At 52.7% G+C, this 45,987-nt stretch carries 47 protein-coding genes, 2 tRNA genes, 6 pseudogenes and 1 riboswitch; of the genes and pseudogenes, 39 read left to right on the plus strand and 16 right to left on the minus strand.

Annotated elements, in window-relative coordinates; translation table 11 throughout:
- The first annotated feature begins 243 nt into the window (after nt 1-243).
- The 23 genes from pduF (at nt 244) to ldtA (ending at nt 20,305) form a co-directional block, all read left to right on the plus strand.
- Nucleotides 244-1,053 carry a propanediol diffusion facilitator PduF gene (gene pduF, locus NNN64_RS14680; RefSeq protein WP_048211992.1) on the plus strand — a complete coding sequence of 270 codons (810 nt, stop codon included), beginning with the start codon at nt 244-246 and terminating at the stop codon, nt 1,051-1,053.
- Nucleotides 1,054-1,255: 202 nt separating this feature from the next.
- A complete protein-coding gene (gene pocR, locus NNN64_RS14685) occupies nt 1,256-2,167 on the plus strand; it encodes a transcriptional regulator PocR (protein ID WP_005123057.1) in 912 nt (303 codons plus the stop codon).
- Nucleotides 2,168-2,499: 332 nt separating this feature from the next.
- Nucleotides 2,500-2,674, plus strand: a riboswitch (cobalamin riboswitch).
- An 88-nt stretch (nt 2,675-2,762) separates the two neighbouring features.
- Complete coding sequence (locus tag NNN64_RS14690) at nt 2,763-4,148, plus strand: cobyrinate a,c-diamide synthase (protein WP_271441826.1); 1,386 nt, start codon at nt 2,763-2,765, stop codon at nt 4,146-4,148.
- On the plus strand, nt 4,145-5,104 hold the full coding sequence (gene cbiB, locus NNN64_RS14695) for an adenosylcobinamide-phosphate synthase CbiB (RefSeq protein ID WP_271441827.1): 960 nt from the start codon (nt 4,145-4,147) through the stop codon (nt 5,102-5,104). Before NNN64_RS14690 ends, cbiB begins: the two co-directional genes overlap by 4 nt.
- Before the next feature lie 10 nt (nt 5,105-5,114).
- Nucleotides 5,115-5,747 (plus strand): cobalt-precorrin-8 methylmutase, encoded by a 633-nt coding sequence (locus NNN64_RS14700; protein ID WP_271441828.1) that lies wholly within the window; start codon nt 5,115-5,117, stop codon nt 5,745-5,747.
- Nucleotides 5,744-6,883, plus strand: coding sequence for a cobalt-precorrin-5B (C(1))-methyltransferase CbiD (gene cbiD / locus NNN64_RS14705; RefSeq protein ID WP_137382362.1), 1,140 nt, complete (start codon nt 5,744-5,746; stop codon nt 6,881-6,883). The genes NNN64_RS14700 and cbiD overlap by 4 nt, the downstream gene beginning before the upstream one ends.
- Nucleotides 6,877-7,482 (plus strand): cobalt-precorrin-7 (C(5))-methyltransferase, encoded by a 606-nt coding sequence (locus NNN64_RS14710; RefSeq protein ID WP_271441829.1) that lies wholly within the window; start codon nt 6,877-6,879, stop codon nt 7,480-7,482. Before cbiD ends, NNN64_RS14710 begins: the two co-directional genes overlap by 7 nt.
- Entirely contained in the window at nt 7,472-8,041 is a 570-nt protein-coding gene (locus tag NNN64_RS14715; RefSeq protein ID WP_137382360.1) for a decarboxylating cobalt-precorrin-6B (C(15))-methyltransferase, read from the plus strand. The genes NNN64_RS14710 and NNN64_RS14715 overlap by 11 nt, the downstream gene beginning before the upstream one ends.
- Nucleotides 8,034-8,807: a cobalt-precorrin-4 methyltransferase gene (locus NNN64_RS14720; protein ID WP_005123046.1), complete on the plus strand. Its 774-nt coding sequence runs from the start codon at nt 8,034-8,036 to the stop codon at nt 8,805-8,807. Before NNN64_RS14715 ends, NNN64_RS14720 begins: the two co-directional genes overlap by 8 nt.
- On the plus strand, nt 8,788-9,843 hold the full coding sequence (cbiG, locus tag NNN64_RS14725) for a cobalt-precorrin 5A hydrolase (protein ID WP_271441830.1): 1,056 nt from the start codon (nt 8,788-8,790) through the stop codon (nt 9,841-9,843). The genes NNN64_RS14720 and cbiG overlap by 20 nt, the downstream gene beginning before the upstream one ends.
- Nucleotides 9,843-10,568, plus strand: a complete 726-nt coding sequence (locus tag NNN64_RS14730) for a precorrin-3B C(17)-methyltransferase (RefSeq protein ID WP_048211983.1) — start codon at nt 9,843-9,845, stop codon at nt 10,566-10,568. The genes cbiG and NNN64_RS14730 overlap by 1 nt, the downstream gene beginning before the upstream one ends.
- On the plus strand, nt 10,565-11,350 hold the full coding sequence (locus NNN64_RS14735; RefSeq protein WP_202038918.1) for a cobalt-precorrin-6A reductase: 786 nt from the start codon (nt 10,565-10,567) through the stop codon (nt 11,348-11,350). Before NNN64_RS14730 ends, NNN64_RS14735 begins: the two co-directional genes overlap by 4 nt.
- 10 nt (nt 11,351-11,360) lie before the next feature.
- Nucleotides 11,361-12,155 (plus strand): sirohydrochlorin cobaltochelatase, encoded by a 795-nt coding sequence (gene cbiK / locus NNN64_RS14740; RefSeq protein WP_271441831.1) that lies wholly within the window; start codon nt 11,361-11,363, stop codon nt 12,153-12,155.
- Nucleotides 12,152-12,865 carry a cobalt-factor II C(20)-methyltransferase gene (locus NNN64_RS14745; protein ID WP_271441832.1) on the plus strand — a complete coding sequence of 238 codons (714 nt, stop codon included), beginning with the start codon at nt 12,152-12,154 and terminating at the stop codon, nt 12,863-12,865. The genes cbiK and NNN64_RS14745 overlap by 4 nt, the downstream gene beginning before the upstream one ends.
- The gene (cbiM, locus tag NNN64_RS14750) at nt 12,862-13,599 is read left to right on the plus strand and encodes a cobalt ECF transporter S component CbiM (protein ID WP_271441833.1); all 738 of its coding nucleotides are present in this window, start codon (nt 12,862-12,864) and stop codon (nt 13,597-13,599) included. Before NNN64_RS14745 ends, cbiM begins: the two co-directional genes overlap by 4 nt.
- A 2-nt stretch (nt 13,600-13,601) precedes the next feature.
- Nucleotides 13,602-13,883 carry an energy-coupling factor ABC transporter substrate-binding protein gene (locus tag NNN64_RS14755; RefSeq protein ID WP_137382353.1) on the plus strand — a complete coding sequence of 94 codons (282 nt, stop codon included), beginning with the start codon at nt 13,602-13,604 and terminating at the stop codon, nt 13,881-13,883.
- On the plus strand, nt 13,870-14,547 hold the full coding sequence (locus NNN64_RS14760; RefSeq protein WP_271441858.1) for an energy-coupling factor ABC transporter transmembrane protein: 678 nt from the start codon (nt 13,870-13,872) through the stop codon (nt 14,545-14,547). Before NNN64_RS14755 ends, NNN64_RS14760 begins: the two co-directional genes overlap by 14 nt.
- A gap of 8 nt (nt 14,548-14,555) precedes the next feature.
- Entirely contained in the window at nt 14,556-15,371 is an 816-nt protein-coding gene (locus NNN64_RS14765) for an energy-coupling factor ABC transporter ATP-binding protein (protein WP_202038912.1), read from the plus strand.
- Nucleotides 15,368-16,888 (plus strand): cobyric acid synthase, encoded by a 1,521-nt coding sequence (locus tag NNN64_RS14770; RefSeq protein ID WP_271441834.1) that lies wholly within the window; start codon nt 15,368-15,370, stop codon nt 16,886-16,888. The genes NNN64_RS14765 and NNN64_RS14770 overlap by 4 nt, the downstream gene beginning before the upstream one ends.
- Entirely contained in the window at nt 16,885-17,430 is a 546-nt protein-coding gene (cobU, locus tag NNN64_RS14775; protein ID WP_271441835.1) for a bifunctional adenosylcobinamide kinase/adenosylcobinamide-phosphate guanylyltransferase, read from the plus strand. Before NNN64_RS14770 ends, cobU begins: the two co-directional genes overlap by 4 nt.
- Nucleotides 17,427-18,170, plus strand: coding sequence for an adenosylcobinamide-GDP ribazoletransferase (cobS, locus tag NNN64_RS14780; protein WP_271441836.1), 744 nt, complete (start codon nt 17,427-17,429; stop codon nt 18,168-18,170). The genes cobU and cobS overlap by 4 nt, the downstream gene beginning before the upstream one ends.
- A 24-nt stretch (nt 18,171-18,194) precedes the next feature.
- Nucleotides 18,195-19,259, plus strand: coding sequence for a nicotinate-nucleotide--dimethylbenzimidazole phosphoribosyltransferase (gene cobT / locus NNN64_RS14785; RefSeq protein ID WP_040231946.1), 1,065 nt, complete (start codon nt 18,195-18,197; stop codon nt 19,257-19,259).
- A gap of 119 nt (nt 19,260-19,378) precedes the next feature.
- The gene (gene ldtA / locus NNN64_RS14790; RefSeq protein ID WP_271441837.1) at nt 19,379-20,305 is read left to right on the plus strand and encodes a L,D-transpeptidase; all 927 of its coding nucleotides are present in this window, start codon (nt 19,379-19,381) and stop codon (nt 20,303-20,305) included.
- A gap of 23 nt (nt 20,306-20,328) precedes the next feature.
- Here the strand turns inward: ldtA and NNN64_RS14795 are convergent, their stop codons facing one another.
- The 4 genes from NNN64_RS14795 to NNN64_RS14810 form a co-directional block, all read right to left on the minus strand.
- Complete coding sequence (locus NNN64_RS14795) at nt 20,329-21,018, minus strand: ABC transporter ATP-binding protein (RefSeq protein WP_271441838.1); 690 nt, start codon at nt 21,016-21,018, stop codon at nt 20,329-20,331.
- Nucleotides 21,019-21,028: 10 nt separating this feature from the next.
- Nucleotides 21,029-22,717 (minus strand): ABC transporter permease, encoded by a 1,689-nt coding sequence (locus tag NNN64_RS14800; protein ID WP_271441839.1) that lies wholly within the window; start codon nt 22,715-22,717, stop codon nt 21,029-21,031.
- Nucleotides 22,701-23,738 (minus strand): extracellular solute-binding protein, encoded by a 1,038-nt coding sequence (locus tag NNN64_RS14805; protein ID WP_271441840.1) that lies wholly within the window; start codon nt 23,736-23,738, stop codon nt 22,701-22,703. The genes NNN64_RS14800 and NNN64_RS14805 overlap by 17 nt, the downstream gene beginning before the upstream one ends.
- Before the next feature lie 235 nt (nt 23,739-23,973).
- Nucleotides 23,974-24,846, minus strand: coding sequence for a LysR family transcriptional regulator (locus NNN64_RS14810; protein ID WP_271441841.1), 873 nt, complete (start codon nt 24,844-24,846; stop codon nt 23,974-23,976).
- A 107-nt stretch (nt 24,847-24,953) separates the two neighbouring features.
- On the opposite strand from NNN64_RS14810, the gene NNN64_RS14815 reads away from it, so the two are divergent.
- The 3 genes from NNN64_RS14815 to NNN64_RS14825 all read left to right on the plus strand — a co-directional run bounded on the left by NNN64_RS14815 (nt 24,954) and on the right by NNN64_RS14825 (nt 27,601).
- Nucleotides 24,954-26,141 (plus strand): MFS transporter, encoded by a 1,188-nt coding sequence (locus NNN64_RS14815; RefSeq protein WP_271441842.1) that lies wholly within the window; start codon nt 24,954-24,956, stop codon nt 26,139-26,141.
- Nucleotides 26,142-26,290: 149 nt separating this feature from the next.
- A complete protein-coding gene (locus NNN64_RS14820; RefSeq protein WP_271441843.1) occupies nt 26,291-26,500 on the plus strand; it encodes a 4-oxalocrotonate tautomerase family protein in 210 nt (69 codons plus the stop codon).
- Between the two features lie 75 nt (nt 26,501-26,575).
- Nucleotides 26,576-27,601, plus strand: coding sequence for an AbrB family transcriptional regulator (locus NNN64_RS14825; protein ID WP_271441844.1), 1,026 nt, complete (start codon nt 26,576-26,578; stop codon nt 27,599-27,601).
- Here the strand turns inward: NNN64_RS14825 and NNN64_RS23375 are convergent.
- The 3 genes from NNN64_RS23375 to NNN64_RS23385 all read right to left on the minus strand — a co-directional run bounded on the left by NNN64_RS23375 (nt 27,569) and on the right by NNN64_RS23385 (nt 28,772).
- Complete coding sequence (locus NNN64_RS23375; RefSeq protein WP_442870706.1) at nt 27,569-28,054, minus strand: hypothetical protein; 486 nt, start codon at nt 28,052-28,054, stop codon at nt 27,569-27,571. The two genes, NNN64_RS14825 and NNN64_RS23375, sit on opposite strands and share 33 nt — an antisense overlap.
- Nucleotides 28,055-28,096: 42 nt before the next feature.
- Complete coding sequence (locus NNN64_RS23380) at nt 28,097-28,378, minus strand: hypothetical protein (RefSeq protein WP_442870707.1); 282 nt, start codon at nt 28,376-28,378, stop codon at nt 28,097-28,099.
- Nucleotides 28,379-28,535: 157 nt separating this feature from the next.
- On the minus strand, nt 28,536-28,772 hold the full coding sequence (locus tag NNN64_RS23385) for an AlpA family phage regulatory protein (protein WP_442870708.1): 237 nt from the start codon (nt 28,770-28,772) through the stop codon (nt 28,536-28,538).
- Between the two features lie 737 nt (nt 28,773-29,509).
- Here NNN64_RS23385 and tssB point away from each other — a divergent pair.
- The 11 genes and pseudogenes from tssB to NNN64_RS14890 all read left to right on the plus strand — a co-directional run bounded on the left by tssB (nt 29,510) and on the right by NNN64_RS14890 (nt 37,738).
- Nucleotides 29,510-30,004: a type VI secretion system contractile sheath small subunit gene (gene tssB, locus NNN64_RS14840; RefSeq protein ID WP_271441845.1), complete on the plus strand. Its 495-nt coding sequence runs from the start codon at nt 29,510-29,512 to the stop codon at nt 30,002-30,004.
- A 251-nt stretch (nt 30,005-30,255) separates the two neighbouring features.
- A pseudogene (locus NNN64_RS14845) lies at nt 30,256-30,831 on the plus strand (type VI secretion system contractile sheath domain-containing protein); the annotation flags it as partial.
- Nucleotides 30,832-30,843: 12 nt separating this feature from the next.
- Nucleotides 30,844-31,467, plus strand: a pseudogene (gene tssK, locus NNN64_RS14850) (type VI secretion system baseplate subunit TssK); the annotation flags it as partial.
- Nucleotides 31,443-32,531 (plus strand): annotated as a pseudogene (locus NNN64_RS14855) (type VI secretion system domain-containing protein); the annotation flags it as partial. The pseudogenes tssK and NNN64_RS14855, both read left to right, overlap by 25 nt.
- A 30-nt stretch (nt 32,532-32,561) precedes the next feature.
- Nucleotides 32,562-32,834: pseudogene (locus NNN64_RS14860) on the plus strand (PAAR domain-containing protein); the annotation flags it as partial.
- 97 nt (nt 32,835-32,931) lie between these two features.
- The gene (tssF, locus tag NNN64_RS14865) at nt 32,932-34,692 is read left to right on the plus strand and encodes a type VI secretion system baseplate subunit TssF (protein WP_271441848.1); all 1,761 of its coding nucleotides are present in this window, start codon (nt 32,932-32,934) and stop codon (nt 34,690-34,692) included.
- On the plus strand, nt 34,656-35,741 hold the full coding sequence (gene tssG, locus NNN64_RS14870) for a type VI secretion system baseplate subunit TssG (protein ID WP_271441849.1): 1,086 nt from the start codon (nt 34,656-34,658) through the stop codon (nt 35,739-35,741). The genes tssF and tssG overlap by 37 nt, the downstream gene beginning before the upstream one ends.
- Nucleotides 35,719-36,258, plus strand: coding sequence for a type VI secretion system lipoprotein TssJ (gene tssJ / locus NNN64_RS14875; protein WP_271441850.1), 540 nt, complete (start codon nt 35,719-35,721; stop codon nt 36,256-36,258). The genes tssG and tssJ overlap by 23 nt, the downstream gene beginning before the upstream one ends.
- Before the next feature lie 2 nt (nt 36,259-36,260).
- Nucleotides 36,261-36,716 (plus strand): type VI secretion system baseplate subunit TssE, encoded by a 456-nt coding sequence (tssE, locus tag NNN64_RS14880; RefSeq protein WP_271441851.1) that lies wholly within the window; start codon nt 36,261-36,263, stop codon nt 36,714-36,716.
- Nucleotides 36,717-36,777: 61 nt separating this feature from the next.
- Nucleotides 36,778-37,077, plus strand: a pseudogene (locus tag NNN64_RS14885) (VasL domain-containing protein); the annotation flags it as partial.
- 172 nt (nt 37,078-37,249) lie between these two features.
- Complete coding sequence (locus NNN64_RS14890) at nt 37,250-37,738, plus strand: hypothetical protein (protein ID WP_271441852.1); 489 nt, start codon at nt 37,250-37,252, stop codon at nt 37,736-37,738.
- A gap of 11 nt (nt 37,739-37,749) precedes the next feature.
- Here the strand turns inward: NNN64_RS14890 and NNN64_RS14895 are convergent, their stop codons facing one another.
- The 5 genes and pseudogenes from NNN64_RS14895 to NNN64_RS23390 all read right to left on the minus strand — a co-directional run bounded on the left by NNN64_RS14895 (nt 37,750) and on the right by NNN64_RS23390 (nt 40,340).
- Nucleotides 37,750-38,094 (minus strand): isocitrate lyase/phosphoenolpyruvate mutase family protein, encoded by a 345-nt coding sequence (locus tag NNN64_RS14895; RefSeq protein ID WP_271441859.1) that lies wholly within the window; start codon nt 38,092-38,094, stop codon nt 37,750-37,752.
- 103 nt (nt 38,095-38,197) lie between these two features.
- Nucleotides 38,198-38,362 (minus strand): annotated as a pseudogene (locus tag NNN64_RS14900) (Arm DNA-binding domain-containing protein); the annotation flags it as partial.
- Between the two features lie 161 nt (nt 38,363-38,523).
- A tRNA-Asn gene (locus NNN64_RS14905) sits at nt 38,524-38,599 on the minus strand.
- A 99-nt stretch (nt 38,600-38,698) separates the two neighbouring features.
- A complete protein-coding gene (locus NNN64_RS14910; RefSeq protein WP_333908963.1) occupies nt 38,699-40,186 on the minus strand; it encodes an EmmdR/YeeO family multidrug/toxin efflux MATE transporter in 1,488 nt (495 codons plus the stop codon).
- 46 nt (nt 40,187-40,232) lie between these two features.
- Nucleotides 40,233-40,340, minus strand: coding sequence for a DUF5951 family protein (locus tag NNN64_RS23390; RefSeq protein WP_353655416.1), 108 nt, complete (start codon nt 40,338-40,340; stop codon nt 40,233-40,235).
- 6 nt (nt 40,341-40,346) lie between these two features.
- Between NNN64_RS23390 and NNN64_RS14915 the strand changes: the two genes are divergently transcribed.
- Nucleotides 40,347-40,422: transfer RNA gene (locus NNN64_RS14915), tRNA-Asn, on the plus strand.
- 165 nt (nt 40,423-40,587) lie between these two features.
- Nucleotides 40,588-41,850 (plus strand): tyrosine-type recombinase/integrase, encoded by a 1,263-nt coding sequence (locus NNN64_RS14920; RefSeq protein WP_271441854.1) that lies wholly within the window; start codon nt 40,588-40,590, stop codon nt 41,848-41,850.
- 102 nt (nt 41,851-41,952) lie between these two features.
- Here NNN64_RS14920 and NNN64_RS14925 read toward each other — a convergent pair whose 3' ends face one another.
- The 4 genes from NNN64_RS14925 to hilB all read right to left on the minus strand — a co-directional run.
- Nucleotides 41,953-43,194, minus strand: a complete 1,242-nt coding sequence (locus tag NNN64_RS14925; RefSeq protein WP_271441855.1) for an MFS transporter — start codon at nt 43,192-43,194, stop codon at nt 41,953-41,955.
- A gap of 20 nt (nt 43,195-43,214) precedes the next feature.
- Nucleotides 43,215-44,471, minus strand: coding sequence for an ATP-grasp domain-containing protein (locus NNN64_RS14930; RefSeq protein ID WP_271441856.1), 1,257 nt, complete (start codon nt 44,469-44,471; stop codon nt 43,215-43,217).
- A gap of 46 nt (nt 44,472-44,517) precedes the next feature.
- On the minus strand, nt 44,518-45,240 hold the full coding sequence (locus tag NNN64_RS14935) for an SDR family NAD(P)-dependent oxidoreductase (protein ID WP_125744389.1): 723 nt from the start codon (nt 45,238-45,240) through the stop codon (nt 44,518-44,520).
- On the minus strand, nt 45,240-45,987 hold a 748-nt coding region (hilB, locus tag NNN64_RS14940), incomplete at its 5' end, for a 3(1)-hydroxy-L-isoleucine 4-dioxygenase HilB (protein WP_271441857.1). The genes hilB and NNN64_RS14935, both read right to left, overlap by 1 nt.

Here is a 45,987-nt window from a genome sequence, read left to right on the forward strand (position 1 = left end):
GCTATAAGCAATATTTTATTATTTTATAAATATGCTTTTAATAAGGGTTTGGCCCATTAGGAGGCGTGTTTTTATAAAGATGATGACAAGAATTTGCTATCACAACACGATTTTGACGCACATACCGCCCTCAGGTTGCCAACAATTTGCCGACACCGCTTTTTATAGTAAGTCTCGAAGTATTCTACGAGCCAGCAAGGAGACCGCTGGTAAAGACACGAACTCTGCTTAGAAGGTGTCACAATGAACGATTCACTAAAAGCGCAATGCATTGCCGAGTTTTTGGGTACCGGGTTATTTTTGTTTTTTGGCATTGGATGCCTGAGCGCCCTGAAAGTAGCCGGTGCCAGTTTAGGGTTGTGGGAAATCTGCATTATATGGGGGCTGGGGATCTCACTGGCAGTTTATCTGACTGCAGGGATCTCGGGTGCACATCTCAATCCCGCTATCACCATCGCACTGTGGCTGTTTGCCTGTTTTCCTGGCCGTAAAGTGTTGCCGTACTCCATTGCTCAGGTGGCTGGTGCCTTTGGTGGCGCTCTGCTCGCCTATTTGTTGTATGGCAGTTTGTTTATCGAGTACGAAACCGCCCACCACATGGTGCGGGGCAGCCTCGAAAGTTTGCAGCTTGCCAGCATATTTAGTACTTATCCTGCCGCTGCACTCAGCGTCTGGCAGGCTGCACTGGTGGAAGTTGTGATTACCTCTATTCTGATGGGAATGATCATGGCGCTCACCGATGATGGCAATGGGATTCCCCGGGGGCCGTTAGCACCACTACTGATCGGTATTCTGGTTGCTGTTCTTGGGGCTTCTACCGGGCCGCTTACCGGATTTGCCATGAATCCGGCTCGTGATTTTGGGCCTAAATTGTTCGCATGGATGGCGGGCTGGGGGGATGTCGCGATGACTGGGGGGCGTGATATTCCTTACTTTATTGTCCCGATCGTGGCACCTATCATTGGTGCTTGTGCGGGGGCAGCAATTTATCGTTACTTTATTGGCAAAAACTTACCGTGTAATAGCTGTAAGCTGGAGGAAAATGAGCGTTAGCTTCACGGAAAATGTTTATTTTTGAAATGTAATAACTGTTTTCGTGATCAGGTTTCCTGAACCGCTTAAAAAGTCTCCCAAGAATGGGAGACTTTTGTTATGTTCGAATACGCCTTTTATCATTGCTTTGGATAGTGAGATGAAAAGCGGATGTAAATAACATGTTTTATTTATAACAATAAATTAACTGAGAGGTTTTATCATGATTTCTGCGAGTGCCCTGAACTCAGAACTCATTAATAAAATCGCACAGGATTTTGCGCAGGCCACCAGTCTGGCTGTTGTGGTTGTCAATATTCACGGTGATGAAATTTCTGAGCTTTTTAATTTCACCCCTTTTTGCCAGTTGATGCGCCAGCATCCTCAACATAGTACGCGATGTCGTATGAGCGATCGCTGTGGGGGACTGGAAGCTTCAAAATCCGATCAACCTTGCATTTATCGCTGCCATGCCGGACTTACCGACTTCTCCATTCCGCTGGTCATTGCGGGACATCTGGTAGGGTTTGTCTTATGTGGTCAGGTGCGCTTAAGTAATGACGTGGGGCTGGTGGATATTCTGAACGTGGACGACCGTTGGCAAGCCGATCCTGAACTGGTGAGTGAATTTCGTAATGTACCGGAAATGGACTATTCGCGGGTTATTGCTTCCGCGGATTTGCTAAAGCTCATTGTAGAAAATTGTCTTAAAAAACAACTGAATTTCGTCGTGATTAAAGACAATCCGCAACAGTCAGAGCCGGTGCGGGCTAATCGTAGTCCGAACCCTCATGACAGTAAAATGAAGAAAGCCTTGCGTTATATTGATGCGCATTTATCGGACGAGCTTCGCCTGGAAGATGTTGCCTCTCATGTTTATCTCAGCCCTTACTATTTCAGCAAATTGTTCAAAAAATATCAGGGGATAGGATTTAACGCATGGGTAAATCAACAGCGAATGGCGAGTGCCAAAGAGTTACTTTGTCATAGCGACTGGAGCATTGCCAGTATCGCGCGAAATTTAGGCTTCTCACAAACCAGTTATTTTTGCAAAGTTTTCCGTCAAACGTACCAGGTTACGCCGCAGGCTTTCCGTCAGCAAATAAATGTCATCTCATCTGAAGAGACAGCTTAAATAGCAATAATTTGCTATTGCCGATTTTTGATATCTTATGCTATGTCAGTCATTATAAAATGAAAAATAACTACAGCAGTCAATAAATTGTCATAGCGCAACAAAATAATAGTATTTGAGGGATAAACTGCACCAGTTTTTATTTTTGTGATGAGATACAGTGTCTGTGTGAAAGACTTTCTTTATTCTTTAATGACGCTTTCATTCAAAAAATGAACATATGAATAAACGGGTTGAGGCCATAACATTGGTTGAATGTACCCGGCAAGATATTAAATTGAATTATTGTCATGAGGTCGTGAATTTGCCTCAAGACACAGAGCCAAATTAAATCGGCTCTTGAACTGACAGGTTTGCCACATTTGTGGTAGGGAAGGGGGTGAGAATCCCCCGCAGCCCCCGCTGCTGTGATGCTGACGACCCCGTATAGACCACTGATCGCAAGATTGGGAAGGACGGGCGAGGACGACGCTAAGCCAGAAGACCTGCCTGTCGGTGACTACCAACAACTTCGGTGGGAAGTGGGTTGCGCAGATGCATACAGTCGAGAGACTGGGTATCTATACACCCCTACCACCCTGAACAGGATCAGGGTATGGCGGCCAGTTTTCACGCATTTGTTCTTGCAGGTACCGGTAGCGGCTGTGGCAAAACCACGGTAACGCTGGGCTTGTTGAGCCTGATGAAAAAGCGCGGTTTACGCGTCCAGCCATGCAAAGTCGGTCCTGATTACCTTGATACTGGCTGGCACACCGCGGTATGCGGCACGGCTTCCCGCAATCTTGATAGCTTCATGCTACCCACCTCTACACTGAATGCCTTATTTTGCGAGCAGATGCAGCACGCGGATATTGCCGTTATCGAAGGCGTTATGGGGTTATATGACGGCTATGGCACAGACCCTGATTACTGCAGTACTGCGGCGATGGCGAAACAGTTGGGTTGCCCGGTCATCTTGCTGGTTGACGGTAAGGCGGTTTCCACTTCGATAGCCGCCACGGTGATGGGATTCCAGCATTTTGATCCCAGTCTGAACATTGCAGGCGTGATTGTTAATCGGGTCAACAGCGAAACACATTACCAGCTACTCAAAGTTGCGATTGAGCGTTATTGCTCCGTGCCTGTATTGGGCTATGTTCCCCGGATGGAGGGCGTCGCGCTCCCTGAGCGTCATTTGGGGCTGGTTACCGCTCGTGAGTCAGTTATCAACCAGCAGCCGTGGCAGGATTTTGCCGCGATGCTGGAACAGACGCTGGATATCGACGCGCTGCTGGCCTTAAGTGCGTCAGACAACCTTCCTGTTGGTGAATGGCCCGCCCTGCCTGCTGCAGACGCAGACGCAGGCGCAGGGTTAACGCTGGCCATTGCTGATGACGAGGCGTTCAACTTTTATTATCCGGATAACATTACGTTACTGGCGCGTACGGGCCTCAACATTGTTCGTTTTAGCCCGCTGCACGATACCTGTTTACCGGACTGCCAGATGATCTGGTTAGGCGGTGGGTATCCGGAACTGCATGCTGCGGCCCTGGCCCGTAATGTCACCATGCTGGAGCAATTGCGAGCGGCACATCAGCGTGGCGTCGCTATTTATGCAGAGTGCGGAGGGTTGATGTATCTCGGTAGCTCGCTGGAGGACAGCAACGGCGATCGCTGGCTAATGGCGGATATCATTCCTGGGCACAGCAAAATGGGCAAACGACTGACCCGGTTTGGCTACTGCGAGGCACAAGCCACACAGCAAACATTGCTGGCAACGACCGGTGAAGTCCTGCGCGGGCATGAATTCCACTATTCCGATTTTACCCCTGAAACTCCGGCGGTGATGAGTTGCCGCAAGGTGCGTGATGGCAAAACGCTGCAGGCCTGGTCAGGCGGATGGCAGGTCGGAAATACCTTCGCCAGCTACCTGCACGTTCATTTTGCCCAGCGCCCCGAAATGCTCAATCACTGGCTGGCCGCTGCGAGGAACGCGCTATGACGATACTTGCATGGTGCGTTGCCTGGCTGCTGGATTTTATCATTGGCGATCCGCAGAACTGGCCTCACCCGGTGCGCTGGATTGGCAACCTTATCTCCGCAGTCCAGCGAGTCATTCGGCGTTATTGCCATCGTGATAGCACGCTGAGAATCGGTGGTGCCGTGATGTGGATCGTGGTGGTTGGTGTGACATGGGGCGTTTCCTGGGGAGTGCTGAGGCTGGCGAATTCCATTCATCCGTGGCTGGGATGGGGCGTAGAGGTGTGGATGATCTTTACCGTGCTGGCGGGGCGTTGTCTGGCGAATGCTGCGCTGGATGTTGAGCGTCCATTGCGTGCCAATAATCTCGCCGAAAGTCGGGAAAAACTCTCCTGGATTGTGGGACGTGATACCTCACAGCTGCAACCAAAACAGATCAACCGCGCCGTGGTGGAAACCGTGGCGGAAAACACCGTTGACGGCATCATCGCGCCGCTGTTCTTTCTCTTACTGGGCGGTGCACCGCTGGCGATGGCCTACAAAGCGGTGAATACCCTCGATTCAATGGTGGGGTACAAACATGAAAAATACCGTGCTATCGGCATGGTCAGCGCCCGTCTGGACGATGTTGCTAATTTTATTCCGGCAAGACTGAGCTGGTTGTTGCTGGGTGTGGCGGCGTTTTTATGCCGCCAGGACGGCGCACGCGCTTTGCAGATTGGCTGGCGTGATCGCTACAACCATAGCAGCCCAAACTGCGCGTGGTCGGAAGCTGCTGTGGCCGGCGCATTAGGTATTCGCCTCGGGGGACCCAATGACTACTTCGGCGAGCGCGTTGAGAAACCGTGGATTGGCGATCAACAACGAGACATTTCTGTAGACGACATTTCCCAAACGATTCGATTGATGTGGGTAGCATCGACCCTGGCACTGGCGCTTTTTATTGCGCTGCGCTGGCTGTGGGTCGGTGTCGCCTGAGGACAACAAAATGCACTATATCCAGCAACCTCAAGCGATTGAGGCCAAAAGTTTCGACATCATTGGTGAGATTATCAGTGAAACCCGCCCGGATTATGAGTTTGCCAGTCCGTTGCATGAAGCCATCATCAAGCGGGTGATCCACACCACCGCGGATTTCGACTGGCTGGACATTCTGTGGTTTTCCAGCGGTGTACTGGAACAATTTTGCGCAGCATTGAGTCGCCCGAGCGTGATTTATACCGATACCACGATGGCGCTTTCCGGGATCAACAAAACCCTGCTGGCAAAATTCGGTGGCGAATGCCGCTGTTACATCAGCGACCCACGCGTGGTGCGGGCAGCAAAAGAACAGGGGATCACGCGTTCAATGGCTGCAGTCGACATTGCCGTGAAGGAAGAAGGCGAAAAACTGTTTGTCTTTGGCAATGCGCCAACCGCGTTGTTCCGACTGCTGGAACATGATGCACCTGTCAGCGGTGTGGTTGGCGTACCGGTAGGATTTGTTGGCGCAGCGGAGTCGAAAGACGCACTGACACAAAGTCATCTGCCCGCCATTGCCGCATTAGGCCGCAAAGGCGGCAGTAACGTCGCTGCCGCTATCGTCAACGCCATGCTTTATCACATGCAGGGGGCGCGATGAGCGACCAGTCCTTCGATACGCCAGTGTGGCACAACGGTAAAGCGCTGCGTAAAGGGTACACCACGGGATCGTGTGCGACGGCGGCGGCAAAAGTCGCTGCGTTGATGGTGCTGCGCCAGCATCTGATCCATCAGGTTTCCATTGTGACGCCTTCCGGGGTGACGTTATGCCTGAACGTGGAGTCACCGCATATCGAAGGGCAGCAGGCGATTGCCGCCATCCGCAAAGATGGTGGTGATGATGTGGACGCCACGCATGGGATGCTGATCTTTGCCCGCGTGACGTTAGACGATAGCAAAGAAATTGTCTTACAGGGCGGTGAAGGTGTCGGGACGGTGACCCGTAAAGGGATTGGTTTGCCGGTGGGCAGTTCGGCGATTAACCGGACACCTCGTCAGACCATTGAGTCCGCAGTACGTGAAGCGATTGGACCAAATCGTGGGGCAAACATCGAGATTTTTGCGCCTGAAGGTGAAGAACGGGCGCAAAAAACCTACAACTCGCGCCTGGGGATTCTGGGCGGTATTTCGATCATTGGAACCACGGGCATTGTTACGCCGATGTCGGAAGAGAGCTGGAAACGTTCGCTATCGCTGGAGCTGGAGATCAAACGTGCGGCAGGGCTGGATCGCGTCGTACTGGTACCGGGTAATCACGGCGAACGTTTTGTGCGTGAACAGATGGGGATCGACACACAGGTTGTGGTCACTATGAGCAACTTTGTCGGTTACATGATTGAAGAAGCGGTGCGCCTGGGATTCCGCCAGATCGTGCTGGTGGGCCACCCCGGCAAACTTATCAAAATCGCGGCAGGGATCTTCCATACCCACAGTCATATCGCTGATGCCCGCATGGAAACGCTGGTGGCTCACCTCGCATTACTTGGCGCGCCGTTGGAACTGCTGACGCTGGTCAGCGACTGTGACACGACCGAAGCTGCGATGGAACATATCGAAGCATACGGTTTTCAACACATTTACAACCATTTGGCGAAGCGTATTTGTATGCGCGTCCTGCAAACCCTGCGTTTTACGAAAAATCCCCCGACCTGCGACGCCATCATGTTCTCTTTTGATAATCAGGTCCTCGGCAGCAATCGTCCGGTCGCGGAGATCGCAGAGGAGATGGAATGTTAACTGTTGTTGGGATGGGACCCGCTGGGTTGCATTTGATGACGCCGGTGGCGCGCGACGCGGTTGCAAAGGCTGATGTGCTGGTCGGTGGTAAGCGGCATCTGCAGCAGTTCCCGGATTTTGCCGGTGAACGGTTTGCTCTTGGCGCCAATATTCCGGAGCTATTGAACTGGATAGGCGAACATCAGGCGCGAAACGTGGTGGTACTGGCCTCAGGCGACCCGCTGTTCTACGGCATTGGCACGCGGATGGTGGCGCATTTTGGTATTGAAAATGTGCGCATTATTCCCGGTATTAGCGCCGTTCAGTATCTGTGTGCACAAGCTGGTATTGATATGAACGACATGTGGCTCACCAGTAGCCACGGTCGCAGTGTCTGTTTTGATGAACTGGCGCGACACAACAAGGTTGCGATGGTGACTGATGCGCTGTGTGGCCCGCGTGAAATTGCACAGCAGTTGGTGGCCAGAGGCAAAGGACATCGCTGGATGGTGATTGGCGAAAACCTGGCGATGGACAATGAGCGTATCCACTGCCTGCCTGTGAGCAAAATTACAGCCGACTATGACATGAATGCAGTGGTGATCCTCGATGAAAGATGAGCTTTTTCTACGTGGAGAGAAAGTGCCGATGACCAAAGAAGCGGTACGTGCACTCGCCCTCTCAAAACTTGAATTACACCGCGCCAGCCATCTGATTGATATCGGCGCGGGAACCGGCAGCGTGTCGATTGAGGCGGCGTTGCAATATCCGGGGCTGCGTATCACGGCGATCGAGCGTAATCCGGATGCACTCAGGCTGCTGGACGAAAACCGTCAGCATTTTGCCTGCGCAAACATCGATATTTTTCCCGGTATCGCGCCGATGACGATTGCGGAAAAAGCCGATGCCATTTTCATGGGTGGTAGCGGCGGCCATCTGACCGATCTGATCGACTGGTCAATGCGTCAGTTACATCCCGCAGGGCGATTGGTGATGACATTTATCCTTCAGGAAAACCTGAACACCGCTCTGGCTCATCTGGACCACCTTGGCATTCAGGGTGTGGATTGCCTGCAACTGCAGGTTTCCTCACTTGCCACGCTGGGTAGTGGTCACTATTTCAAACCGAATAACCCCGTATTTGTTATCGCCTGTCAGAAGGAAGGAACCCATGTCTGAGATTTTTGATCCCCGTAGTGTGTGGTTTGTTGGCGCAGGTCCTGGCGATCGCGAGCTGATTACCCTCAAAGGTTACCGGTTGCTCCAGCAGGCACAGGTGGTTATCTATGCCGGATCGCTGATTAACACTGAATTACTGGAATATTGCCCGGCCGGAGCGGAATGTCATGACAGCGCCGAACTGCATCTGGAGCAGATCCTTGATCTGATGGAAGCGGGTGTGAAAGCCGGTAAAACCGTCGTGCGTCTGCAAACCGGTGATGTTTCCTTGTATGGCTCTGTGCGTGAGCAAGGCGAAGAGCTGACCAAACGCGGGATCGACTGGCAGGTGGTGCCTGGCGTTAGCGCATTCCTGGGTGCGGCTGCGGAGTTGGGCGTCGAGTATACCGTACCGGAAGTGTCGCAGAGTCTCATCATTACCCGTCTGGAAGGTCGCACGCCGGTACCGGAACGTGAACAACTGGAGTCGTTTGCCAGTCACCAGACATCGATGGCGATTTATCTTTCCGTCCAACGTATCCACCGGGTTGCTGAGCGTCTGATTGAAGGCGGTTACCCGGCGGCCACGCCAGTGGCGGTGATCTACAAGGCAACCTGGCCGGAAAGTCAGACCGTGCGCGGTACCCTGGCAGATATTGGCGACAAAGTTCGCGACGCAGGGATCCGTAAAACGGCGCTCATTCTGGTCGGTAACTTCCTGGGCTCGGAGTATCACTACTCCAAACTCTATGCGGCGGATTTTAGCCATGAATACCGTAAAGCCTGAATCACTCGCGCTATTTTGCCTGACCCCCGGCGGCGTTGCGCTTGCTAAACGTCTGGCGGCGATGCTGCCGGTAACCTGTTTCACCAGTGAAAAACTGCTGGAGGAGGGATTTATTCCTTTCGACAACGGTTTTGCTAACACCGCGCGCGATGCGTTTGCGAATTACTCAGCGCTGATTTTTATCGGTGCAACCGGCATTGCCGTGCGTGTGCTGGCTCCGCTGGTCAACGACAAATTTTGCGATCCGGCGGTGGTGGTCATCGATGAACGTGCCCAGCATGTCATTAGCCTGCTCTCCGGTCATGCGGGGGGCGCTAACGCACTGGCGCGTTATCTGGCGGGAATGCTGGGGGCTGACCCGGTCATTACTACCGCGACGGATGTTAACGATATGGCGGCGCTGGACACGCTGGCGTTTCAATTAAATGCCCGTATGAATGATTTCCGCTCGGCGGTCAAAATCGTTAACCAGATGCTGGTCAGCAACAAACGGGTTGGTCTGTGGTGGGACGACGAACTGGCACAGGACGTCAGCCATTGCGACCGCCGTGGATTTATCACGGTGACCGATCTCAATCAGCTTCCTGAACTGGATGCGCTGATTTGTATTACCTTGCGCAACAATCTGCCTGAGCTGCCCGTTGTGCACTGGAAGCTGGTACCGCAGCGAGTGGTTGCCGGAATTGGCTGTCGTCGGGATACGCCGTTCCCATTGTTAGCTACGCTGCTGGCACGCCAACTCGAAGCCCAACGCTTCGACCCACTGGCGTTAAAAGCAATTGGCAGCATCACGCTGAAAAAAGACGAACAGGGGCTTATCCAGCTGGCCTCCTGTTGCCGCGTGCCTTTCGAAACCTTTACCGCTGACGCGCTGCGTGAGCATGAACACCGTTTTCCGGCCTCATCGTTTGTACGCAAAACGGTGGGTACAGGAAGCGTTTCCGGTCCTGCAGCCTGGCTGCTGAGCCACGGACAACTGTTAGGCGAGACCCTGCGCGAACAGGGCGTCACGATCACTTTGGGAGTTTCACACTGATGTTAAGCGTAATTGGAATTGGCCCTGGCTCGCAGGCAATGATGACCATGGAAGCCGTTGAAGCTCTCCAGGCGGCGGAAATCATTGTTGGCTATAAAACCTACACCCATCTGGTAAAGGCGTTCACCGGCGATAAGCAGGTGATCAAAACCGGGATGTGCAAAGAGATTGAACGTTGCCAGGCCGCAATCGAACTGGCGCAGGCTGGCCACAACGTGGCGCTGATTAGCAGCGGCGACGCCGGGATTTACGGTATGGCCGGGCTGGTGCTTGAGCTGGTCAGCAAGCAAAAGCTGGATGTTGAGGTTCGGCTGATCCCTGGGATGACGGCAAGTATTGCCGCCGCCTCATTGCTTGGCGCACCGCTGATGCACGATTTTTGCCATATCAGCCTGAGTGACCTGCTAACGCCGTGGCCGGTAATTGAAAAACGCATTATTGCCGCCGGTGAAGCTGACTTCGTTATCTGTTTCTACAACCCGCGCAGTCGCGGTCGTGAAGGACATCTGGCGCGTGCATTTGAACTGCTTTCCGCCAGCAAGAGCGCCCAAACACCCGTAGGTATCGTGAAGTCGGCCGGTCGTAAAAAGCAGGAAAAATGGCTGACTACGCTCGGTGATATGGATTTTGAGCCAGTGGATATGACCAGTTTGGTGATTGTCGGCAACAAAACCACCTACGTACAGGATGGGCTGATGATTACACCACGGGGTTATGTGCTGTGAATTACGGTGATGTGCTGGTTATGGGCGGCACCAGTGATGCGCGCATGCTGTGCCAGCAACTGGATGCGGCAAATGTCGCGTACACCCTGTCGGTGGCGACGCCGACAGGTAAGCAACTGGCAGGTGACATCAAAGGTCAGGTTCGCTGCGGGCGTCTGGAGCGCGAACAAATGATTGCCTGGTTGCAGGAAAACCGGACGCGCTGGGTGATCGACGCCTCGCATCCGTATGCCGAAGTGGTGAGCCGCAACATCATGAACGCCTGTGAAGCGGCCGGTGTGTTGTTGAGCCGCTATCAGCGGCCTGAACAGTTGAGTGATTTAACTCACCCGCATTTGCACACCGTACAGAGCATCCAGCAAGCATGTGAAACAGCACGTCGTTTTGGCGAACGCGTGTTGCTGACGACCGGCAGTAAAGATTTGGCTATCTGGCGTGCAGGCTTGCCTGAAAAAACGCTGCTGGCACGCGTACTGCCTGTGCCAGAGGTGATTCAACAGTGCGCGGATCTGGGTTTTGGCGTCGGTGAAATCTTCGCACTGTGCGGGCCGTTTAGCGCGGAGTTCAACGCCGCGTTTTATCGCCAGTGTCGGGCGGATGTGATGATCACCAAAGCGTCAGGCGCGGAAGGGGGTTATCAGGAAAAAGTTCAGCCCTGTCTGGATGCAGGTATTCCCTGCATCGTGATTACACGCCCGGCACCGTTGGTGACGGGAGAAGAATTACTGGAAAGTCAGGCCGCATTTGGGGCGCGTTTAACGCGCTGGCTGGCCGCTGCTTAAGGAGTAAGAGATGAAAAAGGCGCTTCTGGTGGTCAGCTTTGGCACCAGCTATCACGACACCTGCGAGAAGAATATTGTGGCCTGCGAGCGCGATCTTGCGGCCAGTTGTCCCGACCGCGATCTGTTCAGGGCATTTACCTCCGGGATGATCATCCGCAAGCTCAAACAGCGGGACGGTATTGAGATCGATACGCCGCTGCAGGCGCTGCAAAAGCTGGCGGAGCAGGGGTATCAGGATGTGGCTATTCAGTCGCTGCACATCATTAATGGTGACGAATACGAGAAAATTGTTCGTGAAGTCCAAAGTATGCGCCCGCTGTTTTCACGTCTGACTCTGGGGGTGCCGCTGTTGAGCAGTCACGATGATTACGCACAACTGATGCTGGCGCTGCAACAGCAGATGCCGCCGTTAGGTGAGCGTGAAAAAGTCGTGTTTATGGGCCACGGTGCCAGTCATCACGCGTTTGCTGCTTATGCCTGTCTCGATCACATGATGACAGCGCAGCGCTTCCCGGCTCGCGTAGGTGCAGTGGAAAGCTACCCGGAAGTAGAGGTGCTGATCGAAAGCTTAGGTCAGGAAGGTGTGACGGCGGTTCATCTTATGCCGCTAATGCTGGTTGCAGGCGATCACGCTATCAATGATATGGCCTCTGATGAAGAGGACTCGTGGAAAACGTTGTTTAACGCAGCAGGCATTCCGGCTACGCCATGGCTCAGCGGTCTGGGTGAGAATCCGGCGGTTCGTGCCATGTTTGTCGCCCATTTACAGCAAGCGCTGAGCGTAGCGCTGGAGGAAGCAGCATGAGTGGCAAATTGTATGCACTGAGCACCGGGCCCGGTGCTGCCGATCTGGTCACCGTGCGTGCAGCACGCACCCTTGGGACGCTGGATATTCTCTATGCGCCGGCCGGGCGTAAAGGTGGCGATAGTCTGGCGTTGTCGATCGTACGTGAGTATATCGGTCAGCAAACTGAAGTTCGCTGCTGCCATTTCCCGATGAGTGCCGATAGTGCTGAAAAAGAGGCTGTCTGGGATGAGGTCGCTGCTGCGTTGGTACAGGAAGTGGAAGCGGGCAAGCAGGTTGGTTTTATTACCCTCGGCGATGCCATGTTATTCAGTACCTGGATCTTTTTACTCCAGCGTATTGGTCATCCAGACTGGTTAGAAATTGTCCCCGGCGTCACCTCGTTTGCCGCGATTGCAGCACGTTCAAAAACGCCGCTTGCCATGGAGCAACAGTCCCTGGCGGTGGTCTCCTGTACCGCGCCGGAAAGTGAAATCCAGCACGCATTAACACAACATGACAGCCTGGTGTTGATGAAGGTGTACGGTCGTTTTGCGCGCATCAAAGCGCTGCTGCAACAAGAAGGCTTGCTGGACTGTGCATTGATGATGTCTGAAGCCACGCTGCCAGGTGAGCAGTGCTGGCGCCATCTGAATGAAGTGAGCGACGATCAGCCGCTACCTTATTTCTCAACCATTCTGGTTAATAAACAGTGGGAGTATGCACAATGAAGCTTGAACAACAGCTCAAACAGCTGTCTTTCAGCGGGTTAGCTGCGGCACTATTACTGATGATTGTTCCTGAGCAGGCGTTTGCGATGCACATTATGGAAGGCTTTTTGCCACCGATGTGGGCGCTGGCCTGGTGGCTGCTGTTTCTACCTTGCCTGTGGTACGGGTTAGTGCGTCTGCGTCAAATCGTGCAGGAAGATAACCACCAGAAAGTCCTGCTGGCCCTGTGTGGCGCCTTCATTTTTGTCCTGTCGGCGCTAAAAATACCTTCCGTTACCGGGAGCTGCTCACATCCGACAGGGGTGGGGCTGGCGGTTATCCTGTTCGGGCCGGGGGTGGTGGCGATTCTTGGGGCAATCGTCTTGCTGTTCCAGGCGCTGTTACTGGCCCACGGCGGTTTGACAACGCTTGGCGCGAACGGGATGTCGATGGCGGTAATCGGCCCGGTTGTTGGATATATGGTGTGGAAGATGGCCTGTCGCGCGGGGTTCCGTCGTGATGTTTGCGTCTTCCTGTGCGCCATGCTGGCAGACCTCGTTACCTATTTCGTCACCTCTGTGCAGTTGGGCGTCGCCTTCCCGGATCCCTCTGCGGGGGCGATGGGATCAATTATCAAATTTATGGGTATTTTCTGTCTGACGCAGGTTCCAATTGCGATCGCTGAGGGGCTGCTAACCGTGATGATTTATGACCAGTTAACCAAACGCCAGTTGATTACCGCACAAGGACATTAACGATGAAAAAGACGCTGATTTTATTAGGGATGGTCGTTGCGCTGGTGGTCCTGCCGTTTTTCATCAACCACGGCGGAGAATACGGCGGTTCGGACGGTGAAGCGGAAAGCCAGATTCAGGCTATCGCGCCACATTATGAGCCGTGGTTCCAGCCATTGTATGAACCTGCAAGCGGTGAAATCGAAAGCCTGCTGTTTACGCTACAGGGTTCGTTGGGGGCTGCCGTGATTTTCTATATCCTGGGGTATACCAAGGGCAGGCAGCGCCGTGATGACCGGGCTTGACAGACTGAGCTACCAGAGCCGCTGGTTTCATGTCTCACCGCAGCGAAAATTCTTGCTCTGGCTGGTGATGATGATTCTGGCCTTTACTCTGCCCCCGCTGGGGCAGGGTATCGAGATGTTGCTGATAGCGGCGCTCAGTTGCTGGCTGTTGCGGGTTTCTTTCTGGCGCTGGTGTCGTTGGATGGCGTTACCGTTTGGCTTTTTGCTGGTGGGCGTCGTGACGATTTTGTTTAGCGTCAGCCGCGACCCGCATACATTACTGGCCAGCGTACCCGTGGGCAGTTTCTGGCTGGGGATCACTTCATCGGGCATTCACACGGCCAATGAAACGTTCTGGCGAAGCCTTGCGGCGCTGGCTGCTACGTTCTGGCTGGTGCTGAATTTACCGTTTCCGCAGTTAATTATTCTGCTCAAACGTGCACGTGTTCCACGACTGATGACCGAGCTGATTCTGCTGACCTGGCGATTTATTTTTATCCTGTTAGACGAGGCACTCGCCATTCATCGCGCACAAACGCTGCGTTTTGGTTATCGTAGCTTGCCGTTGGGCTATCGCTCTTTGGCGATGCTGGTGGGACTATTGTTTACCCGCGTGTTGATCCGTTATCAGCAAATGACCACCACACTGGATATCAAACTGTATCAGGGTGATTTTCACCTGTAAGGAAAAGTATGCTTGCCACCTCAGCGCTTTGGTTTCGCTACCAGGATGACCCGATTCTCAAAGGGTTAACGCTGGACTTTTCTCAACATGCCGTCACCGGACTGGTGGGGGCCAATGGCTGCGGGAAGTCCACGTTGTTTATGAACCTGAGCGGTTTACTGCGCCCACAACAGGGGGCGGTGATGTGGCAAGGAAAACCACTGGATTACAGCAAGCGCGGCCTGCTGGCGTTACGTCAGCAGGTAGCAACGGTATTTCAGGACCCCGATCAGCAAATCTTTTATACCGATATCGACAGTGACATCGCGTTTAGCCTGCGTAATCTGGGCGTGGACGAGGCTGAAATTGCCCGTCGGGTGGACGATGCGCTTACGCTGGTCGATGCGCAACATTTTCGTCATCAGCCCATTCAGTGTCTCAGCCACGGACAAAAAAAGCGCGTGGCGATTGCGGGGGCGCTGGTGCTGCAAGCGCAGTATTTGTTACTGGATGAACCCACCGCCGGTCTCGACCCATCAGGGCGTACGCAGATGATCGAGATTATCAAACGCATCGTGGCGCAAGGAAATCATGTGGTTATTTCCAGCCATGATATCGATCTCATCTATGAAGTCAGCGATGCGGTGTACGTTTTACGTCGCGGAGAAGTGCTGACGCACGGTACGCCGGGTGACGTGTTCGCCCGTACCGATCTTATTGAACAAGCTGGGTTAACTCCGCCATGGTTGGTGAAATTGCACACCGAGCTGGGCTTCCCGCTGTGTAAAACAGAGGCTGAATTTTTTAGCTGTATGCGAAAGAACGCACTGAAGGAGGCGTCATGACGCAGGCAATAATGTTGCAGGGAACGGCATCTGATGTTGGCAAAAGCGTGCTCGTCGCCGGACTGTGTCGTATTTTTTATCAGGATGGATTGCGTACCGCGCCGTTCAAATCGCAGAACATGGCGTTGAACTCTGGCATTACGCCGGAAGGAAAGGAGATGGGGCGCGCGCAAATATTTCAGGCTGAGGCGGCAGGGATAACGCCGGATGTTCGTATGAATCCGGTGTTGCTTAAACCGACCAGCGATCGTAAAGCACAGGTCGTGTTGATGGGCAAAGTGGCAACTGATATGGATGCGGTCAGTTACCACGAGTATAAACCGCGGCTGCGTGAACAGATTATTTCTGTTTATAACAGTCTGGCGCAGGAGTTTGATGTTGTCGTGCTGGAAGGGGCGGGCAGCCCGGCAGAAATCAACCTGCGCGATCGCGATATCGTCAATATGGGGATGGCGGAGATGGCGCGCTGCCCGGTCGTTCTGGTGGCGGATATCGATCGTGGTGGGGTATTCGCTTCCATTTACGGCACACTGGCGCTGCTGCACGACCATGAACGCGCCAGAGTCAAAGGGGTCATCATCAACAAGTTTCGCGGTGATGTGGCGTTGTTGCACTCCGGCATTGAACAAATTGAGGCGCTGACCGGCGTTCCGGTGTTGGGCGTGATGCCATGGCTGGATGTGGATCTCGAAGATGAAGATGGCGTAGCACTGCAAAAAGGGAAGTACGTACGCACGGATAAGCGAGATATTGAGATAGCCGTAGTCCAACTGCCACATATTTCTAACTTTACTGACTTCAACGCGCTTGCCGCTCAACCGGATGTTCGTGTGCGCTATGTGCGCCACCCGGAGGAGCTGGTGGGAGCCGATCTGGTGATCCTGCCGGGCAGTAAAAATACGCTGGGCGATCTGGTCTGGTTACGTGAAAGCGGTATAGCCCACAGCGTGTTGCAATTACACCGTCAGCGCGTACCAGTAATCGGAATTTGCGGTGGCTATCAGATGCTCGGGGACACCATCATTGATGATGTTGAGTCAGGACTCGGCACGCTGCCGGGGCTCGGGCTGCTGAATATCGTGACCCATTTTGCCCAGCATAAAACGACGACCCAGGTGGCAGGGGTGATGTCTGCCAGGCTGCCGGACTGGCTGGCGGGTGTTGCGGAGCTATCCGTACGCGGCTATGAAATTCATATGGGTGAAACGCAATTAACAGATGACTGCCAGCCCGTCATGACGCTGCATAAAAACGGTGGTGCTATGGCTGATGGTGCGGTGAGCGCAGACGGACTGGTATTGGGCACCTATCTGCACGGTCTGTTTGACAGTGATGAATTCACCCGTGCGCTGGTCAACGGCCTGCGTGAACGCAAAGGGCTAACCGCGCTGGATTCCACTTTCCAATACGCGCAATATAAATCGCAGCAGTTTGATCTGCTGGCGGATGCGATGCGACAACACATCGATATTGAGAAAATTTATACCATCATGCAGCAGCACCGGGAGCCCGTATGATGATTCTGGTGACGGGCGGTGCCCGCAGCGGAAAAAGTCGACATGCGGAAGCGTTAATTGCCGATTCCCCGCAGGTGCTGTATATCGCCACATCGCAGATTTTTGATGAGGAGATGGCAGCACGTATTCAGCACCATCGCGATGGGCGTCCCGCACACTGGCGTACTGCTGAGCGTTGGCAACATCTTGATGAGCTGATCACGGCGGCGAACGATCCGCAGGAAGCCATTCTGCTGGAGTGCATCACCACGATGGTGACCAACCAGTTGTTTGCGCTGGGCGGTGACAGCGATCCTGACAGTTGGGATTATGCGGCGATGGAGCGGTCCATCGAAGATGAAATCCGTTCGTTGATCGCAGCCTGTCAGCGCTGCCCCGCAAAGGTGGTGCTGGTCACTAACGAAGTGGGAATGGGGATCGTTCCGGAGAACCGTCTGGCACGGCATTTTCGCGATATTGCCGGACGTGTTAACCAACGCCTGGCGGCGGCAGCGGATGAGGTCTGGCTGGTGGTATCAGGAATTGGAGTCAAAATTAAATGAGTAAGTTGTTCTGGGCAATGCTCTCTTTTATCAGTCGGTTGCCCGTTCCAACGCGCTGGTCGCAAGGGCTGGATTTTGAGCATTATTCACGCGGTATCGTCATGTTCCCCCTTATAGGTGTTGTGCTGGGGGGACTGACGGGGCTGGTCTTTATGGTGCTGCAACCCTGGTGTGGTATTCCTCTGGCCGCCCTGTTTGCCGTGCTGGCGCTGGCGCTGCTGACCGGCGGTTTTCACCTTGATGGACTGGCGGATACCTGTGACGGCATTTTTTCTGCACGTCGACGCGAACGGATGCTGGAAATCATGCGCGACAGTCGACTCGGGACTCATGGCGGACTGGCGCTGATCTTTGTGCTACTGGCCAAAGTGCTGGTGGTGAGCGAACTGGCGCTGCGCGGGACGCCGATGCTGGCGGCACTGGCTGCAGCCTGCGTCGCTGGGCGGGGTAGCGCTGTTTTGCTGATGTATCGACACCGTTATGCCCGCGAAGAAGGGCTGGGAAATGTCTTTATTGGCAAAGTTACCGGACGACAAACCTGTGTCACGTTGGGGTTCACGGCGATCCTGGCGGCCGTCCTGCTTCCTGGCATGCGCGGTGTGGCAGCACTGGTTGTTACGTTGGTGGCGATCTTCATTCTTGGGCAGTTATTAAAACGCACGTTAGGTGGGCAAACCGGCGATACGCTGGGTGCGGCCATTGAACTTGGCGAGTTGGTTTTCCTGCTGGCTCTGCTTTGAGTCAGTCAACATACTGGAACCCTTATGCAGACTTTATCCTCTTTACTTCACGCGATCCCTTCACCCGATAGCGCTGCAATGTTGCGCGCGCAGCAACATATTGATGGCCTGCTTAAGCCGCCGGGAAGCCTTGGGCGACTCGAATCTCTCGCTGTGCAACTGGCCGGTATGCCAGGCCTGAAAGGCGTGCCGCATGTCGGGGGGAAAGCGATGCTGGTGATGTGCGCCGACCACGGCGTGTGGGATGAAGGTGTTGCTGTTTCGCCTAAGATCGTTACGGCGATTCAGGCGGCCAATATGACGCGCGGAACGACCGGTGTCTGTGTGCTGGCCGCTCAGGCTGGTGCAAAGGTGCATGTGATTGATGTGGGAATTGACGCCGAACTCATTCCTGGCGTAGTGAACATGCGCGTAGCGCGCGGTTGCGGCAATATTGCACAAGGGCCGGCAATGCGTCGCTCACAAGCCGAAGAGCTGCTGCTGGAAGTGATTCGGTATACCCGAGAACTGGCGGATGATGGCGTAACATTGTTTGGCGTCGGTGAGCTTGGCATGGCAAATACCACTCCTGCGGCTGCGATTGTCAGTGTGTTAACCGGTAGCGATGCAGAGGATGTGGTGGGTATTGGTGCTAACCTTCCACTCTCGAGGGTAGGCAATAAGGTTGATGTTGTTCGCCGGGCCATTGCCGTCAACCAGCCGGACAGCCGTGATGGTATTGATGTGCTGGCAAAAGTGGGTGGTTTTGATCTTGTCGGAATGGCGGGGGTGATGTTAGGTGCGGCGTCTTGTGGTCTGCCGGTCATTCTGGATGGTTTCCTGTCTTATTCAGCGGCACTGGCTGCCTGTCAGATAGCGCCGGAGATTAAACCTTATCTGATCCCGTCGCATTTCTCCGCCGAGAAGGGCGCTCGTACTGCACTGGCGCACCTGGAACTGGAGCCGTATCTCAACATGGGAATGCGTTTAGGCGAAGGCAGTGGTGCCGCGCTGGCGATGCCCATTGTTGAAGCTGCCTGCGCGATGTATAGCAATATGGGGCAGTTAGCTGCCAGTAATATTGTATTACCGGATGGCAAAGAAGCGTAGCCGCTCACGACCCCCGCTTTATGGCGGGGCTTTTTATGTGCATTCTCGTCGTAACCCCCTAAAACAGATAAAAAAGCTATACTTAACGGATATATGTTGCGACGAAGGAAAGGAAAAAGATGCGTCGTGTAAAACTGCTGTGTGCTTTTGTTATGCTGCTCGCGAGTCAGGGATCGCAGGCGGTGAGCTACCCATTGCCTCCTGAGGGCAGCCGTCTGGTGGGAAGCCCTCTGACGATAACGATTCCCGCTGGTAACACTCAGCCCCTGGAGGCTTTTGCCGCACAGTATGGACAGGGATTGAGCAACATGCTCGAAGCCAATCCTGGTGTGGATGTGTTTCTGCCGAAGTCGGGTTCCACACTGGTGGTGCCACAACAATTAATCTTACCTGATACCGTACGTGAAGGCATCGTTATCAACGTCGCGGAAATGCGGCTCTACTATTACCCTGAGGGTGCTAATACGGTAGAGGTGTTACCTATTGGTATTGGGCAGGCAGGAAGAGAAACTCCGCGCAACTGGGTCACGGCGGTCGAACGTAAACAGGAAGCACCAAGCTGGACGCCCACGGCAAATACCCGGCGGGAGTATGCTGCTCGTGGGGAAAGCTTACCGGCGTTTGTGCCTGCCGGGCCAGACAATCCGATGGGATTGTACGCTATCTATATCGGCAGGTTGTACGCCATTCATGGTACTAATGCCAACTTCGGTATTGGGCTACGCGTGAGCCAGGGCTGTATCCGTCTGCGTAATGACGACATCAAATACCTGTTTGATACTGTGCCGGTTGGCACGCGTGTTCAGATTATTGACCGACCGGTAAAATTCAGCACCGAGCCAGACGGTAGCCATTGGGTTGAAGTTCATGAACCGCTGTCCCGCAATCGCTCCGAATATGAATCTGACAGAAAGGTTCCGCTGCCCGTCACCCCCGTTTTGCGTACTTTTATCAGCGGGAATGACGTGGATGTAAATCGTGGGAATCAGGCACTGGAACGCCGTTCCGGGATGCCGGTGAATATCAGTCTGATGCAGACACATTAGCGATGTCACCACGCGGCTCTTTCTTAGCCCTGGCTATGGTGGGCCGCCTTTTTAAGCTGATACTGACCCATTTTCACAAAACCGATATGGTCCGCCATCAACTGAGCTTCATGCTCGCTGTGGGTAACCAGCAGTGCGGTCTGGCCGGCAGCCCGTAAAATATCACGGACCTCATTACCAAGGCGCTCGCGTGTGCGCTTATCCAGGCTGGAGAAGGGCTCATCCAGCAGTAAAATTTCTGGGTGTGGCGCCAGCGCGCGGGCTAACGCGATGCGCTGCTGCTGCCCGCCAGAAAGCTCATGGGGGTAATGGTTAGCATGACTGTGCAATTCCACCATTTTCAACAGCTCCGTCACTCTGGCCTGTTGCGCTTCGCGTGGCATACGCCGTAAACCGAAGGCCACGTTTTGTTGTGCTGTCAGATGGGGAAATAAGGCGTATTCCTGAAAGACCATGCCGACATGACGTTTTTCCGGTGGCAAATGAACGCCGGGGCCAGCGATACGCCGCTCTGAGACATAGATTTCTCCACACTGCAGTCGTTCAAAACCGGCAACTGCACGCAACACCGTTGTTTTCCCACAGCCTGAAGCGCCAAGCAGACAAGCAATTTCCCCTTTGTGTACCGACATTGAGAATCCGGTCAGGACCGGTTGCTGACTGTTGCCGTAGGCAACGTGCACGTCCTGGAGTCGTAATGCGATTTCTGACATTGTTGCTCTCTTAACCACGGCGAGTCATCTGGTGACGCACCAACAATATAACGGGCAGTGTACCTGCTAAAACAATCAGCAGCGCGGCAATCGCGCCTTCTTCATAGGTTCCGCGGGCGGCTTCTGCATACAGCAGAGTGGCCAGCGTTTCGAAATTTACCGGGCGCAACAGCAGCGTTGTTGGCAGTTCTTTCATCGCATCGGCAAAAACCAGCAATGCACTGCTCACTAATGCCGGACGCAGTAACGGAAAATGAACGCGGGCAAATGTTCCGGCACCGTTTTCGCCGAGCAAGCGTGAAGCCTGTTCGAGTGACGGCGGAATGCGGCCCAGACCGGAGTCCAGTGCACCGATGGCAATTGCCTGGAAGCGCATCGCGCAGCAAATGACCAACAAAATACCGGCAGACATCAGCGGTAACCCGCGAATATCCAGTAAGTCGGCCAGCCAACGATCGACAGCCATCGCTGGGGGCAAAAAACCAATCGCCAGAATCGTTCCGGGCACCGCATAACCGAGGGAGGCCAGACGCATCACGCCACGACGAAAGCCTGGCATCGCGTTGTCTGCCGCGCTATGGCGTGCGCTCCAGGCGACCAGCAAGCTGACGCAAATCACCACCAGCGTGGTGCCTGCTGCCAGCAAGAGCGTATTTTGTAATGCTGAAAGCAACGAGGCGGACAGTGGGCTCGTGTCCCCTAAGCGTTTGGCACTTTCCCACATCAAAAAGAGAACCGGGGCCACAAAGCCCAATATAACGGGTAGCGAAATGACAGCGCCAAGTAGCCAGCCACGCCAGCCGTGCACGCGAGTAGGTTGGATTTCCCGCAGGCTGCGGCTGCTGAACCCTTGCTTTCTGCGTCCGTAAAATTCCAGCGTCAGAATGAAGAAGATAAACATCAGCATCATGCAGGCGATTTGTGCAGCGGCGGATAAATCAGAGCGAGAGATCCACGTAGTGTAGACGGTGACGGTTAGCGTTTGTACGCCGAGGAACTCCGATGCACCAATATCGTTGAGCGTTTCCAGAAGTGCCAGGCTGATGCCGACAGCCAGTGCCGGGCGCGCCATTGGCAGGGCGACACGGAAGAACGTCCCGGTAGCGCTACATCCCAGCGTGCGGGCAGCCTCCAGTAAATGGGCCGGCTGACTGATAAAGGTGGCGCGGGTCGTCAGATAGACGTAAGGGTAGAGCACTAAACCGAGCAAAATAATCGCGCCGGCAAGCGAGCGCAAATCCGGTAGCCGGAACTGTCGTGGACTGTCAAAGCCCAGCAGGAAGCGGATAAAGGTTTGCAGAGGGCCGATCGGATGCAGCAGATCGAGCCAGGCAAAGGCGACGATGTAGGTTGGCATCGCCAGCGGCAGCAGCAACGCCCAACTGAGGATCTTACGTCCAGGAAAGTCCCATGCTGTGACGGCCCAGGCGCTGCCTACGCCAATCACGCCAACCAACACGGCAACACCGGCTAACAGCAGCACGGTATTTTTTAATGCTGCAGGTAGCACAAACGTAATGAGATTGTCCCAGTGCGATAAATCCGACTGGGTAGCTTGCCAGATAAGCGCAATGATGGGAGTCAGGACGCCAAGCGCAATGCAAAGCGCCCCAAGGTGCAACGGCGTTAATAATGACTGCGGCCCGGAAACCAGGCCGCGTAACGTCGGAAACTGCAGAAGTTTATTGATCGAATCCAACTTTATCTACCAGCAGACTTGCTTGTTTACGGTATTTCACGATTTCGGTTAGCGGAATTTTATCGACGTCGATCTCACCAATTGTCGCGTTGATCACTGGGTCGAGAGTGACACCTTTCAGTACCGGGTATTCGAAGTTCGCTTTCGCGTACTGCTGCTGGGCAGGTGCGGAAACCAGATATTCCATCAGCTTAACGGCATCGGCTTTATTGGGGGCATAGCGTGCTACTGCAGCGCCGCTGATATTGACGTGCGTGCCACCATTTTCAAAGGTTGGCTTAACGACTTTAATTGCATCGCCCCACTGACGTGCATCGCTGCCTTCTTTGGCATTTTTCATATGGCCGACGTAATAGGAGTTCGCCAGGCCAATATCGCAAATACCCCCGAGGATATCGCGGGCAACGTCACGGTCGCCGCCAGTCGCTTTACGTGCCAGATTCGCTTTCACGCCACGCAGCCATTCTTCCGTTTTTGCTTCACCGTGATGCGCGATCATGGCGGCAATCAATGCAGTGTTATACGGGTGTTGTCCGGAACGGATACAGACTTTACCTTTGTACTCAGGGTTGGCGAGTTGCTCGTAATGCCAGTTATCGATTGGCATTGACTTCTCGGCGTACAACACACGCGCACGCATTGACAGCGCAAACCACTGGTTATCTGCACCGCGGAGATTGGCCGGAATCGCCGCTTTCAGTGCTTCTGACTCCACGGGTTGTGTCACACCCGCTTCGACTAAATCGATAAGGTTCCCGGCGTCAACGGTCATCAGCAGGTCGGCAGGGGAGTTTTTACCTTCCGCTTTAACACGCTCAAGCATGCCGTCCTTGATATAGACCGTGCTGACTTTTATACCGCTGGTTTTCGTCCAGCTATCAAGCAGGGGCTGAATCAGACCCGGTTCACGGGTGGTATACAGCGTTAACGCATCCTGAGCGAAAGCCGGCAGGCTGACAGAGAGGATCAGAGCAGAAGCAAGCGTGATACGGCGCAGTCCAGTGCGAGGCAGAGCATTCATCGTTTATATCCCAGCGTAATTGGAACGTACAGTGACCCGAGCAGGGGCTCATTTTTTTGCCTGCGTACAATAAATGATAATCACTAGCAATTACAATCATTGCAAAGTGTAAATAATTTACATTTACATAACTTTAATCAACGATGTGAAGTGCCTGTCCCTGTTATGGATAAGATATTTAGCATCCATGAATACACTGGGTTGCCGGCTGCCTGGCGTGACCCGACGCAATCGCTTAAGCCCGTGTAATAAACGAGACAAAGTGATTAAGTACCCGGCTGACTTCGCGGCTTTTTAGCCATATCATCATGGTGTTCACTTTACCTATCTGTGGCGTAATCGTATGACTTCGGATAGGGAAGTTATTTTCATACTGTCTGACAACACTTTCCGGCAACAGCGCAATCCCCATTCCGGCACTCACACAGCCAAGGATCGCCTGAAAAGAGCCAAATTCCAGAGGATCGGCGTAATCGACCCCCTGTAGGTGCAGCCATTCTCCCAGGCGGGAGCGATAGTTACACCCTTTAACAAAGACCAGCGGCCTTGTCACCTGGAGGTCAGCGCCAGTAATGACATTCTGGTGCTCTGCCGCCGTTACCAGTACCAGCGTTTCCTGACATAACACGTGTGATTGCAGGGGCGAATTTTCCATATGCAGCCCCTGATGATCGGCAACGAATGCGATTTCCAGTTCATTGTTCAGAATGTGTTGCACCAGCGCCTCAGTAGGGGAGGTTTTCAGGTTTAACTCAATGGAAGGCATTTCTCGGTGGAAATTCGCCAGTATCGAAGGGAGACGTACCGCTGCGGTCGTTTCCATTGCACCAATACGCAATGGCCCCGCCACTTTTGTCCCCAGCATGGACAATTCCGCTTCCTCTAACAACGCCAGAATTTTGTTGGCGTAGCGCAGAAGCAGCTCGCCCTCAGGGGTAATGTAGAGTCGATTTTTCTCGCGCACAAACAGAGAGACATCAAGGCTGGCTTCCAGCTGTTTAAGGCGGGTTGTGACATTCGAAGAAACGCAGTGCAGACTGCGTGCAGCAGCGGATATGGAGCCCGTTTCCGCCACCGTTTTAAACAAATTCAGAGAGGTACTGTTCATAGAAGCATCACTCAAAGTGAATGTTTTCGTCATTTTTATTAACTTTTTATTATCATTTCCTTGTGTAAGATAACAATCAAACTTAATTCGTCTTTTGAGGCCAAAATATGGATCTCGATCACAGTGCTGTTGGCCTCCGTCAGTTGAGTACTGCTGTATTTGGTATGGTCGTCTTGACCTTAGGAATGGGCATTGGGCGCTTTTTATATACGCCTATGCTCCCGGTTATGCTTCATGAAGGACTGCTCACCTTTTCACAATTATCGATAATTGCCAGCGCCAACTACGCAGGTTACCTTGTTGGCAGCCTCCTTTTTTCTTTTGGTATTTTTAGCGCGGTCAATAAGTTAAGAGTGTCGTTACTGGTCTCAGCACTACTTACCGTCATGCTGATTTTTTTGATGGCAAAAGTGACCCAGCCAGAAATTGTTTTGTTAATCAGGTTCCTCGCAGGTGTGGCAAGCGCGGGAATGATGATATTTGGTTCAATGCTGGTCTTGCAGCATACCCATAACCCTTTTGTTATCGCCTCTTTGTTTTCGGGCGTAGGAATGGGCATATTTATCGGCAATGAATATGTCATTGCTGGCGAATCCTACGCCTTAAATTCACATGTGTTGTGGATTGGCGCAGCCATCGTTTCAGCGATACTTTTCGTCATACTGACGATGCTTTTGCCGAAAGATAAGCATATGATCTCCCCAGTAAAAGCTGCCGCAGGCGCGGAGTCGGATATCCAGTGGTGGAATTTAGCCTTACTGTATGGCCTGGCGGGGTTCGGTTATATCATTGTCGCCACGTATTTGCCGTTAATGGCCCGGGGTGTTGGCAACACTTTTTTAGCCGACCATATCTGGTCTATTGTCGGTCTTGCCGTTATTCCTGGCTGCTATGGCTGGCTATGGGCTGCTCGCAAATGGAATATATTATCCTGCCTGAGCGTTAACTTAAGTGTGCAAGCGATCTGCGTAGTCATGGCCATATTTATTAACTCGCCACTGCTGTTAACCATTAGCTGTATTGGATTTGGTGGCACATTTATGGGTACAAGCTCTTTGGTCATGCCGATGGCTAGAAAAATAAGCGCACCCCAAAAGATTAATCTCCTCGGTCTTGTTACGCTGACATATGGGGTGGGGCAGATCCTTGGCCCATTAGTCGTCAGTATCTTTCAGAATAATAAAAATGGAATGACTTACTCCATATTGCTGGGGGCCGCCTCGTTATTTATCGCCGCAGCGATGAGTTATTTACAATACAACAAAGTTAAATATTCTGGTTATTTTAGAAAATAATGACAATAGTTATATTTTAGCTAGTGACCTTAATAGTTCTTCCGGCAGAACTCGTTTTCAAAAGCATTATGACTCTGTTCTGCTGTTTAACGTGTGTGCTGTTCTATCTGTGCGCATTTCCCATAATTATCTGGTTTGCAGGAGTTTTTATGCCCTACGTAAATATTAAGATCACCAAAGAAGGTGCTACCGATAAACAAAAGAAACAGCTGATGGAGGGTGTGACTCAGCTACTGGTAGATGTGCTTAACAAAAATCCCAATACAACTATTGTGGTTATTGACGAAGTCGAAACCGATAACTGGGGGATTGGTGGCGTACCGGTGACTGAATTGCGTAAAAAAGCCAGTAAAGGGTGAATCTGATGGCGGGGAACGTGGGTTCCACGCCCGATATCAGTTTGTGATTGAGCAATCGGCCTGGAGAGGGCGTCGATGAGAGTATTGGCAGGTATTATCCTCTGTTTTCTTGTCGGGCAGGGATTCACGTTCTGTAATGTTCCACTGGGTATGATGTTTGGTGCCCTCTTTACCGTAATTATACTTAAGCGGGTTGGGATCTTCGTAACCTCAATGCCGGGGAGTATAACGGTTATCCAGCTTTCTCTCGGTATCTCAATCGGGATGATGTTTAGGGATTTTTCATATGGTGAACATCATCAGCTCAGTCTTTTTTTTGCTCTGTTATTACTCTGCTTATCTTTACAATTTACCTTGAGCTACTTCTGGTGTGTACGGCGGTTGGGTTGGAGTAAAGAGGAGGCGCTTTTGGGTGCGGTGCCCGGAGCGATGGCGGCGGTACTGGCGCTAGCCTCCCATATTAAGACTCCGCCACAAAAGATTGTTATCTCGCATTCTCTGCGTCTCATTACCCTGACGTTTCTGGCCGGCTATTTCACCCGTGGCGTATCCACAGATGTTCTGGCATCGACTCCAGCCGTTTTTTTCTCCGGCCACAATCTGCTGTGGTTGGTGGGAATGGTAGTAGCAGGATATATAACGGGGAAATTCCTGGCGCGCTTACATTTTCCGGCGCCCTATATGATCACCTCGCTGATCTGCGCAGCGGCGTTGCACACTTTATCCTCGCAACCGCTCACTTTTCCCGATCTCTTTAACCAGCTTAGCATGGTGTTGATGGGGATCGTGCTGGGGCACCATTTTACGCCGTTTTCGATGGCTGAATTTGGCCGTCATCTCTGGTCATCGGCTCAGCTTGTCTTGATAGGGGTAGGGGTGACGGTGTTCATGGCATTTATCACCGCGCGTTTGCTGGACTATCCTTTCCCGGTGTTAATGCTCTCCTGGGTACCAGGCAGTGTGGAATCGATGTCATTTGCAGCGCTGGCGTTAAAAGCAGACGCGAGTTTTGTTATGGCCAACCATATTATTCGTATGCTGCTGATTCATACCGTACCTGCAATGGTTCTATTTCGAAAAAGACAGATGAGAGTAGATTAACAATCTGCAGACGAAAGCCAGCCTGGTCTGATGCTTTAATATGCGTAAACCTAATCCATGCTTAATTCTTGACGTGTTGAGTTCAAGTGATAATTTCTCAAAAATAGCTTTGAGAGCAAACGCTTTCTCGCTGCGACTCAATAGTGGCACCAGAGATTCAAGCGAAATCATGCCCGCTTCATCGCACAGTGCCAGATGCCAGGGTTTGTGCCCTTTGAGTTCATCAAGTTTACGATAACCCGCCACTTCCCATGCGGAGATCAGTTTGGTTGCCATTACCGGATACACCAGTGACAGTGCGCGATAGAATTCATCCAGCTTATCCAGCCATCGATAGTAGTCCGCACTGCGGCGATGACTCATCAGAGCCCGCCAGTGAGTCAGTACCTCTTCCTGCTCAATTTTTCGCTTCAGTTGTTCCTGCCAGAGATAGCCGATAGCAGGTTCAAACATTTCCCGATGTTTCCTGATGAAGCGTTTACGCAAAATGTCACATCAGTTACCTTCGGGGTAATGTTGTTGATACTGCGTTGTAACCTGTTGTGCCCGGATGACCCGTTGCCATTGTTTCCGGAGTGTTGCGATATCAGCACAAAGGTTAATCAGGTTCTCTTCCTGCTGCACATCGGGTTCGTCAGGCATGTGCAGTTCCAGCTGGGCCAGATTGTCTGGCTGATGTGACAGCATTTCTCCTGCATCAGCCAGAGCGGCTAACTGGCGATGGGGCAGGGAAGAAAGACTGAAATGCTGAAAGTCCTCCGGTGCAGCAGGATTCATTTGTTTCAGCCATGCCGGGTATTTTCCCTCGAACAGGCGGGCCAGATGACGCTTTATCCCTCAGTACATCCGGGATGTGAGGTAACAGCAGTTCGACGGCTGACTCCATTTTACTGATACCCCACTGCGTAACCGGAAAACCATCGTCACGTAATCGCTATACCAGTTGGGTTTGTGACAGCACAACAGCAGAAGTGCGCTGATAGAACTCTCTGGCGCGACAGACTCCAGGCGTACGTTCGATGAATGTCAGTGAACCACGCATTTCATTTTCAAGCCATGCCACCCTGGCAGGGGCTATCTTAATTGACTGCGGAAAATGGCCTTCGTTCATCCATGCGTAGATTTGTGAGCGGTGGAGTCCGGTTCTGGCCTCAACCTGTTTTATGCGCAGTAAATGTTACGGTGCCATCAGTCTCTCCGGTTCAGTCGGATGTGGAGAGCTTTATTACTCGACAGTCAGCGCTGAAAAAAAGAATTAAATGAATTTCCAGTATGGGAATTAAAGTAAGGTGTTGCATATTTGATTTTGTATTTGCTGGGTGAATGTTTTTTTGCTGCTGAAAAGCAGTAACGAGAGACATGGCAATGTAAGGTGTGATTTGCATACATCATGTAAATGTAAAAGGCATTTTTATCGTGATTCCAGAATTATTTATTTTTCAGGAAAGAGTTTTGTTGCTGAAGAAAAAGTGTATGCAAATAATTAATTACTATTGTGAATATTTCAGGGTCTTATTCTTAAAAATTAATTGGTCTTATTTTGGACTGTGCTGCTTTTATTCAGATATGGCGCGGCTTTGCGTCACATTTGTTCAGGTATGAACACTCTTTTTATTTTTTTCAACATTGAAATATTTCCTGTGAGGAATATTCTTTTCCGGAAGTTCAGCTTCCATTCTGTGCACAGGCAGCCTTTTTAGCTGAAATCGCATGTTGTTTGCCTCCCTGGTCTCGTTCTGTTTGCTGTGCCTGCCATCGTCCTTTTCTTTGGGGTAAAATTCTGAATAATTGCTTAGTTTAAGGTTATTGATCTTAATCATCAGTATTTTGCAGTGAATTAATCCATAATGCGATTTATAAAAGCGTGTCAGTGATGACAGCTGAACATCTGATAGGAAGAAGGTGGATATGGCAAGTTCGTTTCAGAATGAGATACCGAAAGCACGCGTTAACATCAAACTGGACCTGCATGCAGATAATGGGCAGAAGAAGGTGGAACTGCCGCTGAAATTACTGGTTACGAGGGATTTCAGTAATGGTCTGGAGCAGCGTCCGTTGTCTGAACGGGAAGAAGTGGATATTAATAAGAATAATTTCAACAGTGTGTTAGCGAAATTTAATCCGTCGGTAAATATTGCTGTCAAGAATACTCTGGCCGGAGATAAAAGCGAAGAAAATATCCGGCTTACTTTTAAAGATATAAAAGATTTTGAACCGGAGCAGGTAGCCAGACAGATCCCACAAATGAAGGCACTTCTCGCCATGCGCAGCCTGTTGCGCGATCTCAAATCTAACCTTTTCGATAACTTCACGTTCCGCAAAGAGCTGCGGACGATTCTACGTGACCCGGCGTTGAGTAATGAACTGCGTGGCGAAATCGCCGCGCTTGCGCCAAAAGACTGACGGATAAAATAAGGAAGATGCTGATGTCTGTACAGAATGAAAATGCCTCGTCTGCAGGCGAAACCGTTGTGCTGGAACGTCCGGAAGCAGGGGGCGTTTACGCTTCTTTATTTGAAAACATCAACCTGAAACCGGCTTCACACCTGAGTGATATCAATACCTGGTTGGATGAGGCAGCGATGGCGGAAGCAGATGCGAACGAGCGTATCACCGCTGGGGTGCAGGTCTTTATGGACTGCATCCGCAAATCGAGCCCGCAGGCCGGTGGTGCCGTGAAGGATCTGCCGATCCATCTTTACGATTTGGACACCGGCAACCAGGTGAAAATTCCCTCTGAGGTGATGATCCCGGAAACCCGCGAGTTTGAATTCGCTAATCTTGGCTTTATTCCGCTCTCTTACTACAAAAAACGCGATTACGCGTGCTTCTTCTCGGCGAACTCCACCCAGAAACCGGTGCTCTATGGCACTGCGGATGCGACCGCCAACAGTCGTATTAACGCGCGTCTGCCGTATATCTTCCTGCTGTCGCGTATCGCCCATTACCTGAAACTTATTCAGCGCGAAAACATCGGCACCATCAAGGACCGTCGTCTGCTGGAACTGGAACTCAACACCTGGGTGCGCAGTCTGGTGACCGAGATGACCGATCCGGGCGACGAGCTGCAGGTATCCCATCCGCTGCGCGATGCGAAAGTGGTGGTTGAGGATATCGAGGACAACCCGGGCTTCTTCCGCGTGAAACTGTACGCAGTGCCGCACTTCCAGGTGGAAGGGATGGACGTGAATCTGTCACTGATGTCGCAGATGCCGAAGGCGAAAGCGTAAGGCGGAGGCGCGATGAAGACAGTACGACCACTGTGGGGACGGGGCCAGATGGTCTCGCCACAACATTTTCAGCAACAGGCGGCGCTTACCGCCTGGTCTGCTGAGAGTATTGCCCGGATGGGAGCGATGAATCCCTGGGGAATACAGAATGCGGAATTTGATACTGCGCGGCTGTTGCAGGGGAAACTGAAGGCCAGTCATCTGTGCGTGCGTTTTGCCGATGGCACGCTTATCGATACCGACAATTCCGATCCTCTGCCATCCGTCCTTACGTTGACCGATCGCAGCGAACTGACGGTGGTGTTGGCATTGCCCCATGAACATGAAAATGGCGGCAACTGCCTGCAACCGGAGGAAAAAGCGGAACGTCCGGTGCGCTGGCGTCTCGGTTGGCGGGAGGTGCGTAACCGTTATGGTGACGACAGCCGCCAGATGGCGGTGATGCAGCCGGAACTGACTCTGCGCCCGGCGGATGAGAATAACGGTAATTACCAGACCGTCCCGGTAGCCCGCCTGTTTCGTGACAGCCAGGGGAACTGGTCGCAGGACAGTGCCTTTATCCCGCCACTGCTTGGCGTGCAGGCGAGTCCCTGGCTGACGGAACAACTGGAACAACTGACAGAGCAGCTATCCGCGTTGCGACGTATTACGCGTGGACGCGGCTGCATCGGGATGGCGAAAGCGGGCTGGCCGACGGACTGGAACTGCTTGCCGGGCTGATGCAACATTTTGGCGCACAGTTGCATCCACAACGGAAACGTAACCGGGAGGCGGCGCTGGAGTGGCTTGGCAGCAGCCGGATGCTCGACAGCCTGTCGTTATACCCGGAAGTGACAAAAACGGAAGCGGAACGCATCGCCGGGGCACTGTGGTTGACTGAGCAGGCAGCGGAACAAACGAAAACAGAAGAGCGCCACAGTTCGGCACCCTGTACCCGTATCGAGCCGCCAAAGCCAGACCAGCGGGCGCAGCTCAAACGGCTGTATCTGCAACAGAGCTGGCGGGAACTGATGGAGGAGGCGGACGGCCTGCTGTCGCGCGGCGCGAACCATCTGTGGCTGGACGTTCAGTGGTATCTGCATCAGGCATTACTGAAATCCGGGCGTGACGCTGATGCTGCCATTATTCAGGCCGACCTGAAAGGGCTGCTCTCGCGTCTGACGGGACTGGAGACGCTGGCCTTTAACGACGGCACGCCGTTCGCTGACGAGGTGACGCTGAACTGGATACAGCAGCAGGTACTGGATAATCCTGCCGGCTGGCAGGACGACCATACCGCCAACTCCACCACAGTATCAGGCGACGACGATATCCTGCAACTGGAGCCGGAAGCGCTCACGCTTGCCGACAGTGAAGGCCCCGATGCAGCGCTGGCCTGGCTGCAAAGCCGCCCCGGAATCACTACGCCGCGAAGTCGCTGGCTGCTGCGCCTGCTGATGGCGCGTATTGCCGAACAGACCGGCAAAAACGAACTGGCCCTGCACCTGCTGGGTGAACTGGATTCCCGTACGGCAACCCTGACCCTGAATCAGTGGGAACCGGGACTGCTGTTTGAGGTGAAGGCGAGACGCCTGAAACTGTTGCGGATGAAGGCCGGACGCAGTGAAGCAGAGAAAATCCGGCTACAGCCGGAAATGGAATCGTTGCCCGGTGGGCTGATTGCCATTGACCCGGCGCGAGCGGCAGTGCTGTGCCAGTAACACCGATCATAATTTTTCGGAGGTGCCACTATGGCAGAAGGTAATTATTTGGTTGTGGGGGATAAAACCACCTGCGGGGGCATCATTGTGGAGGGTGATGGCACTTTTACGATTATGGATATTCCGGTTGCACGTGAAATGGACAAGGTAACCTGTGGTCAGCACCCAGGGTTATACATGATAACAGGCAGTATTCCTGGTGACAGCCTTAATGACAGAGGATATACCGGAACATTACACAGCAAAAGTTCCTGCCCCTGTCAGGCCCGGTTTATCGCGTCAATGGTGGATGACACCTATGAAATCTGATGTGCAGTGACAGATATTTCAGGTTGTTCTTTCGCTTCATTCTTTCAACGAAACCCCTTTCAGTGGCCTGCAAGGCTGAATATAAAACACTATGGACGACTTAACCCTGCGTTATTTTGACGCTGAAATGCGCTACCTGCGCGAAGCGGGCGAGGAATTCGCCCGTGCTCACCCTGATCGGGCGGCAAGTTTAAACCTCGACAAAGCTGGTGCCCGTGACCCGTATGTGGATCGCCTGTTCGAAGGTTTTGCCTTCCTGATGGGCCGCCTGCGGGAAAAACTCGACGATGACCTGCCGGAACTGACCGGCGGGCTGGTGAGTATGCTCGGGCCGCACTACCTGCGCACCATTCCGTCGCTATCCATCGTCGAGTTTTCCGCCGACTGGCGGGAGATGAAAGAGCCGGTGGCGGTGGCGAAGGGCTTTGAGGTGCGTTCGCGCCCTGTTGGTGAAAAACAGACGCGCTGCCGTTATACCACCACGCAGCCGCTGACCCTGCTGCCATTATCGCTCTCCCGTGCGGGTATCGGTACTGAACCGGACGGGCGTTCTGTTATCACACTGCGTTTTGAGTGTGGGCAACTGGCGGACTGGAGCAACATCGATTTAAGCCGCATCCCGCTGTACCTCAATGCCGATGCGCCGCTGGCCTGCGCGCTGCACGAGGCACTAACCCTGAATGTGGCAAAAACGGGTATTCGCTTCCCCGGTGATACTGACCGCAGGGCGCTGGACGCCCGTTTTACCGTCTGCGGTTTCAGTCGGGAGGAAGCGCTGTTGCCGGAAAGCGGCAGCTTCAGCGGCTATCAGCTGTTGCTGGAGTACTTCACCTTCCGCGAGAAATTTATGTCGGTGGCGCTGCGTGGCCTGGAGAACGTGGTGTTCCCGGAGGAGATGCCCTGGTTTGAAATTGATGTGGTACTGAATAAACAGTGGCCGCATGAGTTTCCCTTCTCTGAGAAACACCTTCGGCTTCACTGCGCTCCGGTGATTAATCTGTTTTCACTCGAATCTGACCCGCTGCATCTGGACTCGTTACAGACCGAGTACCTGTTACGCCCGATGCGTGTTCAGGACGGGCATACCGAAATCTATTCGGTGGACTCGGTCACCTCGTCGCGCCATTCCGGGCATCAGGTGTATGTGCCGTTCACCAGCTTCCGCCATAAGGGCGGGATGATGCGCGTTGACGCACCGGAATATTACTACCACACCCGGGTGAAGCGCGGCCCGTCCGGGCTGCACGACACCTGGCTGATTCTTGGTGGTGAGGCGTTCGATAACCATACCGTTCCGGACGATGAAAAGCTGTCACTCAGCCTGACCGGCACTAACGGCCAGCTCCCGCGCCGGGCGTTGCAGAGTACGCTGCTGGATACGGTGGTGAAGTCCACGGCTTCACGTATTCAGGTGCGTAATCTCTGCGCGCCGACGCTGCCCTGCTATCCGCCGGACCAGGACCGCTTTCACTGGCGGGTGCTGAGCCACCTTGGCAGCAGCTTTCTGTGGATGATGGATAACGCCGAGGTGCTGCGCGGGGCGCTGTCTTTGTATAACTGGACGGGCAGTGAGATGAACATCCGTCGTCTGGCGGCGATTGTCGATGTGAAACACAGCGAAACCGAACGTTTTGCACAGGGACACTTTCTGCGCGGCGTGCAGATAGAGGTGACTCTCGATGACAACGGCTTTGCCGGTCACGGCGATATCAGTCTGTTTGGCGAAATGCTCAACCGTTTCTTTGCACTGTATACCGATATCCACCTGTTTAACCGTCTGATTGTCATTATTCAGTCTACCGGAGAGCGTCTCGAATGGCAGGAGAACCACAACCGCCGTATTCCCGGCTGAACCCCCGGCTTGAACGGGATATCCACCGCATCAATTTTTACCGTTTCTGTCAGCTACTGGAAAAAGACCACCCGGATGCACCGCCGCTCGGCAGCACGATTAATCCGGCGGATGACCCGGTACGCTTTCGTCCACATCCGGGCATGGGCTTCCCGGTCAGCGAGCTGAAGGCGGTGGAGTACGACGAAGAGAACCCGGATGCGCCGCCGACGGTGCGCACCACCTTCAATGGACTGTACGGCGTCGATTCGCCGCTGCCGACCGCCTGGCTGGACGATATCGCGCAGCAGCGCGAGGGGCATGAAGCGCAGGAAGCGTTCCTCGATATTTTTAACCACCGCATCCTGACGCAGTTTTACCGCATCTGGCGCAAGTATTCGTACCCGGCGACCTTTGAACCCGGCGGGCGGGACTCCACCTCGCAGAGTCTGCTGGGCCTTATCGGGCTGGGTATTCCAGGTACTGAGCGGCATATTACCGCGCCGCTGTCGCGCTTTCTGGCGCTGCTCAGCGTGATGCGACTGCCCGCCCGCACCGAAGAGGGGATTCAGGCGCTGGTCCGTTTGCTGGCGCCCCGCACGCAGACGACGGTGACGCCGCACTGTCCGCGCACGGTTTACATCGATAAGCCGCTGGGCTTTTACGGCGACGAGGATTTTCTGCTCGACGGCTACCAGGTGCTGGGCGATGAAACCACCGAGGTCAGCAGCCAGTTGCTGATTGGCCTGTATACCGAAGACCACGCTGAGGCGCAGGGCTGGCTGCCGGAAGGGCTGATTTATGCAGACTTTCTGGTGCTGCTGCGGGTGTATCTCGGCTGGCGCTATAAAGCGCGTATTCAGCTTACCGTGCCGACGCCGTTGTTACCGGCCCCGGTACTGGGCGAAACCCCCTTTATCCTCGGTATGACCGGGGTGCTGGGCATGGAGGGCGATGAGGTGCCGCCGGACCTGCCTGCGACATTCACCATTGAGGCCGGGGGCTACTGCGGTATGTCGCCTGCCGTCACACCACAAGGAAACCGACATGTTGCGTACTCTGTTGATTAAACGACTTCCTTTGCTGCTCCTGCCAGCGCTGCTGACCGGCTGTGGCCTGACGCAGAGCGTCAGCGACGGCACATCATCGGCCATGAAATCCATTTTTTACAAACAGGTGAAGACCCTGCATCTGGACGTTACCGCCCGCCAGGCGCTGAACACCGACGGTCAGGAAAATACCTCGCTGTCGGAGCCGCTGATGGTGCGTGTCTACCAGCTTAAGGACCGTAAGACTTTTGATAAAACGGTCTATCAGCAACTGCTGACGCAGGGGGATGATGCGCCGGGAACGGAAATCCTTGCCAGCCGCAGTCTGGTTGTTAAACCGGGGGAAGATGCCAGTCTGGATATGCCGATGGATGACAGGGCGCAGTTTGTCGCTGTGGTGGGGCTGTTCCGTCAGCCGGATATGGCGAAGAACGACTGGAAGCTGGTGCTTGCCCGCGATGACCTCAACCCGGACAACCCGCGCGTCATCGAAGCCGGGCATAACCGCCTGACCCTGCAACCCCTGAAGGACGACTGAGTATGCCCGGACGCCATAACGCCCCCTCACTGTATGAAAACCTCTTTGGCAACTTTGCCGGTGGCCTCGATTTACATCAGGTCAGTGAGGAAAACCAGGTCATCCTGTCGGTGCTGGACAATATGCAGCGCATCCTCAACTGCCGCGCTGGTACGCTGGCACACCTGCCGGACTACGGTTTGCCGGATATGACGAAGATACTCCAGGGGATGCCGGGCACTGCCCATGAACTGATGGAGAAGCTCTCCACCGTGCTGCTGAAATACGAGCCACGCCTGCAACGCCTGACGGTGGTATTGCTGGAACAAATGCAGCCGGGTGAACTGCGCTACGCCATTGACGCGGAGCTGAAAGGCGTCGGGCTGGTGCGCTACGGTACGGCGTTTATGCCGGAGGGTAAAATCTTAATCCGGCACATGAAACATCAGCATTACCTGGACGTCCGCGCGGCAATCTAGCTTCTCTCCCTCTGACCGAATCCACCATCATGACAACATTCTCTGAACGCTACCCAGACTTGCCCGCCTTCCGCCGGACTGGAATATTGATTATGGCAATCAGGTTATTCAGCAGGTGATTATATTATGGCCGGAGCAGGCTGGATCACTGGCTGAACGGTGGCAACGGAGAGTCGGTGCCACCGTGCTTCCTCCGGAAAACCTCACTGTCTGGCATTAGGGGGTGACGCAGCTACAACACCTTGCGAACCAACTGAATGTGCTGGGCGAAAAGCGCGGCAAGTATATGACAGTGAGTGAACTTAAATCGGCGGTCTTTTCCATGATGCAGACGTTCAGCAGCGTGGTTCCGGTGGAGTAGCAGCTACGCCTGATGGCACAACCGGATCAAACGTCGCTGGATCTGCAACGTCTGACCGAAAGGCATCTGGAACAACTCACGGCTCGTTATGCATAGCTTAAACAGAAAGCTCTGGAGTGATTTCGCCCGTCGGGATAAAAGTTAATATCATCAATTCGTACAGGGAAATATTGTGTCAGTCAGAGAGCGTTTTTTTAAGAAGATGCAGCAGAATAACAATCGTGCACCGGACAGTAATACATCGGCTGAGGCTGAAATTCAGGCGTTCTGCCAAAGGATGGATGACCTGGCGCAGCAGATAAATGTGTGGTTTGAGGACTCCGGGATTGAGGTCATCATAGCGAAAAAATATCTCCATGACCTGAGTACCGTCGGACTTAGCCTTAACAGTGGCGTATGTCGCTATGAAATTAATACTATCAGATTACGGAACGGGAACCGTAGCGTCAGTATTATTCCGGAGCAGCTCTGCCGGGCGGGGGACAGAGGTTGTGTCACCATGAACGTTGACGCGCCTGGCACTGCCTCTGGAAGACAGACGTTTTATTTGTGTATGGCACCAGATAGTGGCTGGTTTATTCGCGGGGCCTATCAGGTGTCACACCATAATATTATGATGACGGAAGATGCCTTTTTTCGGGCTATCGATAGTATTGCCTGAAAAAATAAAGATCAGTAATACATCAGGATTAACGCAGGCAGGATTCGACCCACACGGATTTTATCGCAAAACGTTTCAATCGATTCCTGTTGCTGGCTGACTGAATTACCCAGCAAAGAGTTCTTTTTCAGCCCACATTTATCTTCAATAACGACAGCTGACACGCCAGCCCGTTCAAGCATTTTGATATAAACTGCAAAGTACTCCGGTTTGCCGCCGGTATCCGCGTCGTAGATCAATGGCATGGAACACACGTCATAAATTTCGCGAATACCCTGTAATCTGTTACCGGGCGTGAGTATTTCAATGTCCGGCAGGCCGCGCAGCGTGGAGTCTGTCAACGAACTCGACCAGATTGCATCATAGGAAACATCGCCCGGATGTTAATTTCAGTCCGACCCAGTCTGAGAATTCTTTCCTGCGGGGATTAAGGAAACGATCCTGAAGATGCCAGTCATCGGAGCCTAATGCAATGCGGGATTCTTTACTGTTAAAGTGGTATTTGAGATACCAGATACGTGAACCACCCGGATTGATAAGTAAGTACAATCCATGAGCATCAGTAAGCTTAAAGGGGGATGTGGACGGTTTTGTGTTGCGTATTTTGCTGTCAGTAAGGGGCATGTGGTGGTCACTCCATTATCGAACTGAAATGACCCCAAATTAGACCACCAATTTGTCCCGATGCGGAGAGATAAATCAATACGAAATGAGACAGTTTTCTACGCTAACTCTCTGAATCAAAATACTATTGAGACATGCTGAGACGCATAAAAACAAGAATTTGGCTCCTCTGACTGGACTCGAACCAGTGACATACGGATTAACAGTCCGCCGTTCTACCGACTGAACTACAGAGGAATCGTGTGAACGGGGCGAATATTAGCGATGCCTGTCTGCGTTGTCAAAGCCTGAATAGATATTTGCGATCGTTTGCTGAAATATTCTTCATTTCGTCGCTTATTCAGACGCAGACGGTTGTTTTATACACTTTTCACGTTCAGGACGTGGGTATTTCCACAGCCAACGGCCTGTGACCATGCGCCAGTAAAATAACGCGGCCCGTACCGCCCAGTCGAAGAACATCCCCATCCAGACGCCTACGACACCCCATCCTAATACGATCCCGAGGGTGTAGCCGGCGACAACACGACAGCCCCACATCCCCAACATGGAGACCCACATAGCGAAACGGGCGTCACGTGCACCTTTAAATCCAGCAGGAAGAACCCATGATGCTGCCCATATCGGCATAAATGCCGCGTTCAGCCAAATCAGGATGACAATGACCTCTTTTACATCCTGATCGTGGGTATAAAACGAAGCCATCACGCCAGCAAACGGGGCGGTTAACCAGGCGATGGCGGTTAATCCGATTGTGGAGAGCCAGAATACATGCCGCAACTGGATTTCCGCCTGAGCAATCTGTCCATTTCCCAGACGTCTGCCAGTAATGATGGTAGACGCGGAACCTAAAGCGTTTCCCGGTAGGTTGATCAGTGCCGCTATCGAAAAGGCAATGAAGTTACCGGCAATGACGCTGGTACCCATACCTGAAACAAACATCTGCGTAAGTAACTTGCCACCGTTAAACAGAACTGACTCTATACTGGCAGGAATACCAATCCCCATAACTTCCCAGATGATTGCAAGATTCAGCGGTTTAAAATAGCTCTTCAGGGGAATGCGCAGTGCTGGGTTAAATCCAATCATCAGCACCCATATAATGGCGATGGCACCTATGTAACGTGAAATCGTCAACCCCAGACCTGCGCCGACGAATCCCAGCCCTTGCCAGGAAAAAATGCCGTAGATCAGGATGCTACTGATGATGATGTTCAGGATATTCATACCACCGTTAATCAATAACGGTATTTTGGTATTTCCGGCACCGCGCAGTGCGCCGCTGCCAATTAACGCAATTGCCGCAGCAGGGTAGCTAAGCACGGTTAATTCCAGATAGGTTAGCGCCAGCGCTTTTACATCAGGGGTGGCTTCTCCTGCAACGACATCAATAATCTGCTCACCGAAATAGTGGATCACCGCCGCCAGTACGATAGCAAATATCGTCATGATCACCAGTGATTGTCTGGCTGCGGCTCTGGCGCGTCGGCGATCGCGCTTTCCGAGACTAAAAGCAACCACCACCGTCGTGCCAAGGTCGATGGCGGCGAAAAATGCCATGATGACCATGTTGAAACTGTCGGCAAGCCCGACGCCTGCCATCGCTTCTTTACCCAACCAACTCACCAGGAAGGTGCTCAGTACTCCCATCAAGAGTACACAGGTGTTTTCCAGAAAAATGGGAACAGCAAGCGGGGTAATTTCGCGCCAAAAGAGAACTTTATAACGCTTGCGTTTGGCATACCAGGGCGTGCGGGATGCGACCTGGCGTAAGGCTGCGGAGACGTTCAAAGTGGACCTTAATGAAGAAAGTTGAAACCTCATTTCAAATGATGAGGGAGAATCAAAAAAGCTGCAAAGTTTTTTCCATTTAAAATGTCTGTAAATGCAACAAACTGTCGAGAGAAGCATCAATTGATCCCCAATGTAGGAATTGGGGTTTGACAAAAGTTTTTTCGCCGCTAAGATAAGCCTCCACAACGATTCCTCTGTAGTTCAGTCGGTAGAACGGCGGACTGTTAATCCGTATGTCACTGGTTCGAGTCCAGTCAGAGGAGCCAGATTTTAGTATTAAGACATCTCAGTGAGTCTTAATGCGTTATAAAAACAAGTAGTTAGATTGACCCGGCTGTCCTGGTAAGGATTGCCGGGTTTCTTGACATCTGTAGTTTTTGGGGGCTTAATCGGGGGCCTCACGGTTCGTTGAACGAATGGAGCCCCCCGCTATGTCACTCACTGATACCGCTATCCGCAAGCTCAGACCCACAGACAAACCCTTCAAACTCGGCGACAGTGCCGGACTGTACCTGCTGATCAAACCTAACGGCTCGAAACTCTGGTACATGAAGTACCGCGTTGACGGGAAAGAAAAGAAGCTGGCCTTTGGCCCTTACCCGGATGTTTCCCTGCTTACGGCACGCCAGCTCCGCGATGCGGCACGCAGTAAAATGCGTGAGGGGGTCGATCCCTCCGTTGACAAAAAAATCGCGCAACAGAAAAAGAAAAACGGACAGACATTCCGCCAGATCGCCATGAACTGGCATGCCGATCACCGGCGCTGGTCTGAACATTATGCGACAACCATCCGGCGCAGGCTGGAAATGTATATTTTCCCGGATATCGGGGACAGGTACATCGATCAAATTGTCACGGAAGATCTGCTGTTTACCCTGCGTAAGGTGGAGAACAAAGGCTTTCTGGAGATCACCGCGCGACTGAAAAACTACGTTACGGAAATCATGCGCTATGCAGTGAAAAAGCAGTTAATCAAATCAAACCCCGCTCTGGATCTGGACGGTGAATTTACGCCGCCGGAAACACAGCATTACCCAGCCCTGCCGCTTGAGAAACTACCAGAATTATTATCCCGGACGGATAACTACTCCGGCAGGCTGCTGACACGGTATGCGCTTAAGTTGTCGCTGCTGTTCTTTGTGCGTTCCAGCGAACTGCGCTTTGCCCGCTGGAGTGAAATCGACTGGCAGCAGAAGCTCTGGATAATCCCGGAAGAACGGGAGCAGATCGAAAATGTGCGTTTCTCTCACCGTGGTACAAAGATGAAAACACAGCACATCGTCCCGCTGTCCGAGCAGGCAATTACGATCCTGAAGCAAACTGAAGCGCTCTCCGGGCATCTGGCGTTTATTTTCCCCGGCGAATACGACCAGGATAAGTGCATGAGCGACAACACCATCAACAAGGCATTGCGTGTGATGGGCTACGACACAAGAAAAGAGATCTGCGGCCACGGCTTTCGGGCAATGGCGTGCAGTGCGCTGAGTGAGTCGGGACTGTGGAGCAAAGAAGCGATTGAAAAGCAAATGAGTCACCAGGAAAGAAACAGCGTGCGTGCCGCCTATATTCATAAGGCTGAATATCTGGAGGAGCGGATCAATATGATGCAGTGGTGGGCTGACTATCTGGATGCAAACATGGATCTGTATGTGTCGCCTTACCAGTACGCAGGTAACCTGAAAAAAGCTTCATAACGTGGAAACCTCACTGGCCCGGCTGTTCTTTGCCCCGTTCAGGGGCAAAGAGACTATTCACGTTTCATTTCTTTTAACTGCACCAGCCCGAATCGCAGGATATTAGCCAGAGGAATCTGTTGTAATCACTGGCGGCAGCCAGCTGCGGTAGCCGAAAGCGCGTCGTCCATACACAATCAAGGCCAGCCCCAGAATCAGGGCTGTAACCAGAATGAGAGTGATAATTTGCAGCGGCATAAAATGGCCGGAAAGCAAGGATACCAGTGCGCCGCTGGCCGGAACGGAGCACATATTCATCAGACCGATCAATCCCATGGTTTTGCCCAGATGCGCCTGCGGAATAACCTGACTGCGAACGGTGCGCAGATAGACGCTGAATGCGCCGTCAAAGGCCATCAGCACCGCATATCCGGCGAGATACATCGCATAATTAACGGACAGGGACATTACCGCTCCGGCAAGGATCATCGTACAGAAAGAGAGTGTTCCCAGGGATGACAGGCCAAACCGATGAGTAAATCGCGGCACAAAAAAGAACGCCACAACGGTAAAGATGGCGGCGGTTGTCTGCAATGCGCCAAAATAACTGTCTGCCAGCTTAAATTCCTGCAGGATCACCGCAGCGCTAATGACCAGTGCTGCGCCATACACCAGATTCACGACCCAGGTGAGCGCGCAAAGGTGCAGCAGGATTTTATTCTGTTGCAGTACCTTTAATGCCGTGCGATTGGATTCAATAAGCGTACCGAACCCGATTTTTTCCGTCACATTCAGATCATGCGTTTTCAGGAAAAGATAATTTACCGCCGAAACAGCAAACAGCACCGCTGCGACAAGCAAAATACTGTCAATTCCGCCGTAAGCCGAAATCGCCACCGCTATCGCAGGCCCCATAACCATTGTGATCTGGTCGACACCCTGTAATATCGAATTGGCTTTGGGCAAATTACAGGCTGGAATATGGCGCGGCAACATCGCATCAGTGGCGACAAAATTCAGAACATAGGCAACCGACAGCAACGCCATCATCACGGCGAGAATGGCAAACGTTGCGCCGGGTAGCCAGATGAGCGCCATAAATGCAGCCATCATCAGTACCGCACGCGCCAGATCCACATTGAAGAAGATAAACCGCGGTTTAATACGATCGGCCATAAAACCGGATAGCGGGAAAAAGAGGATGCGCGGCAACCACTCAATCACAAACGCCAGTGATGAAAAAGTGAGTGACCCAGTGGCCTTAAGAATTGCCAGTGGAACAGCAAACAATAAGAACTGATCGCATAGCGCCCCCATAAATCGGGAGAAGACGAAACGCTTTAAGCCAAAGTTGTCACCGTGCATAGAATCTCCTTAATCCGCTATCAGGCATGACGAAAGGTAAACAGCGAGCGGGCGTATTCATCCGCAGCCTGCAAGTGCTCGCGGAATCCCATTTCCGGCTCACGATTTGCCCAGAAAAACTCTACTGAACCTTCGCGGGTCTTCCACGATTCCAGCGGCTTCGAGACATCCAGAGGTTTTGCAGTGATCTGCATGTTAACGATGTAATCCGGCAGACTGGCCGGTAGCGTGATCTTTTCAATCACTCCCGCAGGCGCTTTGATAAAAGCCACAGCGCTTAGCCCTTCTGACGTCAGTGATGCTGGCAACGGCTTTAGTGCATTCAGATGGCTGCGTACATGCAGTTCATAAGGGTTTATGCCATAACAACGTTCGATTAAATCCATAATGGCGTCGCCGCCAGTACGTGCGCCCACTTCGATGATTTTTATTTCGCCCTTCGGTGTTATCCGGGCTTCAAAATGAGCCATTCCGTAGCGGATCCCAAGAACATGACAGGCGCGTTCGGCGATGTCGCGTAGTTGCGCATTGCCCGAATGCACTGAAGGCATACTGTGGCCGACTTCGACAAAATGTGGTTCCTCGCCGAGATATTTATCCGTGACGGCAACGGCCCGGTGATAGTTATCCTGATTAATCACCTCAACGCTGACTTCCTGCCAGGCCGGAATATACTCTTCCACCTGAAACAGATCCTCCGGCGCATGTGACTCGCCATTCAGGGAAATCACATCGGCCACACTGCGGGAAAAAGCCCGTTCAATATCTTCCTCACGAGTGATTTTCAGTACACCCAGACTCCCGGCCATTTCACGGGGTTTGATAACGACGGGCAGGCCAATATCGGTGATGTGGTTCTTTAACTCTTCCAGAGTACTGAATGCGGCAAAGCGCGGTACGGGTAACCCGGCATCATGTAGCAATTGCTTCATGACAAATTTGTCGCGACAGCGGTGAATCGTCTCCCGACTGTTTCCCGCCAGACCATAATATTCCGTCAACAGGCTGGCGGCCCGGACGGTAAAGTCGTTCATCGGAATAGCGGCTACAGGTGTGGCCCCTGTTTTTTTCTCGTATTTTTTTACTGCGTCCAGGACGGCCTGCTCATCGGCCACATCGCCAGGTAAGTAGCCATCAAAAAACTTGATTGTGGGGGTCATGCGGTTTTTCGCCATCGTCAGCACACGCATTCCTCCCGAGGCGCGTAACGCACCTGCAAGTACACGTTCACGCAGTGCAAATTCTCCGCCTAACACCAGGATATAACGGTTTTCCATCGACATTCTCCGGCTAACAGAGGGGATACCAGTGCATCCCATCAGGTTAAAGGTCTTTGCCCAGCGTCCAGCCGCCGTCAATAACCAGCGTGGTGCCTGTGACAAAACGTGTTTGTAATGAGGTCAGATAAAGCGCCGCATCAACGACATCCTGAGTCTCACCCAGGACAGGTAAAAACTGCCCGCGTCGTATTTTTTCAAGCTGTCCGGCATCGTGATAATAGGATTCCGTGAGCGGTGTACGGATAACGCCAGGTGCAATGGCATTGACGCGAATACCGTATTTGCCATACTCCAGCGCCAGTTGCTTCGTCAGGCCGATAACGGCATGTTTGGATGCCACATAGGCAGTGCGGTCAGGTTCACCCATCAGACCAGAAACTGACGCCATATTGACCACGTTGCCGGGGCGTTGCTGACTCACCAGTTGCTGGCAAAATGTGCGGCCAGCAATAAAGCTGGCGGTGACGTTAAGCGCAAATACATGCTCCCATTGCGCCAGAGTCAGGCTGGCAATACTGCATATTTCGCGGGTGCCTGCGCAGTTAATCAGGATGTTATTTGTTTCGCTATATTCTGCGGCTTCAAACAAAGTTGTGAGGCGGGACGAATCCGTAATATCTAACTGGTGATGCCGATAGGACAGTTCCCCATCAAAAACAGAAGATGAACGATCAATACCGATAACCTGATAGCCCTTGTCCAGAAAGGCGCGTGTCAACGCACGACCAATTCCGCTGGATGCGCCCGTAATAAATGCTTTATCCATCAGGCCGGGCCCTCGTCATTACGCTGGAAAGTAATCAAAACGATATCGCGCAGCGCCACACCGCTGTTTTCCCGCACACCGACAGGCGTGACAGCATGATATTTGTCATGATTAACAACCAGCGTGTCGAAAGGCTGTTCAAGCCGAAGAACCCGTTCAATACAGTGAGCGTTACTGGCGATCAGATTGTCGCCGCCAAGCATATTGGGAGTTGCGGTAATGAGGTGGATAAAAACAATATCTTCATCATCCTTGTGCAGCCACACCGGAGAGCTGAAGGCAGGAGCATCAATCGTCGCCTGATAGCGAAACAGATGAATACCGATGGTCAGATTATCCAGTGATCCGGCATGTCCGTATGCTTCTACCTGACGAATGTCATCCGTCAGCAGGGTTTGCAGCAGTCTGTTCCCGGTGATACTTTCAGGCAGCAACGGATAGTCACGCACAATACCGCCAGTATCCGGGTTATATGCTTTTGTTTGCTTATAGGGAACAAACTTACCGAACAGTAATTCTCCGTTATTTTCGCGTCGACATTGCGCATAGCCTCGCCAGCGATTTCCCGGAGAATAAGGATCGAGGGTCAAATGTTCAAAACCCTGTTTAAATACTGCCAGATCTTTATCATACTCTATTTTATTATTGGTCGTTTTATTCCTGAGGGAGATATAGTATTCCCCCGGAATAAATGCGTAACCTTTTTCGGAAAGATGCCGTGCATATTCCATGATATATATATCCATG

It is taken from the genome of Citrobacter sp. Igbk 14, from assembly GCF_028069825.1.
In the GTDB taxonomy this organism is placed as follows: domain Bacteria; phylum Pseudomonadota; class Gammaproteobacteria; order Enterobacterales; family Enterobacteriaceae; genus Citrobacter.

Excerpts from the sequence above, each read along its gene's own strand:
- cbiB (WP_271441827.1), top strand. The coding sequence starts at position 4,145 with ATGACGATACTTGCATGGTGCGTTGCCTGGCTGCTGGATTTTATCATT.
- NNN64_RS14910 (WP_333908963.1), bottom strand. The coding sequence starts at position 40,186 with ATGAGGTTTCAACTTTCTTCATTAAGGTCCACTTTGAACGTCTCCGCA.
- NNN64_RS14920 (WP_271441854.1), top strand. The coding sequence starts at position 40,588 with ATGTCACTCACTGATACCGCTATCCGCAAGCTCAGACCCACAGACAAA.
- NNN64_RS14935 (WP_125744389.1), bottom strand. The coding sequence starts at position 45,240 with ATGGATAAAGCATTTATTACGGGCGCATCCAGCGGAATTGGTCGTGCG.
- NNN64_RS14765 (WP_202038912.1), top strand. The coding sequence starts at position 14,556 with ATGCTTGCCACCTCAGCGCTTTGGTTTCGCTACCAGGATGACCCGATT.
- NNN64_RS14825 (WP_271441844.1), top strand. The coding sequence starts at position 26,576 with ATGAGAGTATTGGCAGGTATTATCCTCTGTTTTCTTGTCGGGCAGGGA.
- tssG (WP_271441849.1), top strand. The coding sequence starts at position 34,656 with ATGGCAGGAGAACCACAACCGCCGTATTCCCGGCTGAACCCCCGGCTT.
- NNN64_RS14815 (WP_271441842.1), top strand. The coding sequence starts at position 24,954 with ATGGATCTCGATCACAGTGCTGTTGGCCTCCGTCAGTTGAGTACTGCT.
- NNN64_RS14930 (WP_271441856.1), bottom strand. The coding sequence starts at position 44,471 with ATGGAAAACCGTTATATCCTGGTGTTAGGCGGAGAATTTGCACTGCGT.
- ldtA (WP_271441837.1), top strand. The coding sequence starts at position 19,379 with ATGCGTCGTGTAAAACTGCTGTGTGCTTTTGTTATGCTGCTCGCGAGT.
- tssF (WP_271441848.1), top strand. The coding sequence starts at position 32,932 with ATGGACGACTTAACCCTGCGTTATTTTGACGCTGAAATGCGCTACCTG.
- cobT (WP_040231946.1), top strand. The coding sequence starts at position 18,195 with ATGCAGACTTTATCCTCTTTACTTCACGCGATCCCTTCACCCGATAGC.
- NNN64_RS14730 (WP_048211983.1), top strand. The coding sequence starts at position 9,843 with ATGTTAAGCGTAATTGGAATTGGCCCTGGCTCGCAGGCAATGATGACC.
- pduF (WP_048211992.1), top strand. The coding sequence starts at position 244 with ATGAACGATTCACTAAAAGCGCAATGCATTGCCGAGTTTTTGGGTACC.
- cobS (WP_271441836.1), top strand. The coding sequence starts at position 17,427 with ATGAGTAAGTTGTTCTGGGCAATGCTCTCTTTTATCAGTCGGTTGCCC.
- NNN64_RS14810 (WP_271441841.1), bottom strand. The coding sequence starts at position 24,846 with ATGAACAGTACCTCTCTGAATTTGTTTAAAACGGTGGCGGAAACGGGC.
- NNN64_RS23375 (WP_442870706.1), bottom strand. The coding sequence starts at position 28,054 with ATGTTTGAACCTGCTATCGGCTATCTCTGGCAGGAACAACTGAAGCGA.
- NNN64_RS14795 (WP_271441838.1), bottom strand. The coding sequence starts at position 21,018 with ATGTCAGAAATCGCATTACGACTCCAGGACGTGCACGTTGCCTACGGC.
- cbiG (WP_271441830.1), top strand. The coding sequence starts at position 8,788 with ATGAATACCGTAAAGCCTGAATCACTCGCGCTATTTTGCCTGACCCCC.
- cobU (WP_271441835.1), top strand. The coding sequence starts at position 16,885 with ATGATGATTCTGGTGACGGGCGGTGCCCGCAGCGGAAAAAGTCGACAT.
- NNN64_RS14715 (WP_137382360.1), top strand. The coding sequence starts at position 7,472 with ATGAAAGATGAGCTTTTTCTACGTGGAGAGAAAGTGCCGATGACCAAA.
- cbiK (WP_271441831.1), top strand. The coding sequence starts at position 11,361 with ATGAAAAAGGCGCTTCTGGTGGTCAGCTTTGGCACCAGCTATCACGAC.
- NNN64_RS14700 (WP_271441828.1), top strand. The coding sequence starts at position 5,115 with ATGCACTATATCCAGCAACCTCAAGCGATTGAGGCCAAAAGTTTCGAC.
- cbiM (WP_271441833.1), top strand. The coding sequence starts at position 12,862 with ATGAAGCTTGAACAACAGCTCAAACAGCTGTCTTTCAGCGGGTTAGCT.
- NNN64_RS14820 (WP_271441843.1), top strand. The coding sequence starts at position 26,291 with ATGCCCTACGTAAATATTAAGATCACCAAAGAAGGTGCTACCGATAAA.
- NNN64_RS14690 (WP_271441826.1), top strand. The coding sequence starts at position 2,763 with ATGGCGGCCAGTTTTCACGCATTTGTTCTTGCAGGTACCGGTAGCGGC.
- tssB (WP_271441845.1), top strand. The coding sequence starts at position 29,510 with ATGGCAAGTTCGTTTCAGAATGAGATACCGAAAGCACGCGTTAACATC.
- tssJ (WP_271441850.1), top strand. The coding sequence starts at position 35,719 with ATGTTGCGTACTCTGTTGATTAAACGACTTCCTTTGCTGCTCCTGCCA.
- tssE (WP_271441851.1), top strand. The coding sequence starts at position 36,261 with ATGCCCGGACGCCATAACGCCCCCTCACTGTATGAAAACCTCTTTGGC.
- cbiD (WP_137382362.1), top strand. The coding sequence starts at position 5,744 with ATGAGCGACCAGTCCTTCGATACGCCAGTGTGGCACAACGGTAAAGCG.
- NNN64_RS23380 (WP_442870707.1), bottom strand. The coding sequence starts at position 28,378 with ATGAATCCTGCTGCACCGGAGGACTTTCAGCATTTCAGTCTTTCTTCC.
- NNN64_RS14745 (WP_271441832.1), top strand. The coding sequence starts at position 12,152 with ATGAGTGGCAAATTGTATGCACTGAGCACCGGGCCCGGTGCTGCCGAT.
- NNN64_RS14805 (WP_271441840.1), bottom strand. The coding sequence starts at position 23,738 with ATGAATGCTCTGCCTCGCACTGGACTGCGCCGTATCACGCTTGCTTCT.
- NNN64_RS14770 (WP_271441834.1), top strand. The coding sequence starts at position 15,368 with ATGACGCAGGCAATAATGTTGCAGGGAACGGCATCTGATGTTGGCAAA.
- NNN64_RS14760 (WP_271441858.1), top strand. The coding sequence starts at position 13,870 with ATGACCGGGCTTGACAGACTGAGCTACCAGAGCCGCTGGTTTCATGTC.
- NNN64_RS14720 (WP_005123046.1), top strand. The coding sequence starts at position 8,034 with ATGTCTGAGATTTTTGATCCCCGTAGTGTGTGGTTTGTTGGCGCAGGT.
- NNN64_RS14925 (WP_271441855.1), bottom strand. The coding sequence starts at position 43,194 with ATGCACGGTGACAACTTTGGCTTAAAGCGTTTCGTCTTCTCCCGATTT.
- NNN64_RS14710 (WP_271441829.1), top strand. The coding sequence starts at position 6,877 with ATGTTAACTGTTGTTGGGATGGGACCCGCTGGGTTGCATTTGATGACG.
- NNN64_RS14755 (WP_137382353.1), top strand. The coding sequence starts at position 13,602 with ATGAAAAAGACGCTGATTTTATTAGGGATGGTCGTTGCGCTGGTGGTC.
- pocR (WP_005123057.1), top strand. The coding sequence starts at position 1,256 with ATGATTTCTGCGAGTGCCCTGAACTCAGAACTCATTAATAAAATCGCA.